The following is a 43523-nucleotide window of genomic DNA, read 5'->3' on the forward strand; positions in this document are numbered from 1 at the left end:
GCCCAGGCCCCATCCCAGCAGGAAGATGAAGATCGGCGAGGTCGAGTTGAGGATGGTCGCCAGCCCCGCATCCACGCTGCGTTCGGCCCACGCGATCAGCGTGAACGGCAGCACGCTGTTCAGGCCAGCCTGCAGCGCGAAGCGCCGCCATGTCGCGCCGTCTTTGGGCAAGCGCACGCCGCGCAGGCGCAGCACCGCGAGCAGCAGCAACCCGGCGATCAGGGTGCGTGCCGCGATCAGCGTGACCGGCGGGATCGTCGCCACGCCGATCTTGATGAAGGTGTACGAGGCGCCCCAGCAGGTCGCGAGCACCGCGAGCAGCGCCCATTCGAAGGCGGGGGCGTGGGGTCGGCCTGAGGCGGCGAGCGAGGTCGTTGGCATGGTGCGCCGATCTTCGCGAGACCGGCCCCTCGACACTTCGCTCGCGGACGAAATGTGGGCGCGAAAGCCTCAGTGATCGTGCCCGTGGCTTCGCGCCGGCGCAGCGCCGTTCAGCAGCGCCGCCAGGTCGACCTCCTGCTCCGCCGCCGCCCCCGCGATCACGCGCTGCTCCAGCTCGTCCAGGTGCTCCAGCGCCACGGCCAGCGCGGCGTCGAGCGAGTCGCCCATGAGCGCTTCGATGATCTGTTCGTGCTCACGCGGCGCGCAGCTCGCGGCCTCGGCCGAGTCGTACAGCGCCTTGTACAGCTCGGTGTTCGCAATCAGCCGCCGGATGTACGACAGCAGCTCGTCGCTGCCCGCCATCTGCGCCAGCAGCAGGTGGAAGTCGCCGGCCAGGCGGATCGCGTCCTCGCGCCGGCCTTCCTTGAACGCCTTCTGCTCCGCCTGCACGTGCTTGCGCAGCGCGGCCACCTGCTCGCGCGCCAGCCGGCCGAACAGCGTGGCGACCAGCCCGGCTTCCACGATGCGGCGTGCGCGGTAGATGCCGCGCATGTCGTCGATCGACGGGTTGGGCACGAAGGCGCCGCGGTTGTGCTCCAGCACCAGCCGCTTCTCGGAGCCCAGCCGCGCCAGCACCTTGCGCACGGCGCCGCGCGTGCAGCCCAGCGCCTCGGCCAGCGCGCGCTCGCGCAGCGGCGTGCCGGGGCGCAGCTTGCCGCTGAGCAGCGCCTTGGACACGGCGGCGTAGACGCGCTCGTCCACGTTCGCGTCGTCGGCGGACTCGATGGGTTCAGTCGAAGGGGCGGGCGCGGCGGATCGGCGGGTGGCGGCAGGCATGGGCCTGCGGATTATTGCCTGCACCCCGCCACCTCCGGGAAAGCCCCCGGATTGACGCGGCCCGCCCGGCTCCGTACCACTCGCGCCGTTTGGTTAACCAAAATATATAAGATGGTTAACCAAAAGAAGATCGAATTTCCAACCACCCGAACACACAGAGACATCCCATGAAACTCGCCAAATGGCTGGCCCTGCTGCCGGTCGCCGCCTTCTTCAGCGGGGGATGGCTGTCGTCCGTCGCGCCCACCTTCGTGCTCGGCATGCCCTTCCTGATGGTCTGGAACGTGAGCTGGCTGGTGCTGACCTCGCTGGTCATGGTGGTCATCGACCGCGCCGAAGGCGACCTCGACGCGCAGGACGCGCAGGCTGCCCAGGCCGCAGGAGACGCGCGATGAACGCCGCACTCGGCGTGATCGCGCTGTTCGTGGCCGGCGCCCTCGGCCTGGCCGTGCTCGCGCGGCGCGGGCGCACCATGAGCCTGGAGCAATGGGCGCTGGGCGGGCGCGGGCTGGGCACGATCATGGTGTTCCTGCTCATGGCGGGCGAGTCGTTCTCGACCTTCACCTTCCTGGGCGCCAGCGGCTGGTCGTACAGCAAGGGCTCGCCGGCCTTCTACATCCTGGCCTACGGCGGCCTGGCCTACCTCATGGCCTTCTGGATGCTGCCGGCCATCTGGCGCTACGCCACCGCGCACAAGCTGGTGTCGTTCTCCGACTTCTTCGCCCACAAGTACGACAGCCGCCCGCTCGGCGTGCTGGTGTCCGTCGTGGCGCTCATGGGCATGGTGGCGCTGCTCACCATCCAGCTGCGCGGGCTGGGCATCATCGTGTCGGAGGCCTCGTACGGCTCCATCGCGCCGCAGGTGGCGATCTGGATCGGCACACTCGTGATGGTCAGCTACATCCTGTTCTCGGGCATCCACGGCTCGGCCAGCATCGCCATCGTGAAGGACATCCTGATCCTCGTGCTCGCCGTGTTCCTGGGCGTGTACCTGCCCTGGCACTACTACGGCGGCGTCACGCCGATGTTCAGCGCCATCCATGCGGCCAACCCCAGCTTCTTCGAGTTTCCGAAAGAGGGCCTGAACCTCACCTGGTACAACTCGACCATCCTGCTCACGGCGCTGGGCTACTACCTGTACCCGTTCAACCTCACCTCGGTGTACGCCGCGCGCAGCGCGAGCGCGGTGCGCCGCAACACCATCCTGATGCCGCTGTACCAGGTGGTCATCGCCTTCCTGTTCCTGGTGGGCTTCGCGGCCATCCTGCAGGTGCCGGGGCTCAAGGGCTCCGAGGTCGACCTGGCCCTGTTCGGCCTCGTGAAGCACACCTTCGACCCGTGGTTCGTGGGCGTGATCGGCGGCACGGGCGTGCTCACCGCGCTGGTGCCGGGCTCGATGATTTTGCTCACGGCCTCCACCGTGATCGGCAAGAACGTCTACAAGGAAGGCTTCGCGCCCCACGCCACCGACAAACAGGTCTCGCGCGTGGCGCGCGGCGTGCTGCCCGTGTTCGCGCTGGTGGCCGTGTACTTCGTGCTGCGCGGCGGCACCACCATCGTGGCCGTGGCCATCTTCGCGTCGAGCCTGCTCACGCAGCTGCTGCCCTCGCTGCTGTTCAGCCTCATGAAGAAACCCTTCGGCAGCAAGCACGCGGCCTTTGCGGGCATCCTCGCGGGCGGTGCGGTGCTGGCCTTCACGATGACCACCGGCGCGAACCTCGGCACGCTGTTCCCGGCGGCGCCCGTGGTCTTCAAGTCGCTCAACACCGGGCTGGTGGCGCTGGCGGTCAACGCGCTGGTCTTCGTGGCGGTGGCGCTCGTCACGCCGCGCGTGCTGCCGCGCACCGTGGCGGCGCAACCCGCCTGACCGGTCTTCTCTTGCCTCTGACCCACGAACGAAACCGAATGACCCAGCTATTGATCCGCAACGTGCGCCCCCTGGGTGCGTCTCCTGTCGACGTGCGCGTGCACGACGGCCGCATTGCCGAGATCGGCGCGGCGCTGGCCGCACCGGCCGGCGCCACCATTGAAGACGGCGAGGGCGCCTTGCTGCTGCCCGGCCTCGTCGAAGGCCACACCCACCTCGACAAGACGATGTGGGGCATGGACTGGTACCGCAACGAGGTCGGCACGAACCTCACCGACAAGATCGAGAACGAGCGCGCCTTCCGCCACGCCAGCGGGCACGACGCCGCCGCGCAGTCGCTGGTGCTGGCCAAGGCCTTTCTCGCGCTCGGCACCACGCGCCTGCGCACGCACGTCGACGTCGACACCCAGGCCGGCCTGCGCCACCTCGAAGGCACGCTGCGCACGCGCGAGACGTTGCGCGAGGTGCAGCAGATCCAGGTCGTCGCGTTTCCGCAGTCTGGGCTGCTCGGGCGCGCCGGCACCGCCGAGCTGCTCGACCAGTCGCTGGCCCTGGGCGCCGACGTGCTCGGCGGCCTCGACCCCTGCGCCATCGACGGCGACCCCGTGAAGTCGCTCGACGTGCTGTTCGGCATCGCCCACAAGCACCAGCGCCCCGTCGACATCCATCTGCACGAGCCCGGCGCCATGGGCGCCTTCTCGCTCGATCTGATCCTGCAGCGCACCGAGGCGCTGGGCATGCAGGGCCAGGTCGCGATCAGCCACGGCTTCTGCCTGGGCGACGTGAGCGAACGCGAGCGCGACGTGCTGCTCGCGCGCATGGCCAAGCTCGGCGTGGTGCTCATCACCAGCGCGCCGGCTTCGCGCAACGTGCCGCCGCTCATGGCGTGCCGCGCCGCCGGCGTCACCGTGCTCGGCGGCAACGACGGCATCCGCGACACCTGGTCGCCCTACGGCAACCCCGACATGCTCGAGCGCGCCATGCTCATCGGCCTGCGCTACAACCTGCGCCGCGACGACGAGCTCGAAGTGGCACTCGACACTGTCACCCATTCCGGCGCGCGCGGCTGCGGCTTCGCGGCCTACGGGCTCGACGTGGGCTGCCGCGCCGACCTCGTGCTGGTCGACGCGCAAACGCCCGCGCAGGCCGTGGTGGGCCGCCCCGTGCGCAAGCTCGTGGTGTCGGGCGGCCGCGTGGTCGCCCGACACGGCACGCTCGTGCCCGGCGCCGTGCCCGCGTGAGCCGCGCCGCATCCTCCGCACCCGACAACCCGCGCACCGGCGCGGGCCCGGTCTTCTTCGCCTGCGTGGTCGTGCTGGTGGCGCTCAACCTGCGCGCCTTTCTCACGTCGAGCAGCCCCTTGCTCGAACCGATCCGCGCCGCCACCGGCATCGGCTTCCATGCCGTCGCGCTGCTCACCGTGCTGCCGATGTTCGCGATGGGCGCGGTGTCGCTGTCGGGCGCGGCCGTGGGCCAGCGCCTGGGCGCGCGCGGCGGCATCGCGCTCGGGCTCGGCGCCATCGCGCTGGCCTGCGCCGGCCGCTACGTGGCGGGCGGCGCCGCGGCGCTGCTGTGGAGCGCTGCGCTCGCGGGCGCGGGCGTGGGGCTGGTGCAGGCGCTCATGCCCGGCGTGGTCAAGCAGGCCTACCCCGCGCGGCTGGGCCTCATGACGGGGCTCTATTCGGCCGCCATCATGGGCGGCGGCGGGCTCGGCGCCATGGCCAGCCCGTGGCTCGCGCGCGCCGTGGGCGGCGATGCGCAACTCGACTGGCACGCCGGCCTCGCCATGTGGGCGGTGCTCGCGGTGGTGGCGCTGGCGGCGTGGCTGCGCGGTGCGCGCCAGCTGCCGTCCGCGCCGTCATCTGCACGAGGCACTGCCGACCCCTCGCTCGACCGCGCCTGGCTGCGCTGCTTCGGCCACCGCCGCGCGTGGCTGCTGGCGCTGTGCTTCGGCCTCATCAATGGCGGCTACACCAGCCTCGTCGCGTGGCTGCCGCATTACTTCCATGCCGAGCGCGGCTGGACGGCGCAGCAGGGCGGCGCCGTGCTCGCGCTCATGACGTTGGCGCAGGTCGTCGGCGCGCTCACACTGCCGGCGCTCGCGCGGCGCGGCGGCCAGCGCGACCTGCGGCGCTGGCTGGTCGGTGCGCTGCTCGCGCAGCTGGCGGGCTTTGCGGCGCTCGGGCTTGCGCTGCCCGTGCCGGCGGCCGTCATCGCCGTCGTGCTCGGCGCGGGCCTGGGCGGTGCGTTCTCGCTGTGCATGGTGCTCGCGCTCGACCACCGGCCCGACCCCGCGCAGGCCGGCGCGCTCGCGGGCTTCATGCAGGGCGTGGGCTTCATGATTGCGGCGCTCGCGCCCTTCGTCACCGGCTGGGTGCGCGAGCAGACCGGCGGCTTCACCATGGCCTGGGCCTACCTGGCCGCGGTCACCGTGCTGCTGCTGCCCGCCGTGCTGCGCTTCGATCCGCGCCGCTACGCCAGTGCCACCGCGGGCCTGTTCGGCGCGCAGGCCGCGTCCGCGCCGTCCCCCATCGAGCAGGCCCGCAAAGCCTGAGACCCAAGGAGATTCGACCCATGTACAACGAACACTTCATGCAACGCGCCCTGGCCCTTTCGGCCCGTGCACTCCAGGAACCCGGCACCGAGCCCTTTGGCGCCGTCGTCGTCAAGAACGGCGAGGTGGTGGGCGAGGGCTTCAACCACTCCGTCGCGCACCACGACCCCACCTCGCATGGCGAGGTCGAGGCCATTCGCGATGCCTGCCGCCGGTTGGGCACCGTCGACCTGTCGGGCTGCGAGCTCTACACCTCGTGCGAGCCCTGCGCCATGTGCGTGGCGGCCATGCACATCGCGGGCATCGGCCAGCTGTACTACGCGGCCACGCTCGCGCAGTCGGGTGACGCATTCAAAGGCGTGACCGTGGCGGCGCGCCACCCCATCGACGTCGACGTGCTGCGCACCGAAGCCGGCGCACCGCTGGCCGCGCGTGCGCAGCCGGCCGAGCAGAAGATGGACGCCGAAGCCGTGCGCATCCTGTCGGCATGGGCCGAGCCGCGGCGCGGCGACTGAAACGCTACGCGGCCGCTGCGTCGCCGCGCGTTGCGGCTTCGAACTCGGCGCGGTTGGGCAGGCCGAAGTACAGCACGTCGTACCACTGCAGCCCCAGCGGATATTCCGTGGCGCGGCTGCGCGTGCTGTCGCAGTCGTCGTCGAAGCGCAGCCCGAAGAACGCATCGAGCGGGGCCGTCTGCTTTTTCGCACCGGCTTCGCGCAGCACCTGCGCCGCCGCCGCGATGTCTTGCGGCAGCGCATCGAGCGCGGCGCCGGCCTGCTGGCAGCGCGCGAGCTCCTTCTCGACGCAGGCCCGCAGCGGGGCTTCTTCCGATTCGGTCATGGTGTCGAGCTCGACCGTCTCCAGCAGCAGGTGCTCGTTGCGGTGGGCTTCGAGAAAAGCCAGGGTCTCGTCCAGCCAGCCCGGCAGCTGCGTCGAGCCCGTCGCGGGTGTCGCCGCTGCGCGTGCGACACCCGCAGGCGGTGCCTTCGGTGCGGCCGACGGCGAGAACCAGCCCTTGAGCCGGTCGACGAACGACGTGGCTTTCGGCGCGGCCACGACGGGCGCGGCAGCGGGCGCGGGCGCAGGCACCGGCGCCTGCGCCGCCAGGTACCGCATGATGTCAATGAGCCGCTTCACCCGCGCAAAGCCCGGCTCGAAGCGGCCGCTGATCGCGTACAGCCGGACCTTCTCATCCCCCTCGTCGCTGTCGAGGCCGTCGGAGATCAGCGACGCGCACAGCTGCGGATCGCCCGACATCAGCAGCCGGTACATGAACGGAATGTCGTAGTTCCATTCGGACAGGCCCGAGATCGTTTCGGGGCGGTCCGTGTACGCCGTGGGCCGGTTGGTGAGGCTGTAGAGGTAAGAGCGATTGGCCATGGATCAAAGTGTGAATGGCGGCTGCAATGTGAGCGCGTCGCCGTGACAAGAATGAAGAAGAGCCACCCCTCGCGAAGCGGCCTTCGGCCTGGTCGGCAGATTCTGCCTTCGCCAGATTTACACTCCGCCCCATGCAAGGAAAGCAAGGCAACGGCGACGTTCAGCGCGGTCTGCAGCCCGTGGTGGAGCTGCGGTCTGAAGGCGCGTCGTACCTGTATTCCGTGCGCGCGCCGCGCTCCAAGGGCGTGATCCCGCCCAGCTCGTACAGCCACACCGGCTTTGCCAGCGTGGCCGATTGCCTGCGCGACATTGCACGCGCGCTCGGGGGCAACTTCAGTCGCATCTACGTGCGCCTCGAAGGCCACTGCGTCGGCGAGCGCGACATTGCCGAACTGCGCAAGGCGCCTGACATCGTCGCGGCCGAACTGCAGGCCCTGTGCCGCGCGGTGATCGCCGAGCAGCAGAAGCAGCAGCAACAACAAGAACAGAGCGAAGCCACCACGCCGCGCTGCTAGCCGCGCGAAGCGGGGTGTCGTTCGCTCACTGCGGCACGTTCACGATGGTCGCCTGCATCATCGCCACCACCTTGTAATCGGTGTCGCCCGCCTTCGCGAAGGCACGCACTTCGCCCGTGCACACCGCGAGCAGCTTGCCCGAGCTTTGCACCCGGCCCACCGCCAGGAAGCGCTCGCCCAGCGCGGGCCGCATGAAGTTGATCTTGAACTCCGCCGTCACCACGTCGCAGCCCTGCGGCGCCTTCGTGAGCCCCGCGTAGCCGCAGGCGCTGTCGACGATGCTCGTCACCGCGCCCGCATGCACATAGCCGCGCTGCTGCGACAGCGCTTTTGCAAACGGCATCTCGATGTGCACCTCGCCGTCGCCCACATGCACCAGCCGCGCGCCGAGCGTGGCCATCAGGCCCTGTGCGTTGAAGCTGTCGGAGATGCGGGTGTGGAGGTCGGTCATGGCTGGCAAGCGAAAAGAAGCAGAAGAAAAAGGGCGCCTGTGGAGGCGCCCCGAGGGGTCACTGCATTCTGCCGCGCGGCGCTACGCCCCGTGCCAGCGCCTCAATCCCACGCCGGCGACAGCCCTTGCGGGTCGGTCAGCCGCTCGCCCCGGTCGAGCGCGGCGATCTGCGCCATCTCGGCCTCGGTCAGCGTCAGTTGCTGCGCCTTCAGGTTGCTTTCGAGGTTCGCTCGCTTGGTCGACGACGGAATCACCGCGTAGCCCAGCTGCATCGCCCAGGCCAGCACCACCTGCGCGGGCGTGGCGCCGTGCGCCGTGGCAATGGCGCCGATCACCGGGTCGTTCAGCACCTTGCCGTAGGCCAGCGTCATGTACGAGGTAATGCGGATGCCCTGGCTCTGCGCGAAGGCCGCCACCTTGCGGTTCTGCAGGTAGGGGTGCAGCTCGATCTGGTTCGTGGCAATGGCCGGTGCGCCCACGGCCGCAATGGCCTCCTGCATCAGCGCGATGTTGAAGTTCGACACGCCGATCTGCTTCGTGAGCCCCAGCGCCTTGGCCTCGGCCAGCGCGCCCATGAACTCCGCCACCGGCACCGCGTTGGCGGGCGAGGGCCAGTGGATCAACGTCAGGTCCACATGGTCGGTGCGCAGCTTGGCGAGGCTGTCTTTCAGGCTGGGCACCAGCTTGCTCTTCGCGTAGTGGTCGGTCCAGATCTTGGTGGTGATGAACAGGTCGCTGCGCGCCACGCCGCTTTCGGCAATGGCCTGGCCCACCTCGGCTTCGTTGCCGTAGATCTGCGCCGTGTCGATCGTGCGGTAGCCCAGGTCGAGGCCGTTCTTCACCGAGTCGATCACCACCTGGCCCTGCAGGCGGAAGGTGCCGAGGCCGAAGGCGGGAATGGGGGTGTGGTTGTTCGTGGTCATGGCGTGTGTGTTCCTTGTGTTCAAAGAAAGAAAAGAAAGAAAAAGAAGAGAAGAGGAAAGAGGGCTCAGTGCCCGACCGGCACCGGCCCCGAGGCGCGCACCGGAATGCCGGCACGGCGGTCGAGCGAGCCGCTCCACTGCGTGAGGGCCAGAGAGACCAGCACGACGAGTGCGCCGATCCAGGGCGTGTGCATCAGCCCGAGGTGCGTCACGATCAGGCCGCCGGCCCAGGCCGCGCCCGCAATGCCCAGGTTGAAGGCCGCGATGTTCAGGCCCGAGGCCACGTCCACCGCCTGCGGCGTGAAGCGTTCGGCCTGCTTCACCACGTACACCTGCAGCCCCGGCACGTTGCCGAACGCCACTGCGCCCCACATCAGCACCGCCACCAGCGCCAGCCACTTGTGCGGCGCCGCGAAGTTGAAGACCAGCAGCACGGCCGCCAGCAGCGCAAAGATGATCTTCAGCGCCGGAATCGGACCCATGCGGTCGGCCAGCTTGCCGCCCCAGATGTTGCCCACCGCCACCGAGATGCCGTACACCAGCATCACCCAGCCCACCGCGCCGGCGCTGAAGCCCGACACGTCGGTGAGGATCGGCGCCAGGAACGTGAACGGAATGAACGAGCCGCCGTAGCCGATGGCCGTCTTGGCATACACCAGCAGCAGGCGCGGCTCGGCCAGCACCTTCGCTTGTTGCGCCAGCGAGGCCGGCGGCGTGTGGCGGATGTTGCCCGGCACGAAGATCCAGCTGCCGATGAAGGCGACCACGCCCAGCGCCGACACCGCCAGGAAGGTCTCGCGCCAGCCGAAGTGCTGCCCGATGAACGTGCCCAGCGGCACGCCCGTGACCAGCGCCACCGTGAGGCCCGTGAACATGATCGCGATGGCGCTCGCCGCCTTTTCCTTCGGCACCAGGCCGGTGGCAATCGTCGAGCCGATCGAGAAGAACACCCCGTGCGCCAGCCCCGTGAGCACGCGGGCGGCAATCAGCGATTCATAGCTGGGCGCCTGCCACGCCAGCAGGTTGCCGACCGTGAAGAGGGCCATCAGCCCGAGCAGCAGCGCCTTGCGCGGCAGCTTGCCCGTGAGGGCCGTGAGCACCGGCGCGCCGATGGCAACGCCCAGCGCATAGAGGCTGACCAGCAGGCCCGCCGAGGGAAGGCCGATGCCGAGATCGGCAGCGACGGTGGGAATGAGGCCAACGATGACGAACTCGGTCGTTCCGATGGCGAAGGCGCTGAGGGTCAGCGCGAGCAAGGCGATTGGCATGAGAGCACTCCTTCTGGGATGAGGAGGAGTGTCTTGTGGATACCTTTGCGGATAAATGGGGGTTAGGGCAGAAGATAGTTGCCTGCAGAGCAATAGTTCGTGGATTCTTGCGTGCTAACTCTGAGGCCTTTAAGGAGGTCGGGGCGACTCCATGATTCGAGATGGGAAACCGGAGGTAATTACGCGTACCAATTTATGAGAATTTCAAATATCAATGTATTTTATAATGAGATTGACGCGATATTGGTGTGCATTCGAATTTCTATGAAGAACAATTTCCCTTGTGAGTTTTTTAAAACTGGAGGGGTTGTTTTATTGAACTTCGCGGAGGACGAGGAAGTTGTAGTTTGCCATTTTTACTAGTTCGACACTGATGCACTGACCAACTGCTCCCACAAACTCCAGGGGACGTTTCCCGGAGAGGGCTAATTTGTAATCAAATGGGTGAAGCATTTGTTTCAAAAGTACCTGGGATAGATCAGGGAATTTTTTTCGGAAATTGGAAATAATTTTCGAAAAACGAGAGTTTGGCTCGGATGTGATTTCTAGTAGTCTCAATTTATTTACTTCGAAGGAGCAGTGGAGTTCGCAAAATTTGACGCCCGATTCATCGAATACTTCGATTGCTAAGTTTCTCGCGAAAAGTCGTTTCTCATTCCAGTCGGCAAGGAAAAGAATTTCATAGTTTTTTTTTCGAACTCTAATTGAATTCTGAGGCGGTCATTGATAAATGAAATTCTTGACTCTCCTACGCGTGCCCAGCCGATAGCGCCATTCTTTTCCAGCAAGCATAGATATCGAGTAATTCGATGGAGATTTACTGTCTGATTGGGAAAGCTCCAAGAAGTGAAGCTGTCTTGTGCAAATAGACGAAGCAGCGAAGTTGTTCCATCCGAAAATTGATGAACCCGCGCAAAAATTCTCTCCGCTGGCCTTTGAGTATGTGCGAGTGAATTTTGAATTCTTCGAATCGCACGTTGATGTTGCTCAAAGGTGGCAGCGACCTGAGTGCGTGTTCGAAGAGTTCGAGCATCGGCTAATATGTTTTCCGTTAGAAATGAGGCCGCTTGATCGATCTTTTTAAAGGCTCGTCGAATAGGTGGGAGCTTCTGCTTCATGGCCAGAATCATCGCTAGCGTGATTGGCTCTGCAAGGGTGAGCCAAGAATCTGTCAAGGAGCGTATTTTGAGAATTTCTTGATTGTCATTAAATGCGGCAGTTGATTCTTTGTTTTTTGTTCCGCGCCTGGTCAAATTTTGACTTCCTACTGTTGCGATTTGATTGCCAAATAGCATTACTTTCGCATGAACGTCTGGTAAAAAATAAACGGAGTGGCCGTCTTTTATTAATGCTTCCAAAGTGCTGAGCGATGACGCTCCTCTAGCGAAGAGCTCCGCATCGAATAGCGTGTATATCGATGCAACGTGTCTTCGCCCAATCGTACGGGCGATGGTGGACGTAATGTAGGGGGAGATTAGCAAAGGGCTGATCGATTCGCCCTGAGCTGCCACATTCCAAGCGCGTGTCGCGTTTGCGTAAAATTTAACCGATCGCTTCGAATTCATCTTGTCTCCTCCAAGTCGATATTTTCAATAAGAAAACCTAATTATTCTGCATGACGGATGGGGGAACATCGCAGACATATGGTTTCCCTCTGGAATTTCGACGAGTTTGCGATGGTCGATAGATATACTTCGCCTCGTCGCGCTAGGTGGTGCGGCCGGGTTTGGAAGCCTGATGAACCTCTGCGCAACTTGGAGTCCATCTCATGGCTGAATCCGCTCGCGCCTGCGCGCAATCTCGCATTCCTTCCGCCTCCCTCGACGACCTCGCCCTGCAAGCCTGCGACGACGCCGACAACCTCAACGCGGTAATGCGCGCCTACACCGCGCTAGAAAAGCTCGTAGACACCAGCGCCCTGAACGACAGCGAAGAGCTCGCCCCCACCCGCACCGAACTGAGCGCCTTGCTGCGCCTGCTCAACGAAGCGTTGATGACGCGCATCGCCATCGTCAACGCAACAGCCGGCGCGGTACGCGATGCGCTGCAAGCGCACCCCTCGCTCAAGTCGGCCTAGCCCCCGGCGGCCGGCGTGAAGCCTCTGCCTCACGATCGGCCCGCAACCCTCAAGCCGCCTTCGTCTCCGGCAACACCGCCGTCAACGCAAAGTCCACCAGCATCAACCACGTCTCTTCGAGCCCGGTGATGTTGTGGTGGTCCGAGTTCGACACGGTCTGCACGCTCACGGGCGCGTGCTGACCGGCTACGCTGCGCATCCCGTTCGCTTTCCAGCGTTCTCTCTTCCCCACGACAAAGCCGATGCCAGTTGCGCCCATTGCCGCCGACGACAGCAACAACAACAAACTCGAAGAGGCCACCTTCATTTCCGCGGCCTGGACCCGTCTGCGCGACATGGTCGCAGCGCGAACCCCTGCGGACGGCCGCACCGACGCGCTGTACCCGGGCCTGCGCTGCTACCGCTTTTCACACCCGATCCGCTACGAGAAAACCCAGCGCCTCACGCCGGGCGTGGTGGTGGTCTTGCAGGGCCGCAAGACCGCGCACCTCGGCGGCGGCCGTTCGTTGGCCTACGGCGCCACGCAGTGCCTGGTGCTCGGGGCCGAGGTCGCGTGCCTCGGCACCGTCGTCGGGGCGAGCGCCGCGGCGCCGTACCTGGCCATTCACCTGGACCTGCCGCCCGACGTGCTGGTCAAGTCGGTCCTCGCACTGGCCGAAGGCGGTGGCGCACGGCCGGCCGAGCCCGCCCGCGTGCGCGAGCACTTCACGGCCCCGGTGGGGCCGGAGGTGGTCGAGGCCTTCGCCCGCCTGCTGCTGGCGGCCGATGACCCGGTGGACCGCCGCACGCTCGCGCCGCTGGCCGTCGAGGAAATCGTGCTGCGGCTGCTGCGCTCCGAGGCCGCCGCCGCCATCCGCAGCGCGGGCGCCGTCACCAAGGCCGGCGCCCGCATACAGACGGCCATCGCCTTCATGCGCCGCCATCTGGGCCGGCCGCTGTCGGTGGCCGAGATCGCGAGCCACGTCCACATGAGCCCTTCGCACTTCGCGCACAGCTTTCGCGAGGTGGCCGGCGTCACGCCGATGCGTTGCATTCGCGACCTGCGCCTGGAAGAGGCGCGCTCGCTGATGCTGGGCGCCGGGCTGCGCCCCGGCGATGCGGCTGCCAAGGTGGGGTTCGAGAGTGCGGCGCATTTCAACCGCGCGTTTCGCAGACGGTTCGAGACGACGCCTGCGGAGTACGTGCGGCGCATGCAGGCGGCCTGATGCCGGGGTGACCCCGGCACGGCTGCGTGCGTCCTTCGCAGCCATGGTCAATTTCTTCGCAGCTTCGTGCCTAGGCGCGGGGGAGGGGGCTGGCTAACCTGCCTGCTCTCTCTTTTCATTCATTCATTGAATCCACAAGCCCACGCGAAGAAGAAATGTCCATGGACCCGATCAACGTCATCATCACTTTCGAAGCCAAGCCCGAGCGCGCGTCTGCGTTCGCGGAACTCATGAACCAGGTCAAGCAGTCGCTGCCATCGGCGGATGGGTGCCGGAGCGTGCGGCTGTTCGGGCGCAGCGACAACGACTGCGTTTTCACGCTGGTCGAATCGTGGGCGTCGCAGGCACACCATCAGGCACACATCGCGGGCGCGGTGGCGTCGGGGGCCTGGGATGCGCTGGCGGGGGAGTTGGCGCGGGAGCCTGTCAGCAGCTATTGCCGGGAGCTTTGAAAAAGCCCTGGCCGCTTGCGCCCCTTACGCCGCCTTCGTCTCCGGCAACACCGCCGTCAACGCAAAGTCCACCAGCATCAGCCAGGTCTCTTCGAGCCCGGTGATGTTGTGGTGGTCCGAGTTCGACACGGTCTGCACGCTCACGGGCGTGGGCCAGGCGGCGATGAGTTTTTCGGAGCGTTCGTGGGGCACCACGTCGTCCTTCGCGGCGAGCAGCACCTGGGTCTTGGCGGCGACTTCCTTGCTGTGCTCGATGGAGTTGAAGCGGTGGCGCAGCAACAGCGACAGCGGCACGAGCGGAAAGCGCTTCTTGGCGACTTCGAGCAGCGAGTCGTAGGGGGTGATGAGCTGCAGGCTCGCAAACTCCTGCCGCGCCACGAGCTGGATGGCCACGCCGGTGCCCAGGCTGCGGCCCACCACGTGCAGCCGTGCCTGCGGAAAGGCGCGGCGCAGGTGGCTGGCGAACTGGGCGGCGTCGGCCACGGAGGCGATTTCAGACGGCGCGCCCTGCGAGTCGGCCACGCCCCGGTAGTTGAGGGCCGCAAAGCCGAAGCCCTCGGGCAGCCAGTGCAGCATCTGCGCAGTGGCGCGCACGTCTTCGCCGCGGCCGGCGAAGTAGATGAACAGGTCCTGCAGCGCGTCTTCGCCCTGCGGGTGGTAGACGTAGCCGCGCACCATGCCGCCCGGCACGGGGTGCGAGTAGGTCGAGAAATCGTCCGACAGATGCACCACGGGCAGCTTGCGGGCGTTGAAAAGAATGTGGCCCTGGCGCGTGGCGAGCAGGGTCCAGTAGGCGGCCAGGCTGCCAATGGCGGCGGCCGAGGCCGACAGGGCAATGCGGGCAATCTTGGCTTGGGTGTTCTTCTGCAAATCAGGGCTCCCGGGAAAGTGGCGGCGTGGCATCGCAAGGGCCGGGCCCGGCCGATGCACAACGCGCAAGGGGCGTAGTTTCACCGCGTTCGCGAGGCGGTGCGTTGCGAGGTGTATGGCCGTGGCGCGCGGCGCGCCGGCCGGGGGCTGAAGATAATCCCCGCATGATCGCCATCGACTGCTACTACAGCCTTTCCTCGCCCTGGGCCTACCTCGGCGGCCCTCAACTGCAAGACATCGTGCGCCGCCACCATGTGCAGCTCACGCTCAAGCCGTACGACTTCCAGGCGGTGGTGCCGCAGACCGGCGGCATTCCGCTGAAGACGCGCCCCGAGCCGCGTCGCACGTACCACGCGCTGGAGCTGTCGCGCTGGCGCGATTACCTCGGCATGCCGATGAACCTGGAGCCCGCGCACTACCCGAAGGGCGCGCCGACCGACCCCAACTGGAACAAGTACCCCGGCTGGATGGTGATCGCCGCCCAGCTGCAGGGCCTGGACGCGCAGCCGCTGTCGCACGCGCTGCTGCGCGCGCTGTGGGCCGAGGAGCGCGACACGGCGCAGGCCGCGGTGCGCATCGCGATCGCCGATGAAAACGGCTACGACGGCGCGGCGCTGCAGGCGCTGGAGCAGTCGGCCGAGGTGCTGGCCGTGTACCGCGCCAACAGCGCCGACGCGGTGGAAGCGGGCGTGTTCGGCGCGCCCACGTTCATCCTGAACGGCGAGCGCTTCTGGGGACAAGACCGGTTGGCGTTTCTCGACCGGGCGCTGGACAAGCTGCGCGCCGGCGGCTGAGCGACAAGCTCTCTTTTTTTCTTCAGAGGAACGAACGCGGCAGCAGCGCGGGCACGAGCGTGCGGTGCAGCTGCTCGCGCCACCAGCGCAGCGCCTGGCCCTGCGCGCCAGTCTTCCACGCGAGCCAGAAGGCTTCGGGTGCGCGCGGTTCCTCGGTCGGCAGTTCGACCAGCGTGCCGCGCGCCAGCTCGTCGGTGATGCAGGCACGCGGCAGAAAGCCGTGGCCCAGCCCGGCGACCTGGCAGGCGACCTTGGCGGCCATCGACGGCACGGTGATGCGCGGCTGGCCGGCCATGAGGCCCACGGTGCGGTCCGACAGGGTGCGCGCGGTGTCGCCGACGACGATGGCGTTGCAGTCGATGAGGTCGCCGCGCTGCACGGGGCGCTTCAGCCGCGTGAGCGGGTGGGTGGGCGCGACGCAGAAGGCGAACGCCAGGCTGCCCACGGCCACGGCCTGGTGGCCGCCGCCGGCCGGGCCTTCGCCCGCGGCCACGACGATGTCGGCGCGGCCCTCGCGCAGCGCCTCCCAGCTGCCGGTGAGCGCCTCGCAGCCGATGCGCAGCCGCGTGCCGCAGCGCAGGTCTTCGAAGGCGCGGATGTCGTCCATGAAGGCCTGCGTGGGAATGAGCGAGTCGTGCACCAGCCGCAGCTCTGATTCATAGCCGGTGGCAATCTGCCGCATGCGCGATTCGAGGTCGCTCGCGGCGCCGAGCAGCCAGCGGCCTTCCTTGAGCATTTCTTCGCCGGCGGCGGTGAGGGTCACGCGCGGGCCGTTGCGCTCGAACAGCAGCATGCCCAGCTGCTCTTCGAGCTTGCCCACGGCGTAGGAGATGGTGGAGGGCACCTTGTTCAGCCGCGCGGCGGCGGCGGCAAAGGAGCCGTGGCGCGCGATGGCGTCGACGACCTCGATGGCTTCCAGGGTGAGCTTGAGCACGGGGCGTTCCTCGCAGCAAAAAGGAATGATCGAAAACTTCGATCATTGATGGTGAAAAGTTTCGTCGATGAGGCCCTGCGCGCACCGGATGATTCAGCCCACGCCAAGGAGATTCCCTCCGAAAGCGATTGTGAATCGAATCGAATATCCACGCACCCAACTTTGCCGAAGGAGCCTTTCATGACCGTCCAAGCCACCCCCACCGCCGGCGCCAAGCTGCTCACCCCCACCGACCACACGCTGGTGATGATCGACTTCCAGTCGCAGATGGCCTTTGCCACGCATTCCATCGACGCCGTGAACCTGCGCAACAACGCCGCGCTGGTGGCGCAGGCGGCGGCGGGCTTCAAGGTGTCGACCATCCTCACGACCGTGGCCGAGAAGAGCTTTTCGGGCCCGATGTTCAGCGAGATCACCGACGCCTTCCCCGGCCAGAAGATGCTCGACCGCACCTCGATGAACACCTGGGAAGACGCCGCCGTGATCGAGCGCGTGAACGCCATCGGCAAGCCGCGCATCGTGCTGGCGGGCCTGTGGACCAGCGTGTGCATCGTGGGCCCGGCGCTGTCGGCGCTGGACCAGGGCTTCGAGGTGTACGTGATTGCCGACGCCTGCGGCGACGTGTCCACCGAGGCGCACAACCGCGCGATGGAGCGCATGGTGCAGGCCGGCGCGCAGCCGATGACCTCGCTGCAGTACCTGCTCGAGCTGCAGCGCGACTGGGCGCGTGGCGACACCTACGAGTTGACGACCGGTATTGCGAAGAAGGTGGGCGGCGCCTACGGTCTGGGCGTGACGTACGCCAAGACGATGTTCGACGCCCACGAGGGTTGAGCGCAGCGCACCCGGAAGGCCGACCGACCATGAAGACCTATGTCGTTTCCCTCGCGCTCGGCCTGCTGGTCGGCGTGATCTACGCGCTCTTCCAGGTGCGCTCGCCGGCGCCGCCGGTGATCGCCCTGGTGGGCCTCTTGGGCATCCTGCTCGGCGAGCAGATCCCGCCGCTGGTGCGGCAGGTGTTCGACCGGCCAGCCGCCGCCTCGTGGCTGCATGACCAGGTCAAGCCGCACGTGTTCGGCGAGCTGCCGACCTGCGCGCAGCCCGGGGCGGTGAAGACCGACGCCGCCGGCAGCCGTCCGTCCGAGCGGAGCGACGCATGAACGCCCCCGACCCGCAACGCCGCCACTTCCTGGGCGCCCTCGGCGCCTTCGCAGCCACCTCCCTCGCACCCGCATCCACCATGGCCACCACCCAGACCCCCGACCTCATCCTGCGCAACGGCCGCTTCACCACGCTGGACCGTGCCAACCCCACGGCCGACGCGGTGGCCATCAAGGACGGCCGCTTCATCCGCGTGGGCCGCGCCGAAGACGTGCTGCCGCTGGCCGGCAGCCAGACCCGCGTGATCGACCTGCAAGGCCAGCGCGTGCTGCCGGGCCTCATCGACAACCACCTGCACATCATTCGCGGCGGCCTGAACTACAACATGGAGCTGCGCTGGGACGGCGTGAAGAGCCTGGCCGATGCCATGGGCATGCTCAAGCGCCAGGTGGCGATCACGCCCGCGCCGCAGTGGGTGCGCGTGGTGGGCGGTTTCACCGAGCACCAGTTCGTCGAGAAGCGCCTGCCGACCCTGGCCGAGCTGAACGCGGTGGCGCCCGACACGCCGGTGTTCATCCTGCACCTGTACGACCGCGCGCTGCTCAATGGCGCCGCGCTGCGCGCCGTGGGCTACACCAAGGACACGCCCGCGCCGCCCGGCGGCGAGATCGTGCGCGACAGCGCCGGCAACCCCACGGGCCTGCTGCTGGCCAAGCCGAACGCGGCCATCCTGTACGCCACGCTGGCCAAGGGGCCGAAGCTGCCCTTCGACTACCAGCTCAACTCCACGCGCCATTTCATGCGCGAGCTCAACCGCCTGGGCGTGACCGGCGCCATCGACGCGGGCGGCGGCAACCAGAACTACCCCGACGACTATGAAGTGATCCAGAAGCTGCACGACGACGGGCAGCTCACGATCCGCCTGGCCTACAACCTCTTCACGCAGAAGCCCAAGGCCGAGAAGGACGACTTCCTGAACTGGACCGCGAACTCCAGGTACAAGCAGGGCGACGACTACTTCCGCCACAACGGCGCGGGCGAGATGCTGGTGTTCTCGGCGGCCGACTTCGAAGACTTCCGCCAGCCGCGCCCCGACATGGCGCCCGAAATGGAAGGCGACCTCGAAGGCGTGGTGCGCATCCTGGCGCAGAACCGCTGGCCGTGGCGCATGCACGCGACCTACGACGAAACCATCAGCCGCTCGCTCGACGTGTTCGAGAAGGTCAACAAGGACACGCCGCTGGCCGGCCTGAACTGGTTCTTCGACCATGCCGAGACGATTTCCGAGAAGTCGATGGACCGCATCGCCGCGCTCGGCGGCGGCGTGGCGGTGCAGCACCGCATGGCCTACCAGGGCGAGTACTTCGTCGAGCGCTACGGCCCCGGCGCGGCCGAGGCCACGCCGCCGGTCAAGAAGATGCTGGAGCGCGGCCTGAAGGTGTCGGCCGGCACCGACGCGACGCGCGTGGCCTCGTACAACCCGTGGGTGTCGCTGTCGTGGCTGGTCACGGGCAAGACGGTGGGCGGCATGCAGCTGTACCCGCAGCGCAACTGCCTGGACCGCGAGGCCGCGCTGCGCATGTGGACCGAGAACGTCACCTGGTTCTCGAACGAAGAGGGCAAGAAGGGCCGCATCCAGGAAGGCCAGCTGGCCGACCTGGTGGTGCCTGACCGCGACTTCTTCGCCTGCGCCGAATCGGAGATTGCCGACACCACGGCGCTGCTCACGATGGTGGGCGGCAAGGTGGTCTACGGCGCCGGCCCGTTCGCCGCGCACGACGAAGGCGGCCTGCCGCCCGCCATGCCCGACTGGTCGCCCGCGCGCACCTTCGGCGGCTATGCCGGCTGGGCCGACACGGCAGAGGGCGCGCCGCTGCAGAAGGTGATGCGCAACGCGGCCATGTCGTGCGCCTGCGCCAACGACTGCAACGTGCACGGCCACAGCCATGCGACGGCCTGGAGCAGCAAGCTGCCCATTGCCGACCTGAAGAGCTTCTGGGGCGCGCTGGGTTGCGCCTGCTGGGCGGTGTGATGAAGGCCATGCACTGGACCCTGTCGCCCGCCGTGCGCTGGATCGCCTTGCTGCTGCTGTGCGCGGCCTACCTGCAGGGCGGCCTGAACAAGGCGCTGGATTTCAACGCCGCCATCGCCGAGATGAACCACTTCGGCCTGGCGCCGGCCGGCCCGCTGGCCGTGGCGGTGATCGTGCTGGAGCTGGGCGCCGCGGCGCTCATCCTCACCGGCTTCTGGCGCTGGCTCGGCGCGCTCGCGCTGGGCGGCTTCACGCTGATGGCGACCTTCGTCGCGCTGCGTTTCTGGGAGATGCCGCTGGGGCAGGAACGCTTCATGGCGGCCAACTCCTTCTTCGAACACCTGGGCCTGGTCGGCGGCTTCATGCTGGTCGCCTGGCTCGACCTCAAGGAGCGCCACGATGACTGAGCCCCAAGCCAAAGCCGCCAGCGCGTTCGCGCCGCTGCGCCAGCCGGTCTTCGCCGTGCTGTGGGCCGCCACGGTGCTGGGCAACATCGGCAGCTTCATGCGCGACGTGGCCAGCTCGTGGCTGGTGACCGACCTGTCGGCCAGCCCGACGGCGGTGGCGCTGATCCAGACGGCGGCGACGCTGCCGATCTTCCTGCTGGCGATTCCGGCGGGGGTGCTGTCGGACATCCTCGACCGCCGGCGTTTCCTGATCTTCGTGCAGGTGCTGCTGGCCGCGGTGAGCGGCACGCTGCTGGTGCTGTCGCACACGGGCACGCTCACGGTCGAGTACCTGATTGCGCTGACCTTCGTGGGCGGCATCGGCGCGGCGCTCATGGGGCCGACCTGGCAGTCGATCGTGCCGGAGCTGGTGCCGCGCAGCGAGCTCAAGGGCGCGGTGGCGCTGAACTCGCTGGGCATCAACATCGCGCGCTCCATCGGGCCGGCGGCGGGCGGGCTGATCCTGGCGAGCTTCGGCGCGGCCGCCACCTACGGGCTGGACGTGCTGAGCTACGTGTTCGTGATCGCGGCGCTCTTGTGGTGGAAGCGCCCGGCGGCGGTGGACAGCGGGCTGTCCGAGAACTTCTTCGGCGCCTTCCGCGCCGGCCTGCGCTACACGCGGGCCAGCAAGGAGCTGCACGTGGTGCTGCTGCGCGCGGCGGTGTTCTTCCTGTTCGCGAGCTCGGTGTGGGCGCTGCTGCCGCTGGTGGCGCGGCAGATGCTCGGCGGCACGGCGAGCTTCTACGGCATCCTGCTGGGCGCCGTGGGCGCGGGCGCCATTGGCGGCGCGCTGGTGATGCCGCGGCTGCGTGCCCGGCTCGATGCCGACGGCATGCTGCTGCTGGCCTCGCTGCTCACGGCGGCGGTGATGGGCGCGCTGGTGTTCGCGCCGCCGCAATGGCTGGCGGTGCCGATGCTGGGCGTGCTCGGGCTGGGCTGGATCATTGCGCTGACCACGCTCAACGGGGTGGCGCAGTCGATCCTGCCGAACTGGGTGCGCGGGCGCGGGCTGGCCGTGTACCTCACGGTGTTCAACGGCGCCATGGCCGCCGGCAGCCTGGGCTGGGGCCTGGTCGCGCAGCAGATCGGCGTGCCGGCCACGCTGGTGGCGGGCGCGGTGGGGCTGGTGGTGATGGGGCTGGTGTTCCATCGCGTGCGCCTGCCCGCCGGCGAGGCCGACCTGCAGGCCTCGAACCACTGGCCCGAGCCGCTGCTGGCCGAGCCGGTGGCGCACGACCGCGGGCCCGTGATGATCCAGGTCGAGTACCGCATCCGCAAGGAAGACCGGCCGGCGTTCCTCGATGCGATGAAGCGCCTGTCGCTGGAGCGCCGCCGCGACGGCGCCTACGCCTGGGGCGTGCACGAGCACACGGCCGATGCCGAGCGCGTGATGGAGTGGTTCCTCGTGGAGTCGTGGGCCGAGCACTTGCGCCAGCACCACCGCGTGTCGCACGCCGACGCCGACCTGCAGGCCGAGGCGCTGCGCTTTCACATCGGCCCGGGCAAGCCCGAGGTGCATCACTTCCTGGCGCTCTGAGCGGCGCGGATTCTTTCTCTTTCCCTTTCACCCTTTCGTCCATCTCAAGGAAAAACCATGACCACACTGACCCTTCGCGACGGCACCGAGCTCTATTACAAGGACTGGGGCAGCGGCCAGCCGATTCTTTTCAGCCACGGCTGGCCGCTGAGCGCCGACATGTGGGACGCCCAGATGCTGTTCTTTGCCGAGCGCGGCTACCGCGTCATCGCGTTCGACCGCCGCGGTTTCGGCCGCTCCAGCCAGCCCTGGACCGGCTACGACTACGACACCTTCGCCGACGACATCGCCGAGCTGATCGAAACGCTCGACCTGAAAAACGTGATCCTGGCGGGCTTCTCGATGGGCGGCGGCGACGTCACGCGCTACATCGCGCGCAAGGGCAGCGCGCGCGTGGCCAAGCTGGCGCTCATCAGCGCGGTGACGCCGCTGTTCATGAAGACCGCGGACCATCCCGTGGGCCCCGAGGCGTCGCTCTTCGCGGGCATCCGCGCCGGGCTGGCCGCCGACCGGGCGCAGTTCATCGACGACTTCAGCACGCTGTTCTACGGCACCAACCGCCCGGGCGCGAAGGTGTCGCAGGGCGTGTTCAAGCAGACGCTGCAGATCGCGCTGCAGGCCTCGATCAAGGCCACCATCGACTGCGTGACGGCGTTCTCCGAGACCGACTTCCGCCCCGACATGGCGAAGATCGACGTGCCCACGCTCGTGATCCACGGCGACGACGACCAGGTCGTGCCCTTCGAGGCCACGGGCAAGCTGGCGGCCGAAATGATCAAGGGCAGCCAGCTCAAGCTGTACGCCGGCGCGCCGCATGCCACCTGCACCACGCACGCGGCGCAGGTGAACGCCGACCTGCTGGCGTTCATCCAGGGCTGAGGCCGGGTGTGTCGAAAGGGCCGCGCCCTGCGGCCCTTCCGGCGCGAAGGGCGCCGCCGGTGGCGATAATCCGGCGATGCGAATCCGCTTTACCAAGATGCAGGGAGCCGGCAACGATTTCGTCGTGCTCGACGAAACGCGCGGCACGCTGGGCCTCACGGCCGCGCAGTACCGCTTCCTGGCCGACCGCCATTTCGGCGTCGGCGCCGACCAGATCCTCACGGTGCGCCCGTCGCCCGCCGCAGGCATCGACTTCCAGTACGTGATCCACAACGCCGACGGCGGCGAGGTGGAGCAGTGCGGCAACGGGGCGCGCTGCTTCATGCGCTTCGTGAGCGAGCACGGCCTGACCGAGAAGAAAGACGTGCGCGTGCAGACGCTGGCCGGCGTGATCGAACCCCGCATGGGCGACGACGGCCGCGTGACGGTCGACATGGGCGCCCCGGTCTTCGAGCCGGCGCGCGTGCCCTTCGACACGGCCGGGCTCGACCCGCAGCACGAAGGCGCCTGGCAGAAATGGCACCTCGCACTGGGCACCCGGGCCGGCAGCGCTATCGTTTCGGTAGCGGTGCTGTCCATGGGCAACCCGCACGCGGTGCAGGTGGTCGACAACGTCGACACCGCGCCGGTGGCCGAGCAGGGCCCGCAGATCGAGCACCACCCGCGTTTTCCGCAGCGCGTGAACGCCGGTTTCATGCAGGTGGTCGACCGCACCCACATCAAGCTGCGGGTGTTCGAGCGCGGCGCCGGCGAAACGCTGGCCTGCGGCACGGGCGCCTGCGCGGCGGTGGTGGCGGGCATCCGCCTGGGGCTGCTGGACACCCGCGTCGACGTGCAGACGCACGGCGGCATTCTCACGATCGAGTGGCAGGGCGACGGCCGGCCGGTGCTCATGACAGGACCGGCCACGACGGTGTTCGAGGGCGAGATCGACGTGCCCGACATTTCGGAACAGCCATGACCCAATTCACCCACGACAACAACGCCATGAACCCGATCACCGAAGACGACATCGCGAACTACCTGTCGAACACCCCCGACTTCTTCGAGCGCCACGCCCAGCTGCTGGCGCAGGTGCAGCTCACCAGCCCGCACGGCAACCGCGCCGTGAGCCTGCAGGAGCGCCAGGCCGAGATGCTGCGCGAGAAGATCAAGGCGCTGGAGCACCGCCTGATGGACATGGTGCGCCACGGCACCGAAAACGTCGTCATCGCCGACCGCCTGCAGCGCTGGACCAAGGGCCTGTTGACCACGCGCGACCCGCGCAGCCTGCCGTACCGCATCGCGGTCGACCTGCAGTCGCTGTTCCTGGTGCCGCAAACGGCCATCAAGGTGTGGGACTGCGGCACCGAGTACCTGAACGAAGCCTATGCCCAGTGGGTGAGCGACGACGTGAAGGCGCTGGCCACCTCGCTCACTTCGCCGTACTGCGGGCTCAACGCGGGCTTCGAGGCGGCCAACTGGCTGCCCGAGCCGCAGGGCGCCGCGTCGATCGCGCTGATTCCGCTGCGCCCCGACGCCGAGTCGCCGGCCTTCGGCCTGCTGGTGTTGGCCTCGCCGGACGCGCAGCGCTTCAACGCCGAAATGGGCACGGACTTTCTCGAGCGCATCGCCGAGCTGTCGTCGGGCGCGCTGTCGCGGCTGCGCCCTTGAGCCGTTCCGCGCGAAGCGGGTGGCGACGCCGGCCCTGGCTGACCGGCCTGTGCGTGGTCTTGCTGGCCGGTGTGCTCACCTACGCCGCCATCGCGGGCGTGATCTGGCAGCGTGCCGAGGCGGCCCTGGCCGGCCCGATGCCGCGCGCGGCCGACGTGGCGCTGGTGCTGGGCAACCGCGCCTACCTCGACGGCAAGCCCAATCCCTGCCTCACGGGCCGGGTCGACCAGGGCATCGTGCTGGCGCGCGCCGGTCGGGTGCAGACGCTGGTGTTCTCGGGCGGTGTCGACGTGGAAGACGGCCGCATCGAAGCCGAGGTGATGCGCGACCACGCCACGGCCGAGGGCTACACGGGGCCGATGGTGCTGGAGTCGGTGTCGTCGTCCACGCGCGCCAACCTGTCGCTGTCGCGCACGGTGCTCGAAGCCAAGGGCGTGCGCAGCGTGATCATCGTGTCGGAGCCCTACCACCTGTGGCGCATCGAACGCCTGGTGCGTGCCAGCGGCTTCGACCAGGCCTTCGACGTGCAGTACGCCGCCGCGCCCACCTCGTGCTGGCGCCGCTGGGGCATGCTGTTCAAGGGCGCATTGCGTGAGCCCGCCGCCATCGTGAACAATGCATCGCTGGGCTATCTGTTCTAGCTAACGGGCTCGGGCGCCGCACGGAGCACGACGACACCATGGAATGGATCGACAAATACCTCGAACACGTGCGCGTGGAACGTCGGCTCGCGCCGCGCACGGTCGAGCTGTATGCCTTCCACCTGCGTGCGCTGACCGACCACGCGGCCGAGGCCAACCTGCCGCTGGACCGCGTGCAGACGGCCCACATCCGCCGCTGGATGGCGCAGCTGCACAGCGCCGGGCGCGAGCCGCGCGGCATCGCGCTGGTGCTGTCGTGCTGGCGCAGCTTCTACCGCTGGCTCGGCCATGAAGGGCTGATCGGCTTCAACCCGGTGCAGGACGTGCACGCGCCCAAGGCGGGCCGGCCGCTGCCGAAGGCGCTGGGCGTGGACGACGCGGTGCGCCTGGCCGAGCTGTACGACCCCGAGGCCGACCCCTGGACCGAAGCGCGCGACGGCGCCATCGTCGAAATGCTCTATGGCTGCGGCCTGCGCGTGAGCGAACTCACCGGGCTCGACGCCCAGGCCAGCGCCACGGCGCTCGGCTGGGTCGATCTCGATGCCATGGAAGCCCACGTGCTCGGCAAGGGCAGCAAGCGGCGCAGCGTGCCCGTGGGCAGCAAGGCGGCCGAGGCATTGCGCGACTGGCTCGCGGTGCGCGGCGAGCGCCAGGAGCCGGCGCTGTTCGTGAGCGCGCGCGGCGCGCGCATGTCGTCGCAGGCGGTGTGGAAGCTGCTGCGCGAGCGCAGCCTGAAGGCGGGTCTGGCTGCGCCGGTGCATCCGCACATGCTGCGCCACTCGTTCGCGAGCCACGTGCTGCAGTCGAGCAGCGACCTGCGCGCAGTGCAGGAGCTGCTGGGGCATGCCAACATCGCGACCACGCAGGTCTACACGCGGCTGGACTTCCAGCACCTGGCCAAGGTCTACGACGCGGCGCATCCGCGCGCCAAGGCCCGGCCGGACAAGGACGGCAAGTAGCCGCCACCCGTCGCCGGCATCGTTTTCTTTCGTCTTTCATTTTTTCTTTCATTCATCTCCCATGAAAACCCTCCGCCTCAAGCCGGGCAAGGAGCGCTCGCTCCAACGCCGCCATCCCTGGGTCTTCGAATCCGCCATTGCGCGCGGCGGCGCGGACTCGGGGGAAACGGTGCGCGTGGAGTCGCACGACGGCCACTTCCTCGCGTGGGCGGCCTTCGGCCCCACCTCCAAGATCCGGGCGCGGGCCTGGAGCTTTGACGAGAAGCAGCGCATCGACGCTGCTTTTTTTTCCACGGTCTGCACGCGCGCGGTGAACGCGCGCGGCCTGTTCGACCTGCAGAGCGACGGCGTGCGGCTGGTGCACGGCGAGGCCGACGGCCTGCCGGGGCTGATCGTCGACCGCTACGGCGACACGCTGGTGGCGCAGTTTCTGTCGGCCGGCGTGGAGCGCTGGAAAGACGTGCTGGCCGATGCGCTGCTCAAGGCCACGGGGCTTACCAAGCTGTATGAGCGCTCCGACGCCAGCGGCCGCGAGCGCGAAGGCCTGAAGCCGGTCACGGGCTGGCTGCGTGGCGAGGGCGAGACCCAGATCACCATCCGCGAGCACGGCTGGCAGCTGTCGCTGGACATCGCCACCGGCCACAAGACCGGCTTCTACCTCGACCAGCGCGACAGCCGCCAGCGCTTTGCCGAGCTGGCGCAGCACCGGCGCTTCCGGCGCGTGCTCAACTGCTTCTGCTACACGGGTGGCTTCACCGTGGCGGCGCTCGCGGGCCTGAAGGCGGCCGGGGCGCTCGAGGGGGCTTCGCTGGTGTCGGTCGATTCGTCGCAGCCCGCGCTCGAGCGGGCGCGCGCGCACCTGGCGCTCAACGGCTTCGAAGGGCAGGGCATCGTCACGGAGTTTCTCGACGCCAACGTGAACACGGTGCTGCGCGAGTTCATCGACCAGGGCCGCACCTTCGACGCCATCGTGCTCGACCCGCCGAAGTTCGCGCCCACGGTGGCGCACGCCGAGCGCGCCGCGCGTGCCTACAAGGACATCAACCGCCTGGCGCTCAAGCTGCTGGAGCCGGGCGGCGTGCTGCTCACCTTTTCCTGCTCGGGCGGCATCAGCGCCGACCTGTTCCACAAGATCGTGGCCTCGGCCGGGCTGGACGCCGGCGTGGACGGTTACATCGCCGAACGCCTGGGCGCCGCGCCCGACCACCCGATGACCATCGAGTTCCCGGAAGGGGAGTACCTGAAGGGGCTGGTGGTGGTGAGAAAGCCGCTGTGAACGGGGGCTTGACCCCGTCGGCAACGCAACTCAGTGGCATTGGCTAAACTGCCCGCCAATCCCCCGCCTTTTTCTGTTTTCCGTTTCCGGAGCACTTTTCCATGGCCCTCATTCCCGCGACCATCCTGACCGGCTTTCTCGGCTCGGGCAAAACCACGCTGCTCAAGCGCATCCTGACCGAGGCCCATGGCCAGAAGATCGCGGTCATCGAGAACGAGTTCGGCGAAGAGAACATCGACAGCGACATCCTCGTGACCGAGTCGAAGGAGCAGATCGTGCAGATGAGCAACGGCTGCGTCTGCTGCACCATCCGCGAAGACCTGCGCGAAGCGCTGCAGCTGCTGGCCGCCAAGAAGCGCCAGGGCCTGCTCGACTTCGACCGCGTGGTGATCGAGACCACCGGCCTGGCCGACCCCGGCCCCGTGGCGCAGACCTTCTTCATGGACGACGAGATCGCCGAGAGCTACCTGCTCGACTCGATCCTGACGCTGGTCGATGCCAAGCACGCGCCGCAGCAGCTCAACGACCGCCAGGAAGCGCGCCGCCAGGTGGGCTTTGCCGACCAGATCTTCATCAGCAAGAGCGAGCTGGTGTCGGCCGAAGAGACCGACGCGCTCATTCACCGTCTGAAGCACATGAACCCGCGCGCGCCGCAGCAGAAGGCGCACTTCGGCGACGTGCCGCTGAAGGACATCTTCGACCTGCGCGGTTTCAACCTGAACGCCAAGCTGGACATCGACCCCGACTTCCTGAAGGAAGACGACCACGATCACCACGACCATGACCACGCGCATGGCGAGGCGTGCGACCACCCCTCGCACAAGCACGAGGGCCACGGCCACCATCACCACACGGACGACGACGTGAAGAGCTTCGTCTACAAGGCCGACCGCGCCTTCGACCCGGCCAAGCTGGAAGACTTCCTGGGCGCCATCGTGAACATCTACGGCCCGCGCATGCTGCGCTACAAGGGCGTGCTGAACATGAAGGGCACCGAGCGCAAGGTGATCTTCCAGGGCGTGCACCAGCTCATGGGCAGCGACCTGGGCCCGGAGTGGGGCAAGGACGAGGCACGCCAGAGCCGCATGGTGTTCATCGGCATCGAGCTGCCGCGCGAGATCCTGGAGCAGGGGCTGGAGCAGTGCCTGGTCTGAGCACGCTCGCCTGAGCCGGACAAACAAATAAAAACGGCGCTGGCCTTGCGGTCAGCGCCGTTTTTCATGGGGCGGGCCGTGCTTACTTGCCGAAATTCCCCATCGGCTTGCCCAGGAGCTTGAGCTGGCCTTCGCTGAACTCGACCTGGCTGACCAGGTCGTCGCCCGTGCGCTTCACGTAGCCGTTGGCTTCGCCCTGTTCGATCAGGCCCGCGAGCATTTCAGGCGGCGGCGTGCGGCCGCTCTCGGCGCCGGTTTCGGCCAGCTTCTCGATCCACTTCACGGGCAGGCGCGCGTTGGCCTTGAGCACGCCGCGCTTGAGCACCAGCGCGTTGCCGGGCAGCTGCAGGTCTTCGTCGGTCACGCCGGCGAGGGCCACCGAGTAGCTGAGCTCGGCGCTGTGGCCGCCGATCTCGACCAGCATGCGGTCCAGGCCGGCTTCGGGGCTGTGCTTGGCCATGGCCTTGAGGTCGGGCGCCAGCTGTTCGACCAGCGCCTGCATCGCGTCCTTCTGGGCCTTGCTGCGCTGGCCGCAGCCGGCACCGGCGGTCGATTGCAGCCAGGCGTCGGCCAGCTTCTTGTAGCCGGCCGCCTGGATGCGGCGCGCGCTGCTGGCGATCTCGAACTTGTCGATGGCGGTCTCGTTGACCTTGCCCTTGCCCTTGAAGGCACCTTCGGAGGCGTACAGGCCGTCCTTGATGGTGGCTTCGCCGGTCAGGTCGATGCTTTGCAGCAGCACCTTGATCGCCTTGGCGGGGGCGGCCTCGGTGCCCGCGCCCAGGCCCAGTCCCTTGGGCGCGTTCAGCTCGAAGCTGTCGAGGCGGCCTTCGGACTTGCCGGTGGCCAGCATCCAGCCGGCGCTGCCGTCCATGTCGGCCTTGGCGGTGAACTTGCCCATCTTCAGCTGCACGCCCTTGGAGGCGGTGCTGACGTCCAGGCCGGGCATCGTCATGTCATAGCGCACGTGGGTGCGGGCCGCGTTCATGTCCAGGCGGGCTTGTGCACCTTGCCAGGCGAACTCGCCCTTGCCTTCTTCGGCCAGCTTGGCGGGCGCGACGGTGAAGTCGCTGGTGAAGCCGCCGCCGAAGCCGACCTGGGTGCGCGCGGTCAGCGGCTTGGCCTTGCCGAACAGCTTCTCGGCCTCGGCCTGCGCCTTGGCGTCGAGCACCAGTTCGCTGTCGATGACGGCCGCGGCCAGCGTGGCGCCGGCGATCGGGCCGTGGCGGATGGTGTCGCGGATGGTGATGCGCACCGGCTTGGGCGGGGTGGCCGCGGCGTCGCTGTCGTCTTCGGCGGGTTCTTCTTCGTCGCCTTCGGTCGCGGCCTCGGCGACGTCGGTCGTGGCGGCGGCCGGCGCGGCGGCGGGTGCCGACGCGGCAGGGGCGGTGGCGGCTTCGGCTTCGGCCGGGCAACCCAGTTCGAGCGTCACGGTGCTCACGGCGCCGAAGAAGTTGCGCTCGTAGCTGCGCTCGATCACGCGCACCAGCGCGGTCTGCTTGGGCAGTTCGCCCAGGGCGACGTCGTAGCTCGATTTGATTTGCGTGCCGGCCCACCAGGTGCTGCCGCCGTAGGCGACGGCGATGGCCGCGGCCAGGACTCCCAATACTGCTTTTTTGCTCAAGATTATTTTCCGATCGGTTGTTTGAAGGGCCGCCGCGGTGTCTCCCCGACCCGCGGCGTGCCTGCGCCACCCCCTGTGGCGGCGCCGGGCGATGCTAACGGAGCAGGGCAGTGCGTCACCCGATGGCCTTGCGTTTCGAGTTCTCTATACAATCGCGCGCCTGTTCCGGGAGCCATGCTTTGTCCACAGGGGCGAGATATGACTTACGGCACGGGGCGCCAAGGGTTTTTGGCGGGCTTTCGGGGGTATAACCCCGGGGTTCACCACTTGAGGACGCCCCCGACAACGTGAGCCGACGCGGCCTGACACCCGCAACGGTTCCCTTGGGAGGAGACACCCAGTGAAAGCGCGTTCCAGTTCGTACAAGGAGCCAGTCACCGTGAAGAAACCCGCCGCCAAGGCCACGCCAGCCACCAAGCCCGCCGCAAAGAAGGCGACGGCTGTGAAGGCTGTACCCGCGACGAAGAAGGTTTCTGCCACCGCTGCTGCTGCCTCTGCCGCGAAAGAGAAAAGCGCTGCCAAGAAGCCTGCGGCAACCCCGGCCAAGACCGGGACCGCGGCTGCCAAGAAGTCCGCCAAGCCCGCAACCAAGTCCGCGGGCGCGGCGCCTACGTCATCCCAACCGGTCGGCCGTCCTGCGGCCGCCCTTTCTGCTCCCCCGACCCCCATGAAAAAAACGGCTGCCGCCTCTTCTTCCGCCCCGGCGACACCCTCGATCCCCGCTACGCCCGCTCCCGCTGCGCGTGGTGGCCGCGTGTCCCGGCTGTCGCAACTGACCGTGCCCTCGATGCCGCAATCCGTGGCCTCGACCGCCGCCAAATCCAGCTTCTCGCAGGCGCCTTCCACCGCGCTGGTGCCGCCGCCGCCCTTGGCCGTCAAGAAAGACCCGAAGCTGGCCAACAACTGGAAGACCAAGACGCCCGCCGAGCTGAGCGACGCCGAGGTCATCGCGATGCCCGACGACGAGTACATGAACGACAAGCAGATGGCGTTCTTCCGCCTGAAGCTCGAAGAACTCAAGCGCGGCATCCTCGAGAACGCCGGTGAAACCACCGAGCACCTGCGCGAAGACACCGTGGTCGTGCCCGACCCGGCCGACCGCGCCACCATCGAGGAAGAGCACGCGCTCGAGCTGCGCACGCGCGACCGCGAACGCAAGCTGCTCAAGAAGATCGAGCAGTCGATCCAGCGCATCGACGCCGGCGACTACGGCTACTGCGACGAGACCGGCGAGCCCATCGGCGTCGGCCGCCTGCTGGCCCGCCCGACCGCCACGCTCTCGCTCGAAGCGCAGCAGCGCCGCGAGCTGAAGCAGAAAATGTTCGGGGATTGAACGGCAGCACGGTAGAACGGAACCCGCGCTTTCGATAACCTTCTCTGAATGCCAAAGGAAGAGTCAGGCCGCCTTTTCTCGAAGGTGGCCAAGTTCGTTCGAAATCCCCTGAAAGACTGGTCGGAGCTGGACACCCCGTCCTCCGACTCGTCGCTGCCCGAGCAGACCTACAGCCGCGAGATGCTGAAGGAAATGATCGAGCGACGCCAGCGCAACGACTTCGTGCGCCGCCGCGAGTTCGACATGCTGCGCAAGCTGCGCCAGCGCGAGGCGGCGGCCCATGCCTTCGAGGCGACGGTCACGCCGTCGTCGTTCAATCTCAACAGCACCTCCGAAAAATCCGAAGGCCGCGCACTCACGCTCAAGAAGATCGACGAGATCGAAGAGCAGATGTCGCAGCAGTGGTGGAAGGGCCGCGGGCCGAACGGGGAGACGCTGGTCAATCCGCCGCCCGACGCGGGCGCTGAAACGCTGCCGCCGGTCGACAGTGGCGGCGACCAGTTGCCGGCTGAGCCGGCTGCTTCTGCGCCCGTGGCCGCAGCGCCAGAGGTTGCTGCCACCGCAGCTGTCCCCGCGCCGCAGCCGTCCCGGCTCGCGCATGACGGCGCGCTCGAAGAAGCGGTGATCCGCTTCGCGCACGGTGACGACACCGGCGCCGAAGCCATCCTGCTGCAGGCGCTGGCCGCCGAAAGTGCGTTCTCCACCGACGACACTGCCGCAGCCGTCACGCTGGAGCGCGACGACGCCCGCTGGCGCGCGCTGTTCGACCTGTACCGCGCCACCGGCGACGCCGCCAAGTTCGCGGCCGCCCGCATGCGCTACGCGCAGCGCATGAAGCGCATGGGGCCCGACTGGGTTTCGCTCGACGAACTCGCGCGCAGCGTGAAGGCCGTCACCGTCAGCGAAGACGCCGAAGCGGCCTCCGACACCACCGGCGCCGCCGACTGGGCCAGCCCCGCGCACCTGACGCGCGAGGGGCTCATGGCGCTCACGCGCGCGCTCTCGCAGGCCGGCATGGTCTGGACGCTCGACTGGCGCGCGCTCACCGAGATCGATCCGCCGGCCGCCGCGCCGCTGCGCATCCTGTTCGCGCACTGGTCCGATTCGCCGGTGCAGCTGCGCTTCTTCGGCGCCTCGCAGCTCATGGCCGTACTGGCCGCGGCCACGCCCAACAACGAGCGCCATCCCGACGACGCCTGGTGGCAGCTGCGCCTGGCGGCGCTGCGCATGATGCATCTGCCCGACGACTTCGAGCTGGTGGCGCTCAACTACTGCATCACCTACGAGGTGTCGCCGCCGTCCTGGCAGGACCCGAAGGGCGAGTGCACCTCGCTGGCCGCGCCGCCGGCGAGCCGGCCGAGCTCGGTCTGGTCGCTGCTGTCGGTCGGGGGCGATTCCGAGAGCTTCCCGTCCACCGACAGCGGCTTTGCCGCGCTGGCGGGCGACCTGCGCGGCGACTCGCTGTCGTGCTGGCAACGCCTGGACCACGACCTGCGCCACACGACGGCGCCGGTCATCTCATGCGCGGCCCTGCTGCGCATGGACCTGACGGCGGCCGGCACGCTGCTGAGCTGGGTCCGCGAGCGCGACGCGAACGGCGAACGGGTGCAGTTCGTCGATGCGCACCGGTTGATTGCCGCGCTGTTCGGGCTGATCGGCATCACCGACCACGCCACGGTCGCCGTCCGCAAGAACTGACCCCGTCACAGGGGTTCCACGGCCCCTGCGCGGCCGTGTTTTCCGCCAGCAGTTTGTCCGACCGCAAGGGTTGCATTGGCGGGGCCCATCCCCAGATGGCTGCGATGGAACAGTTTCACGGCACCACCATCGTGAGCGTGCGCCGCAAGACCCCCCAAGGCGATCAGGTCGCCATTGGCGGGGACGGGCAGGTCACTCTCGGCAACATCGTCATCAAGGGTACGGCGCGCAAGGTGCGGCGGCTCTATCACGGCAAGGTCCTGGCGGGGTTCGCCGGCGCCACGGCCGATGCCTTCACGCTCTTCGAGCGTTTCGAGGCCAAGCTCGAGAAGCACCAGGGCCACCTGACCCGTGCCGCGGTCGAGCTCACCAAGGACTGGCGCACCGACCGCGTGCTGCGCAAGCTCGAGGCCATGCTGGCCGTGGCCGACGCCACGACTTCGCTCATCATCACCGGCAATGGCGACGTGTTGGAGCCTGAAGACGGCGTGATCGCCATCGGTTCGGGCGGTGCCTACGCCCAGTCGGCGGCCAAGGCGCTGATCGACAACACCGAGCTCTCGGCCGAGCAGATCGTGCGCAAATCGCTGGCGATCGCCGGAGAAATCTGCATTTACACGAACATGAACCACACGGTGGAAGCGCTCTGACCATGTCCATGACCCCCCAGGAAATCGTCTCCGAGCTGGACAATCACATCGTCGGCCAGCCCGCCGCCAAGCGCGCCGTGGCCATTGCGCTGCGCAACCGCTGGCGCCGCCAGAAGGTCGACGAGAAGCTGCGCCACGAGATCACGCCCAAGAACATCCTCATGATCGGCCCGACGGGTGTCGGCAAGACCGAGATCGCCCGCCGCCTGGCCCGCCTGGCCGACGCGCCGTTCATCAAGGTCGAGGCCACCAAGTTCACCGAGGTGGGCTACGTGGGCAAGGACGTCGACTCGATCATTCGCGACCTCGCCGAGATCGCCGTCAAGCAGACGCGCGAATCCGAAAGCGTGAAGGTGCGCGCCCGCGCCGAAGACGCGGCCGAGGAGCGCATCCTCGACGCGCTGCTGCCTCCGGCGCGTGGTGTCGACGGTGCTGCGCCCGCACTCGACAGCCCCAATCCGACGCGCCAGGCCTTCCGCAAGAAGCTGCGCGAGCACCAGCTCGACGACAAGGAAATCGAGCTCGACCTCGCCGAAACGCGTGCGCCGCTGGAGATCATGGGCCCGGCCGGCATGGAGGAAATGACCGAGCAACTGCGCGGCATGTTCGGCCAGCTCGGCGGCGGCAAGCGCAAGACGCGCAAGCTGAAGATCGCCGAGGCGATGCGCCTGCTGATCGACGAGGAGGCCGCCAAGCTGGTCAACGAGGACGAGATCCGTACGCAGGCCATCGCCAATGCCGAGCAGAACGGCATCGTGTTCATCGACGAGATCGACAAGGTCGCCACGCGCAGCGAAGCGCAGGGCTCCGACGTCTCGCGCCAGGGCGTGCAGCGCGACCTGCTGCCGCTCGTGGAGGGCACGGCCGTGTCGACCAAGTACGGCGTGGTGCGCACCGACCACATGCTGTTCATCGCGAGCGGCGCCTTCCATCTGAGCAAGCCGAGCGACCTCATTCCCGAGTTGCAGGGGCGCTTTCCGATCCGCGTCGAGCTGCAATCGCTCTCGGTGTCGGACTTCGAGAGCATCCTCACGCAGACCCGCGCCTCGCTCGTGAAGCAGTACCAGGCGCTGCTGGCCACCGAAGGCGTGACGCTCGACTTCGCACCCGACGGCATCACGCGGCTGGCGGCCATCGCCTTCGAGGTGAACGAGCGCACCGAGAACATCGGCGCACGCCGTTTGTCGACCGTGATGGAGCGCCTGCTCGATGAGGTAAGCTTCGATGCCACCCGCATCGAGGGCCAGACGGTCCGCATCGATGCCGCTTATGTCGACGAGCGCCTCGCGGCACTAAGTCACGACGAAGACCTTTCGCGCTTCATCCTCTGAAGCCGCCTCCCTCGGCCCCTGTAACGGGGTCGTCCTTCACGCATCACTTTCACTGCGTGAGCTAAGTACTTCATTTTCAACACAATTCGCCGATTTCCAGGTTTGGAAATCGGCGCTAAGTCGTTGATTCCATTACAAAAAATACCCCCGAGCCCCAGTTGCGTCGCAAGTGTTTCCTGCTACAGTGGAAAAAAGTGCAGTTAAGTGGGAAAAAGTGCGGGCAACGCCCCTTCCGGGTGTCGCGGCACCTCCCACCACAGGGGTTTCGTGGTCGTGTTTCAAGGCGCTTCATCGCTCAGTCTGGATGCCAAGGGGCGGCTCTCCGTGCCGACCCGGCATCGCGACGTCCTGAGCGCCACGGCAGGCGGCCAGCTCACGATCACCAAGCATCCGCACGGATGCCTGATGGTGTTCCCCCGTCCCGAATGGGAAAAATTCCGCGAACGCATTGCTGCGCTGCCGATGTCGGCGCAGTGGTGGAAGCGCGTCTTCCTCGGTAACGCGATGGACGTCGAGATGGACGGCACCGGCCGCGTGCTGGTGTCGCCCGAGCTGCGCGCCGCCACCGGCATCAACCGCGAGACGCTGTTGCTGGGCATGGGCAACCACTTCGAACTCTGGGACAAGGCCACCTACGAGGCCAAGGAGGCCGAGGCCACCCAGGGCGAGATGCCGGATGTGTTTCAGGACTTCGCGTTCTGAGGAGCCCCGTGAACACCCCCCTGACCCACACGACCGTCTTGTTGAACGAGGCGGTGGAAGCCCTTCTTTCCGGCAGCGCGGCAGCCACGGGCACGTACGTGGACGCCACCTTCGGCCGCGGAGGACATGCGCGCGCCATCCTCGCGCGGCTGGCGCCGGAAGGCAGGCTCATCGCATTCGACAAGGATGCAGAAGCGGTGGCCGAAGCAGCGCGCATCTCGGATGCGCGTTTTTCTATCCGCCACCAGGGATTCCGCTCGCTGGGCGAATTGCCCGACGCCAGCGTCAACGGCTTGCTGATGGACCTGGGCGTGAGTTCGCCGCAGATCGACAACCCGGTGCGCGGTTTCAGTTTCCGTTTCGACGGTCCGCTCGACATGCGCATGGACACCACGCGCGGCGAGAGCGTGGCCGAGTGGCTGGCAACGGCCGAACTTCAACAAATTGCAGAGGTGATCCGTGACTATGGCGAAGAACGGTTTGCTGTTCAGATTGCAAAGGCGATTGTTGCTCGCAGACAAGAACGGGGCGCAATTTCAACCACCACCGAACTGGCCGAGCTCGTGGCTGGCACGGTCAAAACCCGCGAGCAGGGCCAGAACCCTGCAACGCGCACATTTCAGGCTTTTCGGATTTTCATCAACGCCGAGCTTGAGGAGCTGCAACAAGCGCTAGAGGCCAGCCTGTCGGTGCTCGCGCCCGGCGGCCGGCTCGCGGTGATCAGCTTCCATTCGCTCGAAGACCGCATCGTCAAGCAGTTCATCGCCAAGCACTCGAAGGAGGTCTACGACCGCCGCGCGCCCTTCGCTGCGCCCAAGGTGATGAAGCTGCACGCGCTGGAGCGCATCAAGCCGTCCGAAGAAGAAGTGCGCGGCAACCCGCGCTCGCGCAGCGCCATCCTCCGGGTGGCCGAACGCACGGAGGCCGGGTAGCCATGGCGCGCATCAACCTGCTTCTTCTGCTGGCCGTCATTGCGACGGCTTTGTACCTTGTGCACACCCAGTACCAGTCGCGCCAGCTCTACACGGAGTTCGACCGCGCCCTGCAGGAGACGCGCAAGCTCGAAACCGAGCATGACCGCCTGCAGGTCGAGAAGCGCGCACAGGCCACGCCGCTGCGCGTGGAGAAGCTGGCCAAGGAACAGCTGCAGATGCGCACGGCCTCGCCGGCCATCACGCAGTACGTGCGCCCCGACGGCTCGGTGATCCCGGCCGTCGCGCCGCTGCCGCCGACCACGCCGCCCAAGCCCGGCACCACCGCGAGGCCCGCCCGATGAGCCGCGGCAACCGCAGCGTGCGCTACACCACCAGCCCCTTGCTTGCGAGCAAGACGCCGGTGTGGCGCAGCAAGTTCATCGTCGCCGGCATCGCCTTCGGCTTCGTCATGCTGGCGGGACGGGCCGCGTACGTGCAGGTCTTCAACAACAGCTTCTTCCAGCGCCAGGGCGAAGTGCGCTTCGCCCGCACGCTGGAGCTGCCGGCCAACCGCGGGCGCATCCTCGACCGCAACGGGCTCATCCTGGCGTCCAGCGTGGTGGCGCCCAGCATCTGGGCCATTCCCGAAGACGTGGAGCGCGACGACCCCGAGGTGCGCGCCAAGCTCAAGCAGGTGGCCAAGCTGCTCGGCATGCCGCAGAAGGACTTCGACAAGAAGCTCGAAGACGAGGACAAGACCTTCGTCTGGATCAAGCGCCAGGTCGACGAGCCCATCGCCAAGCAGATCGCCGCGCTCAACCTCAAGGGCATCTACCAGCGCAAGGAATACAAGCGCCAGTACCCCGAGGGCGAGGCGGCCGCGCACGTGGTGGGCTTCACCAACGTGGAAGACAACGGCCAGGAAGGCATCGAGCTGGCGTTCAACAAGGAGCTGGCCGGCAAGGCCGGCTCGCGCCGCGTCATCAAGGACCGGCTGGGCCGCGTGGTCGAGGGCGTGGGCGAGCAGGTGCCGCCGGTCGAGGGCCGCGACATCCAGCTCAGCGTCGACAGCAAGGTGCAGTTCTTCGCCTACCAGAAGCTGCGCGACGCCGTCACCGCGCGCCGTGCCAAGGCCGGCAGCGTGGTGGTGCTCGACAGCACCACCGGCGAGGTGCTGGCGCTGGCCAACTACCCGAGCTACGTGCCCGACAAGCGCCAGAACCTCACCGGTGAGCAGCTGCGCAACCGCGCGCTCACCGACACCTTCGAGCCCGGCTCGACCATGAAGCCCATCACCGTGGCGATGGCGCTGGAGGCCGGCCGCGTGAAGCCCTCCACCATCATCGACACCGCGCCCGGGCGCTACCAGCTGGGCGGCTTCACCATCAGCGACACCCACAACTACGGCTCGCTGACGGTGGAGGGCGTGATCCAGAAGTCGAGCAACGTGGGCGCGCTCAAGATCGCCCAGAAGATGACGCCCCACGAGATGTGGGACACCTACACCGCGCTGGGCTACGGCCAGAAGCCGCAGATCCAGTTCCCCGGCGCCGTGACGGGCCGGCTGCGTCCGTGGAAGACCTGGAAGCCGGTCGAGCAGGCCACCATGGCCTACGGCTACGGCCTGTCGGCGTCGCTGTTCCAGATGGCGCATTCGTACACCTCGTTCGCGCACGACGGCTCCATCATTCCGGTCACCATTTTGAAGAACACCGAGCCGCCGGTCGGCGTGCGCGTGTTCTCGCCCTCCAACGCGCTTGCGGTGCGCAAGATGCTGCAGATGGCCGCCGGCCCGGGCGGCACCGGCACGCGCGCGCAAACGGTGGGCTACTCGGTCGGCGGCAAGTCGGGCACGGCCCACAAGCAGGTCGGCAAGGGCTACGCCAGCAACAAGTACCGTGCCTGGTTCACCGGCATGGCGCCCATCGAGAAGCCGCGCATCATCGTCGCGGTGATGATCGACGAGCCGACCGACGGCCAGTATTTCGGCGGCCTCGCCGCGGCGCCGGTGTTCAGCGAAGTCGTGCAGCAGACCCTGCGCATGATGAACGTCCCGCCCGATCTGGCGGTCAAACCCCTCGTGCAGACGCAAGACGTCCCCGAGAGCTTCTGACATGCTGACACTCACTTCCCCCACCACCGCCGCGTTCTGGCTCAAGGAGCGCGTGCAGGGCGCGCTGCTCGCCGACAGCCGCGCGGTCGGCCCGGGCGATGCCTTCATCGCCTGGCCCGGTGCCGCCACCGACGGCCGCCAGCATGTGGCGGCCGCACTGGCGCAGGGCGCCGTGGCCTGCCTGGTCGAGCACGAGGGCGTGGACGCCTTCGGCTTCGACGGCGACGAACGCATCGTGAGCTACCCCGGCCTGAAGGCCGCCACCGGCCCGATCGCCGCCGCCTTCTACGACAACCCCTCGGCCCAGCTCGACCTGCTGGCCGTGACCGGCACCAACGGCAAGACCTCCACCGCGTGGTGGCTGGCCGAGTCGCTGTCCACGCTGCGTGCGGCCGGCGGCGTGCGCGCCATGCGCCCCGACGGCACCACCGAGCGCGGCGCCCCGTCGCCCTGCGCCGTGGTGGGTACCCTGGGCATCGGCGTGCCGCCCGAGCTCACCTACACCGGCCTGACCACGCCCGATCCCGTGATGCTGCAGCGCGCGCTGCGCGACTTCGTCACCGAAGGCTTCGGTGCCTGCGCCATCGAGGCCTCGTCGATCGGCATCGCCGAGCGCCGGCTCGACGGCTGCCGCATCGCGGTCGCCGTGTTCACCAACTTCACGCAGGACCACCTCGACTACCACGGCAGCATGGACGCCTACTGGCAGGCCAAGGCCGAGCTGTTCCGCTGGCCCGGCCTGCGCGCCGCGGTGATCAACATCGACGACATGCACGGCGCCAGCCTGTGCGCCAACCTGCTGGACGCCGGCATCGGCGCGCTCGACGTCTGGACCGTCTCCGCCGGCGGCAAGCCCGCACGGCTGGTGGCGCGCGACATCGGCTACGACGCGCAGGGCCTGCAGTTCACCGTGGCCGAGCACGGCAGCACGGCGCCGGCCGAACGGCTCGCGACCGGGCTCATCGGCCAGTACAACGTGGCCAACCTGCTCGGCGTGCTCGGCACCCTGCGCGCGCTGGGCCTCACGCTCGCGCAGGCCGTGGCCGCCTGCGCCCACCTCAGCAGCGTGCCGGGCCGCATGGACCGCGTGCAGCCGACCGACGGTGCACCGCTGGCCGTGGTCGACTACGCCCACACGCCCGACGCGCTCGACAAGGCCCTCGCCGGCCTTCGCCCGCTGGCCAAACAGCGCGGCGGCGCGCTCTGGTGCGTGTTCGGCTGCGGCGGCAACCGCGACCCGATCAAGCGCCCGCTGATGGCGGCCGTCGCCGAGCGGCAGGCCGACCATGTGGTGCTCACCAGCGACAACCCGCGCAACGAGAACCCCGACGCGATCATCAGCCAGGCGCTGCGCGGCTTCACGCGCGTCGAGGCGGCCCGCGTGCAGGTCGACCGCGCGCGCGCCATCGCCGAAACCATCGCCCAGGCCGCGCCGCAAGACGTGGTGCTGATCGCCGGCAAGGGCCACGAAGAGTGGCAGGAGATCGCGGGCCAGCGCCTGCCGTTCTCCGACAAGACCCACGCGCTCGACGCGCTCGCGAAGCGGGGTGCCGCATGACCGCCATGGCCACGCCCGTCTCCACCCCGTTGAACCTCACGCTGGCGCAGGCGCAGCAATGGGTGCCGGGGTCGCGCCTCGTGGGCGACCCGGCCACCGTGATCGCGCGCGTCCACACCGACACCCGCACCCTGGCTGCTGGCGACCTGTTCGTCGCGCTCAAGGGCGAGCGATTCGATGCCAACGACTTCCTGGCCGATGCGAAGAAGCAGGGCGCCGTCGCCGCCATCGCGCACGGCGGCCTCGAAGCCGCGGGGCTCGCCGGCCTCGAGGTGCCCGACTCGCTCATCGCGCTCGGTGCCCTGGGCGCCGGCTGGCGTGCGCAGTTCAGCCTGCCGCTGATCGCCGTCACCGGCAGCAACGGCAAGACCACGGTCACGCAGATGATCGCGTCCGTGCTCGCCGCCTTCCGCGCCGACCGCGCGCTGGCCACGGCCGGCAACTTCAACAACGAGATCGGCGTGCCGCTCACGCTGATGCGCCTGCGCGCGCAGCACCAGCTGGCGGTGCTCGAGCTGGGCATGAACCATCCGGGCGAGATCGCGCGGCTGGCCGCCATGTCGCGCCCGACCATCGCGCTGGTCAACAACGCGCAGCGCGAGCACCAGGAGTTCATGGCCAGCGTCGAGGCGGTCGCTATCGAGAACGCCGCCGTGTTCGCCGAACTGCCCGACGACGGCACCGCCGTGTTCCCCTACGGCGACACCTTCACCTCGCTGTGGACCGACCTGGCGCGCCAGAGCGGTTCGCGCCGCTGCCTGACCTTCGGCGAGCACGCTGACGCCGACATCTCGCTCGACAGTGCCGAATGGCAGCAGGGCGCCTGGAGTGTGCGCGTGCGCACGCCGCTGGGCGCCTTCGATGCGCGCCTGCACATCGCGGGCCGTCACAACGTGGGCAACGCGCTCGCCGCCACCGCCTGCGCGCTGGCGGCCGGCGTGTCGCTCGACACCATCGCCGCGGGCCTGTCGGCCTTCGAGCCGGTCAAGGGCCGTTCGCGCGCCAGCGAGGTCGTGCTGCCCGGCGGGCACGCGCTCACGCTGGTCGACGACAGCTACAACGCCAACCCCGATTCCGTGATTGCCGCCATCGACGTGCTCACCGGCCTGCCCGCGCCGCGCCTGCTGGTGCTCGGCGAGATGGGCGAGGTCGGCGACCGCTCGCCGGAATTCCACGCCGAGGTCGGCGCCTGGGCGCGCCAGCGCGGCCTCGACGCCGTCTACACGCTGGGCGGTGAGACCGTGCATGCGGCGACGGCTTTCAACAACAACGATGGTGTCGATGGACGCCATTTCGACGATTTCGACACGCTCCGCGCGGCCGTGCTCGCCCGCCTGCCGCAGCTGGGCAGCGTGCTGGTCAAGGGGTCGCGCTTCATGAAGATGGAGCGCGTGGTGCAGGCGATCGAAGCACAACAACAAAAGGAGGCCGGTCATGACGCATGAGCCGCGCAACACACCATGCTGATGTCCCTGGCCCAATGGCTGCAGACGCTGTCGCCCGAGTTCGGGTTCTTGCGCGTTTTCAACTACCTCACGTTCCGCGCCCTGATGGCCGCGCTGACCGCGCTCGTGGTCGGCCTGGTGGCCGGCCCGTACGTCATTCGTCGCCTCGCTGCGCTCAAGATCGGCCAGCCGATCCGCGGCTACGGCATGGAAACGCACCTGACCAAGAGCGGCACGCCCACCATGGGCGGCGTGCTCGTGCTGTTCGCCATCGCCTTCGCCACCTTGCTGTGGTTCGATCTCTCGAACCGCTTCGTGTGGATCGTGCTGTGGGTCACGATGGGCTTCGGCGCCATCGGCTGGGTCGACGACTGGCGTAAGGTGGTGCGCAAGGACCCCGAAGGCATGCGCTCGCGCGAAAAGTATTTCTGGCAATCGCTGGTCGGCCTGCTCGCGGGCTTCTACCTGCTGTTCAGCATTTCCGAGAGCTCCAACTGGCGCGTGCTCGAGCTGTTCTACGCCTGGGTGCGCTCGGGCTTCGACCTCGACTTTCCGCCCAAGATCAACCTGCTGGTGCCTTTCTTCAAGGAAGTGAGCTACCCGCTGGGCGGCATCGGCTTTGTCATCCTCACGTACCTCGTGATCGTGGGCGCCAGCAACGCCGTCAACCTGACCGACGGCCTCGACGGCCTGGCGATCATGCCGGTGGTGATGGTGGGCTCGGCGCTGGGCGTGTTCGCCTATGTCACGGGCAGCGCGGTGTACTCCAAGTACCTGCTGTTCCCCAACATCCCGGGCTCGGGCGAACTGCTGGTGTTCTGCTCGGCCATGGCCGGCGCGGGGCTCGCGTTCCTCTGGTTCAACACCCATCCGGCGCAGGTCTTCATGGGCGACGTGGGCGCGCTGGCGCTGGGCGGCGCGCTGGGCACCATCGCGGTCATCGTGCGCCAGGAGATCGTGTTCTTCATCATGGGCGGCATCTTCGTGGTCGAGGCGATCTCGGTGATGGCGCAGGTCATGTACTTCAAGTACACGAAGAAGCGTTATGGCGAAGGCCGGCGCGTGCTCAAGATGGCGCCGCTGCACCACCACTTCGAGAAGAGCGGCTGGCGCGAGACGCAGGTCGTCGTGCGCTTCTGGATCATCACGATGCTGCTGTGCCTCATCGGCCTGTCGACGCTGAAGCTGCGGTAACAAGACAACCATGCGGCACCTGAAAGACCTCCCCGTTCTCATCCTCGGCCTCGGCGCGTCCGGGCTGGCGATGGCGCGCTGGTGCGCGCGCCACGGCGCGGTCGTGACCGTGGCCGACACGCGCGAGGCACCCGCGTCGCTCGCGACGCTGCAGGCCGAGCTGCCCGACGCCACCTTCATCGGCGGGCCGTTCACGGCCGCGCTGGTCGAAGGCACGCTGATCCGCGCCGTGTACCGCTCGCCGGGCCTGTCGCCCGCGACGCTGGCACCGGTCGTCGACGCTGCCAAGGCCGTGGGCCTCGTGGTCGGCGGCGAGCTGGACCTGTTTGCGCGCGCGCTGCTCGACCTGCAGACGGTCGAGGTGCCGGTGGTGGAAGCTGAGGCGGAAGTGCCGGCTGAAACCGCCGTGGTCGAGCCTGTCGTTGAAACGCCGGCCCAGGCCGAACTGGCCCTGAGCGAAGAAGCCCCCGTGACGGATGCTGCGGTGGTCGAGACGCCGGAAGTGCCTGCGCCGGAGGCAGCCGCGGTTGTCGAAGGCGAGCCCGAAGCGGCCGCGCCCGTTGAAGCTGTTGAGCCGACCGAGGCGGTTGCACCTACGGAGGCCGTGGCCGCAGAGCCGACCGAAGCCGTACTGCCAGTCGATGCGACTGCCGCAGAAGCCGAACCCGTCGCTCCCGTCGAACCGACCGAAGCCACCGAACCCACACCGCCCGCCATGGCCGAAGCCATGCCGCGCGATGCATCGCTGAGCGTGCCGGTGACGCCGCCCACCGAAGAC

The 43523-nt window shown here is 67.9% G+C and carries 43 protein-coding genes and 1 pseudogene; 34 read left to right on the plus strand and 10 right to left on the minus strand.

Features of this window, described 5'->3' with window-relative positions; translation table 11 throughout:
* Together AC07Y4_RS23995 and AC07Y4_RS24000 are read right to left on the minus strand one after the other, a co-directional pair.
* On the minus strand, positions 1-381 hold a 381-nt coding region (locus tag AC07Y4_RS23995), incomplete at its 3' end, for an EamA family transporter (protein ID WP_495275205.1).
* 69 nt (positions 382-450) lie between these two features.
* Positions 451-1218: a GntR family transcriptional regulator gene (locus AC07Y4_RS24000; protein WP_307582963.1), complete on the minus strand. Its 768-nt coding sequence runs from the start codon at positions 1216-1218 to the stop codon at positions 451-453.
* 167 nt (positions 1219-1385) lie between these two features.
* Here AC07Y4_RS24000 and AC07Y4_RS24005 point away from each other — a divergent pair, with 167 nt between their 5' ends.
* From AC07Y4_RS24005 to AC07Y4_RS24025, 5 genes are read left to right on the plus strand one after another with little or no spacing between them, the layout of a single operon-like run.
* Positions 1386-1613, plus strand: coding sequence for a DUF3311 domain-containing protein (locus AC07Y4_RS24005; protein ID WP_159273847.1), 228 nt, complete (start codon positions 1386-1388; stop codon positions 1611-1613).
* Complete coding sequence (locus AC07Y4_RS24010) at positions 1610-3085, plus strand: sodium:solute symporter family protein (protein WP_159278585.1); 1476 nt, start codon at positions 1610-1612, stop codon at positions 3083-3085. Before AC07Y4_RS24005 ends, AC07Y4_RS24010 begins: the two co-directional genes overlap by 4 nt.
* A gap of 38 nt (positions 3086-3123) precedes the next feature.
* A complete protein-coding gene (locus AC07Y4_RS24015; RefSeq protein ID WP_487848106.1) occupies positions 3124-4326 on the plus strand; it encodes an amidohydrolase family protein in 1203 nt (400 codons plus the stop codon).
* On the plus strand, positions 4323-5639 hold the full coding sequence (locus AC07Y4_RS24020) for a cyanate transporter (protein WP_487848105.1): 1317 nt from the start codon (positions 4323-4325) through the stop codon (positions 5637-5639). Before AC07Y4_RS24015 ends, AC07Y4_RS24020 begins: the two co-directional genes overlap by 4 nt.
* Before the next feature lie 20 nt (positions 5640-5659).
* Entirely contained in the window at positions 5660-6154 is a 495-nt protein-coding gene (locus tag AC07Y4_RS24025) for a nucleoside deaminase (RefSeq protein WP_492679192.1), read from the plus strand.
* Positions 6155-6158: 4 nt separating this feature from the next.
* Here the strand turns inward: AC07Y4_RS24025 and AC07Y4_RS24030 are convergent, their stop codons facing one another.
* Complete coding sequence (locus tag AC07Y4_RS24030) at positions 6159-7019, minus strand: DUF7822 domain-containing protein (protein ID WP_487848103.1); 861 nt, start codon at positions 7017-7019, stop codon at positions 6159-6161.
* A 131-nt stretch (positions 7020-7150) separates the two neighbouring features.
* Here AC07Y4_RS24030 and AC07Y4_RS24035 point away from each other — a divergent pair, with 131 nt between their 5' ends.
* The gene (locus AC07Y4_RS24035) at positions 7151-7534 is read left to right on the plus strand and encodes a hypothetical protein (RefSeq protein ID WP_369631231.1); all 384 of its coding nucleotides are present in this window, start codon (positions 7151-7153) and stop codon (positions 7532-7534) included.
* 25 nt (positions 7535-7559) lie between these two features.
* Here the strand turns inward: AC07Y4_RS24035 and AC07Y4_RS24040 are convergent, their stop codons facing one another.
* From AC07Y4_RS24040 to AC07Y4_RS24055, 4 genes are all read right to left on the minus strand, one after another.
* Positions 7560-7985 carry a PaaI family thioesterase gene (locus AC07Y4_RS24040; protein ID WP_487848102.1) on the minus strand — a complete coding sequence of 142 codons (426 nt, stop codon included), beginning with the start codon at positions 7983-7985 and terminating at the stop codon, positions 7560-7562.
* Positions 7986-8086: 101 nt separating this feature from the next.
* The gene (gene dkgB / locus AC07Y4_RS24045) at positions 8087-8908 is read right to left on the minus strand and encodes a 2,5-didehydrogluconate reductase DkgB (protein WP_487848101.1); all 822 of its coding nucleotides are present in this window, start codon (positions 8906-8908) and stop codon (positions 8087-8089) included.
* Between the two features lie 65 nt (positions 8909-8973).
* Positions 8974-10176 carry an MFS transporter gene (locus tag AC07Y4_RS24050; RefSeq protein WP_070060146.1) on the minus strand — a complete coding sequence of 401 codons (1203 nt, stop codon included), beginning with the start codon at positions 10174-10176 and terminating at the stop codon, positions 8974-8976.
* Between the two features lie 626 nt (positions 10177-10802).
* Positions 10803-11741, minus strand: coding sequence for a phospholipase D-like domain-containing protein (locus tag AC07Y4_RS24055; RefSeq protein ID WP_495275206.1), 939 nt, complete (start codon positions 11739-11741; stop codon positions 10803-10805).
* Positions 11742-11944: 203 nt separating this feature from the next.
* Between AC07Y4_RS24055 and AC07Y4_RS24060 the strand changes: the two genes are divergently transcribed.
* The 3 genes from AC07Y4_RS24060 (at position 11945) to AC07Y4_RS24070 (ending at position 13910) form a co-directional block, all read left to right on the plus strand.
* Positions 11945-12253 (plus strand): hypothetical protein, encoded by a 309-nt coding sequence (locus AC07Y4_RS24060; protein WP_487848099.1) that lies wholly within the window; start codon positions 11945-11947, stop codon positions 12251-12253.
* Positions 12254-12495: 242 nt separating this feature from the next.
* The gene (locus AC07Y4_RS24065; protein ID WP_487848098.1) at positions 12496-13458 is read left to right on the plus strand and encodes an AraC family transcriptional regulator; all 963 of its coding nucleotides are present in this window, start codon (positions 12496-12498) and stop codon (positions 13456-13458) included.
* 161 nt (positions 13459-13619) lie between these two features.
* Positions 13620-13910, plus strand: coding sequence for a putative quinol monooxygenase (locus tag AC07Y4_RS24070; RefSeq protein WP_487848097.1), 291 nt, complete (start codon positions 13620-13622; stop codon positions 13908-13910).
* Between the two features lie 24 nt (positions 13911-13934).
* Here the strand turns inward: AC07Y4_RS24070 and AC07Y4_RS24075 are convergent, their stop codons facing one another.
* Complete coding sequence (locus AC07Y4_RS24075; protein ID WP_235944225.1) at positions 13935-14780, minus strand: alpha/beta hydrolase; 846 nt, start codon at positions 14778-14780, stop codon at positions 13935-13937.
* A 164-nt stretch (positions 14781-14944) separates the two neighbouring features.
* Here AC07Y4_RS24075 and AC07Y4_RS24080 point away from each other — a divergent pair, with 164 nt between their 5' ends.
* The gene (locus AC07Y4_RS24080) at positions 14945-15574 is read left to right on the plus strand and encodes a 2-hydroxychromene-2-carboxylate isomerase (RefSeq protein WP_070060143.1); all 630 of its coding nucleotides are present in this window, start codon (positions 14945-14947) and stop codon (positions 15572-15574) included.
* Positions 15575-15596: 22 nt separating this feature from the next.
* Here the strand turns inward: AC07Y4_RS24080 and AC07Y4_RS24085 are convergent, their stop codons facing one another.
* Positions 15597-16508: a LysR family transcriptional regulator gene (locus tag AC07Y4_RS24085; protein WP_487848096.1), complete on the minus strand. Its 912-nt coding sequence runs from the start codon at positions 16506-16508 to the stop codon at positions 15597-15599.
* 180 nt (positions 16509-16688) lie between these two features.
* Between AC07Y4_RS24085 and AC07Y4_RS24090 the strand changes: the two genes are divergently transcribed.
* From AC07Y4_RS24090 to AC07Y4_RS24145, 12 genes are all read left to right on the plus strand, one after another.
* Entirely contained in the window at positions 16689-17342 is a 654-nt protein-coding gene (locus AC07Y4_RS24090; RefSeq protein ID WP_495275207.1) for a hydrolase, read from the plus strand.
* A gap of 29 nt (positions 17343-17371) precedes the next feature.
* Positions 17372-17668, plus strand: coding sequence for a DUF1427 family protein (locus AC07Y4_RS24095; protein ID WP_487848095.1), 297 nt, complete (start codon positions 17372-17374; stop codon positions 17666-17668).
* An 80-nt stretch (positions 17669-17748) separates the two neighbouring features.
* On the plus strand, positions 17749-19641 hold the full coding sequence (locus AC07Y4_RS24100) for an amidohydrolase (RefSeq protein WP_487848139.1): 1893 nt from the start codon (positions 17749-17751) through the stop codon (positions 19639-19641).
* A gap of 8 nt (positions 19642-19649) precedes the next feature.
* Positions 19650-20048 carry a DoxX family protein gene (locus AC07Y4_RS24105; protein WP_487848094.1) on the plus strand — a complete coding sequence of 133 codons (399 nt, stop codon included), beginning with the start codon at positions 19650-19652 and terminating at the stop codon, positions 20046-20048.
* Positions 20041-21624, plus strand: coding sequence for an MFS transporter (locus AC07Y4_RS24110; protein WP_495275208.1), 1584 nt, complete (start codon positions 20041-20043; stop codon positions 21622-21624). The genes AC07Y4_RS24105 and AC07Y4_RS24110 overlap by 8 nt, the downstream gene beginning before the upstream one ends.
* Before the next feature lie 57 nt (positions 21625-21681).
* Positions 21682-22503 carry an alpha/beta fold hydrolase gene (locus tag AC07Y4_RS24115; RefSeq protein ID WP_487848093.1) on the plus strand — a complete coding sequence of 274 codons (822 nt, stop codon included), beginning with the start codon at positions 21682-21684 and terminating at the stop codon, positions 22501-22503.
* A gap of 76 nt (positions 22504-22579) precedes the next feature.
* Positions 22580-23464: a diaminopimelate epimerase gene (gene dapF / locus AC07Y4_RS24120; protein ID WP_159273861.1), complete on the plus strand. Its 885-nt coding sequence runs from the start codon at positions 22580-22582 to the stop codon at positions 23462-23464.
* Positions 23461-24156, plus strand: a complete 696-nt coding sequence (locus AC07Y4_RS24125; protein WP_062474254.1) for a DUF484 family protein — start codon at positions 23461-23463, stop codon at positions 24154-24156. The genes dapF and AC07Y4_RS24125 overlap by 4 nt, the downstream gene beginning before the upstream one ends.
* Positions 24153-24797 (plus strand): YdcF family protein, encoded by a 645-nt coding sequence (locus AC07Y4_RS24130; protein ID WP_487848092.1) that lies wholly within the window; start codon positions 24153-24155, stop codon positions 24795-24797. Before AC07Y4_RS24125 ends, AC07Y4_RS24130 begins: the two co-directional genes overlap by 4 nt.
* A 38-nt stretch (positions 24798-24835) precedes the next feature.
* A complete protein-coding gene (locus tag AC07Y4_RS24135; protein ID WP_070060138.1) occupies positions 24836-25756 on the plus strand; it encodes a tyrosine recombinase XerC in 921 nt (306 codons plus the stop codon).
* 61 nt (positions 25757-25817) lie between these two features.
* The gene (locus tag AC07Y4_RS24140) at positions 25818-27032 is read left to right on the plus strand and encodes a class I SAM-dependent rRNA methyltransferase (protein WP_487848091.1); all 1215 of its coding nucleotides are present in this window, start codon (positions 25818-25820) and stop codon (positions 27030-27032) included.
* Positions 27033-27133: 101 nt separating this feature from the next.
* Positions 27134-28186, plus strand: coding sequence for a CobW family GTP-binding protein (locus tag AC07Y4_RS24145; RefSeq protein WP_062474247.1), 1053 nt, complete (start codon positions 27134-27136; stop codon positions 28184-28186).
* 82 nt (positions 28187-28268) lie between these two features.
* Here the strand turns inward: AC07Y4_RS24145 and AC07Y4_RS24150 are convergent, their stop codons facing one another.
* The gene (locus tag AC07Y4_RS24150; protein ID WP_487848090.1) at positions 28269-29807 is read right to left on the minus strand and encodes a YdgA family protein; all 1539 of its coding nucleotides are present in this window, start codon (positions 29805-29807) and stop codon (positions 28269-28271) included.
* Between the two features lie 442 nt (positions 29808-30249).
* On the opposite strand from AC07Y4_RS24150, the gene dksA reads away from it, so the two are divergent.
* The 12 genes and pseudogenes from dksA to AC07Y4_RS24210 all read left to right on the plus strand — a co-directional run.
* A complete protein-coding gene (gene dksA / locus AC07Y4_RS24155; protein ID WP_409574652.1) occupies positions 30250-31140 on the plus strand; it encodes an RNA polymerase-binding protein DksA in 891 nt (296 codons plus the stop codon).
* A gap of 48 nt (positions 31141-31188) precedes the next feature.
* Positions 31189-32838: an STAS domain-containing protein gene (locus tag AC07Y4_RS24160; protein WP_487848089.1), complete on the plus strand. Its 1650-nt coding sequence runs from the start codon at positions 31189-31191 to the stop codon at positions 32836-32838.
* A gap of 104 nt (positions 32839-32942) precedes the next feature.
* Positions 32943-33488, plus strand: a complete 546-nt coding sequence (hslV, locus tag AC07Y4_RS24165) for an ATP-dependent protease subunit HslV (protein ID WP_056508874.1) — start codon at positions 32943-32945, stop codon at positions 33486-33488.
* 2 nt (positions 33489-33490) lie between these two features.
* Positions 33491-34819, plus strand: a complete 1329-nt coding sequence (gene hslU / locus AC07Y4_RS24170) for an ATP-dependent protease ATPase subunit HslU (protein ID WP_095743605.1) — start codon at positions 33491-33493, stop codon at positions 34817-34819.
* Positions 34820-35092: 273 nt separating this feature from the next.
* Positions 35093-35521, plus strand: a complete 429-nt coding sequence (gene mraZ, locus AC07Y4_RS24175; protein WP_056576192.1) for a division/cell wall cluster transcriptional repressor MraZ — start codon at positions 35093-35095, stop codon at positions 35519-35521.
* Between the two features lie 8 nt (positions 35522-35529).
* Complete coding sequence (rsmH, locus tag AC07Y4_RS24180; protein WP_062474238.1) at positions 35530-36453, plus strand: 16S rRNA (cytosine(1402)-N(4))-methyltransferase RsmH; 924 nt, start codon at positions 35530-35532, stop codon at positions 36451-36453.
* Positions 36454-36455: 2 nt separating this feature from the next.
* A complete protein-coding gene (gene ftsL / locus AC07Y4_RS24185) occupies positions 36456-36797 on the plus strand; it encodes a cell division protein FtsL (RefSeq protein WP_062474236.1) in 342 nt (113 codons plus the stop codon).
* Entirely contained in the window at positions 36794-38548 is a 1755-nt protein-coding gene (locus tag AC07Y4_RS24190; RefSeq protein WP_095743607.1) for a peptidoglycan D,D-transpeptidase FtsI family protein, read from the plus strand. The genes ftsL and AC07Y4_RS24190 overlap by 4 nt, the downstream gene beginning before the upstream one ends.
* Position 38549: 1 nt before the next feature.
* Positions 38550-40106 carry a UDP-N-acetylmuramoyl-L-alanyl-D-glutamate--2,6-diaminopimelate ligase gene (locus AC07Y4_RS24195; RefSeq protein ID WP_070060131.1) on the plus strand — a complete coding sequence of 519 codons (1557 nt, stop codon included), beginning with the start codon at positions 38550-38552 and terminating at the stop codon, positions 40104-40106.
* A gap of 5 nt (positions 40107-40111) precedes the next feature.
* Positions 40112-41551, plus strand: a complete 1440-nt coding sequence (locus AC07Y4_RS24200; protein WP_307695677.1) for a UDP-N-acetylmuramoyl-tripeptide--D-alanyl-D-alanine ligase — start codon at positions 40112-40114, stop codon at positions 41549-41551.
* Between the two features lie 15 nt (positions 41552-41566).
* Positions 41567-42745: a phospho-N-acetylmuramoyl-pentapeptide-transferase gene (gene mraY / locus AC07Y4_RS24205; protein ID WP_070060130.1), complete on the plus strand. Its 1179-nt coding sequence runs from the start codon at positions 41567-41569 to the stop codon at positions 42743-42745.
* A gap of 10 nt (positions 42746-42755) precedes the next feature.
* Positions 42756-43523: pseudogene (locus AC07Y4_RS24210) on the plus strand (UDP-N-acetylmuramoyl-L-alanine--D-glutamate ligase); the annotation flags it as partial.

This window comes from Variovorax sp. GW460-12-1-14-LB1 (assembly GCF_059423605.1).

Coding starts and splice junctions, on each gene's coding strand:
- AC07Y4_RS24000 (WP_307582963.1), bottom strand. CDS start 1,218: ATGCCTGCCGCCACCCGCCGATCCGCCGCGCCCGCCCCTTCGACTGAA.
- AC07Y4_RS24005 (WP_159273847.1), top strand. CDS start 1,386: ATGAAACTCGCCAAATGGCTGGCCCTGCTGCCGGTCGCCGCCTTCTTC.
- AC07Y4_RS24010 (WP_159278585.1), top strand. CDS start 1,610: ATGAACGCCGCACTCGGCGTGATCGCGCTGTTCGTGGCCGGCGCCCTC.
- AC07Y4_RS24015 (WP_487848106.1), top strand. CDS start 3,124: ATGACCCAGCTATTGATCCGCAACGTGCGCCCCCTGGGTGCGTCTCCT.
- AC07Y4_RS24025 (WP_492679192.1), top strand. CDS start 5,660: ATGTACAACGAACACTTCATGCAACGCGCCCTGGCCCTTTCGGCCCGT.
- AC07Y4_RS24030 (WP_487848103.1), bottom strand. CDS start 7,019: ATGGCCAATCGCTCTTACCTCTACAGCCTCACCAACCGGCCCACGGCG.
- AC07Y4_RS24035 (WP_369631231.1), top strand. CDS start 7,151: ATGCAAGGAAAGCAAGGCAACGGCGACGTTCAGCGCGGTCTGCAGCCC.
- AC07Y4_RS24040 (WP_487848102.1), bottom strand. CDS start 7,985: ATGACCGACCTCCACACCCGCATCTCCGACAGCTTCAACGCACAGGGC.
- dkgB (WP_487848101.1), bottom strand. CDS start 8,908: ATGACCACGAACAACCACACCCCCATTCCCGCCTTCGGCCTCGGCACC.
- AC07Y4_RS24050 (WP_070060146.1), bottom strand. CDS start 10,176: ATGCCAATCGCCTTGCTCGCGCTGACCCTCAGCGCCTTCGCCATCGGA.
- AC07Y4_RS24055 (WP_495275206.1), bottom strand. CDS start 11,741: ATGAATTCGAAGCGATCGGTTAAATTTTACGCAAACGCGACACGCGCT.
- AC07Y4_RS24060 (WP_487848099.1), top strand. CDS start 11,945: ATGGCTGAATCCGCTCGCGCCTGCGCGCAATCTCGCATTCCTTCCGCC.
- AC07Y4_RS24065 (WP_487848098.1), top strand. CDS start 12,496: ATGCCAGTTGCGCCCATTGCCGCCGACGACAGCAACAACAACAAACTC.
- AC07Y4_RS24070 (WP_487848097.1), top strand. CDS start 13,620: ATGGACCCGATCAACGTCATCATCACTTTCGAAGCCAAGCCCGAGCGC.
- AC07Y4_RS24080 (WP_070060143.1), top strand. CDS start 14,945: ATGATCGCCATCGACTGCTACTACAGCCTTTCCTCGCCCTGGGCCTAC.
- AC07Y4_RS24090 (WP_495275207.1), top strand. CDS start 16,689: ATGACCGTCCAAGCCACCCCCACCGCCGGCGCCAAGCTGCTCACCCCC.
- AC07Y4_RS24095 (WP_487848095.1), top strand. CDS start 17,372: ATGAAGACCTATGTCGTTTCCCTCGCGCTCGGCCTGCTGGTCGGCGTG.
- AC07Y4_RS24100 (WP_487848139.1), top strand. CDS start 17,749: ATGGCCACCACCCAGACCCCCGACCTCATCCTGCGCAACGGCCGCTTC.
- AC07Y4_RS24105 (WP_487848094.1), top strand. CDS start 19,650: ATGCACTGGACCCTGTCGCCCGCCGTGCGCTGGATCGCCTTGCTGCTG.
- AC07Y4_RS24110 (WP_495275208.1), top strand. CDS start 20,041: ATGACTGAGCCCCAAGCCAAAGCCGCCAGCGCGTTCGCGCCGCTGCGC.
- AC07Y4_RS24115 (WP_487848093.1), top strand. CDS start 21,682: ATGACCACACTGACCCTTCGCGACGGCACCGAGCTCTATTACAAGGAC.
- dapF (WP_159273861.1), top strand. CDS start 22,580: ATGCGAATCCGCTTTACCAAGATGCAGGGAGCCGGCAACGATTTCGTC.
- AC07Y4_RS24125 (WP_062474254.1), top strand. CDS start 23,461: ATGACCCAATTCACCCACGACAACAACGCCATGAACCCGATCACCGAA.
- AC07Y4_RS24135 (WP_070060138.1), top strand. CDS start 24,836: ATGGAATGGATCGACAAATACCTCGAACACGTGCGCGTGGAACGTCGG.
- AC07Y4_RS24140 (WP_487848091.1), top strand. CDS start 25,818: ATGAAAACCCTCCGCCTCAAGCCGGGCAAGGAGCGCTCGCTCCAACGC.
- AC07Y4_RS24145 (WP_062474247.1), top strand. CDS start 27,134: ATGGCCCTCATTCCCGCGACCATCCTGACCGGCTTTCTCGGCTCGGGC.
- AC07Y4_RS24160 (WP_487848089.1), top strand. CDS start 31,189: ATGCCAAAGGAAGAGTCAGGCCGCCTTTTCTCGAAGGTGGCCAAGTTC.
- hslV (WP_056508874.1), top strand. CDS start 32,943: ATGGAACAGTTTCACGGCACCACCATCGTGAGCGTGCGCCGCAAGACC.
- hslU (WP_095743605.1), top strand. CDS start 33,491: ATGTCCATGACCCCCCAGGAAATCGTCTCCGAGCTGGACAATCACATC.
- ftsL (WP_062474236.1), top strand. CDS start 36,456: ATGGCGCGCATCAACCTGCTTCTTCTGCTGGCCGTCATTGCGACGGCT.
- AC07Y4_RS24190 (WP_095743607.1), top strand. CDS start 36,794: ATGAGCCGCGGCAACCGCAGCGTGCGCTACACCACCAGCCCCTTGCTT.
- AC07Y4_RS24195 (WP_070060131.1), top strand. CDS start 38,550: ATGCTGACACTCACTTCCCCCACCACCGCCGCGTTCTGGCTCAAGGAG.
- AC07Y4_RS24200 (WP_307695677.1), top strand. CDS start 40,112: ATGGCCACGCCCGTCTCCACCCCGTTGAACCTCACGCTGGCGCAGGCG.
- mraY (WP_070060130.1), top strand. CDS start 41,567: ATGCTGATGTCCCTGGCCCAATGGCTGCAGACGCTGTCGCCCGAGTTC.